Origin of the sequence: Streptomyces sp. NPDC050759, from assembly GCF_044456945.1 — a bacterium.
Classification (GTDB): Bacteria; Actinomycetota; Actinomycetes; order Streptomycetales; family Streptomycetaceae; genus Streptomyces.
In genome coordinates, this window is record NZ_JBITGI010000003.1 from 640970 (window position 1) to 696538 (window position 55569).

The window sequence follows — 55569 nt, forward strand, 5'->3', positions numbered from 1 at the left end:
ATCAGCCGTACCTTCCACGGATCGCTGTGAGCACCACGACCACGCCGGTGACGGGCCGGATCCACTCCTGGGACCTGTCCACGGGAGTGGACGGTCCCGGGACCCGGTTCGTGCTGTTCCTCAGCGGCTGCCCGCTGCGCTGCCTGTACTGCGCCAACCCCGACACCTGGCACATGCGCGACGGGAAACAGACCACCGTCGAGGAGGTGATGGCCGAGATCGAGAGGTACCGGGCCTTCATCACCGCCGCCGGCGGGGGAGTGACGCTCACCGGCGGCGAGGCCCTGCTGCAGCCCGCGTTCACGGCCTTGGTCTTCCGCCGCTGCAAGGAACTCGGTCTGCACACGGCCCTGGACACCTCCGGCTTCCTGGGCGCCCGCGCCACCGATGAACTGCTCGCCGACACCGACCTGGTCCTGCTCGACATCAAGTCCTTCGACGCCCGGACCTACCGGCGGCTGACCGGCGGCGACCTTTCCCCGACCCTCGATTTCGCCACCCGCCTGGACCGGCTCGGCGTCCCGGTGTGGATTCGCTACGTCCTCGTGCCCGTCTGGACCGACTACCCGACGGCCGTCGACGGCCTCGGCGGGTTCCTCGCCGGCCTCGGCAACGTCGACCGGGTGGACGTCCTGCCGTTCCACAAGCTCGGCACCCACAAGTACGACCGGCTGGGCATCCCCTTCCCCCTGCGCGACACACCCACGCCGGATCCCGACCTGACGGAGCGGGTGCGCGAGCAGTTCCGGGAACACGGCCTGCGGGCTCTCTGACGTGCCGAGCGGCCGAACAACGAGCCCGCGTGGGGCCCCGACCAGAGCTGCGGCGGGCCACCAACTGCTGCCCGCGAGCGCCCCGGCACTGGCGACCGTGCAGACGATGGCCGTGCGCCAGGCGATCGCCAGGGTTCACGAGTGTCCGGGGTCGAACGGGGACGGCCTGTCGAAGTTGCTGCGGCAGCGAGTCCGTCATCAGGGCGACGTCGGCGGCGACGCGTTCCGTTCCTCGTACGGGTCTTCCTCGCATCCGTGCGGCCGCCCGCAGGGTGAGCCTTCGCACTGCGGGCGGCCTGGCCTTCGGTCTTCTCCGGGATCAGCGCCGGATGCTCGGCGCCGCAGGTACGCCCGACATGGCCGTCGTTCCATCAATCGTGCCCTATCCCCAGAGGTGAGCCGTCGACGCGTGGGGAAGACGTGGGAGGAGCATCCGATGGCGGGAAACCCCCCTGGCGCCGCGGGCCCAGTCGTCTCTCAGCAGGGCTTCACCCACCAAACCCATGACCAGTCGGCGGAGGCGTCCGAGTCGTAGGCACCATTGTCCGTCCAGCGTGTCACGTGGTCGGAACTCCTGAATTGCGCGCGGGTTCCAGGGGTCTGGTTGTTGATCCACGAACCCAGACTCGACCACGGCATGTCGTATTCGGTGCAGTTGTACATGAGTATGGGGTCACCGGTGAAATTCGGTCCCGGGTAGGCGCAGAAGTACTTGTACGGGCAGCTGGCCGCCGCTGTTGCGGCGGTCCCGGCACTGTGTGTCGCTGCGTCGGCGGTGGAGGCCATGGTGAGGACGGCCGAAAAGCCGGTGGCGACTGCCACCATGCCACGCACCCACGTCCGACGGCTCCCGCCGCGATTTTCGGTCATGGTCAAACTCTCCTCGAATCGACCCTGTCGGTTGACTTCACCGAATGTAGGGGCGCCGAAGGAAGGACGCTAACCTTTCGACCTCACCCGAATTGAGCGGCTGTCCGCTTCCCGCCGTGTGACTTCATCGGTAACGTCTGGAATTTGACATAGCGTTGAGACCGCTCATGAATTACCTGCTGGACCAGGCTCGGCCCTGTGGTTTCGTCGCGAGCAGAGGAAGGAGTTGGGTGAGGCTGCCCACATGATGTCCTGCATGTCGTCGAGCATCGGCATGCGCGGGTTGGCGGGCGCGCACTGGTCCTCGTAGGCGTTGAGGGCCTGCTGGGGCAGGGCGTCGAGGAACCACCGCTTCTCGACGCCGAGGGACTGGAACGTCGGCTCGATGCCCACGGCAGCGCGCAGGTGTTCCACCGCGCGGGCCCACGACTCGACGCCCTCCTGCAGGGTGGCGGCGGGCAGGCCGAGGGTGCGGGCGATGTCCTGGAAGCGTTCCGGGGCGCGGTAGTTCTCGTACTTGGTCCAGCCCGTGAGCTTGGTGGGGACGGTGCCGTTGCAGCGGATGACGTGCGGCAGCAGGACGGCGTTGGTGCGGCCGTGGGCGATGCGGAAGGTGGCGCCGAGGGTGTGGGACATGGCGTGCACGATGCCGGGGAAGGCGTTGCCGAAGGCCATGCCGGCGATGGTGCCGGCGTTGTGCATCTTCTCCCGGGCCTGAGCCGAGCCCGCGCGGTCGTTCACCGCCGCTTCGAGGTGGTCGAAGATCAGCCGGATGGCGTGCAGCGCGAGGCCGTTGGTGAAGTCGTTGGCGTAGACGGACACATACGCCTCGATGGCGTGGGTGAGGGCATCGAAGCCGCTGTCGGCGGCCAGGGCCAGCGGTAGGTCGGCGGTCAGCAGCGGGTCGACGATGGCCACGCTCGGGGTGAGCGCGTAGTCGGCCAGCGGGTACTTCTTGACGACGGCCGGGTGGGCTCTGGTCGGCCGATGACGCCTCCGTCACCGTTGAGGAGTGAAGCCTTGATGCCGGTCGCACACGGAGGGACACCCGCATGCTGAAACGGGGTGGCACGGTGCTGCTGTGGCGCTGGCGGCGCAACCCGCTCCGGCGGCGCTCCGACGTCGCCGAAGTCTGGCTCGGCGTGGCAGTGGCTGCCCTGCTCCTGTTCGCGGCGCCGGCACTGGGCGTGGTGACGGCTGCCGTCGCCGAGCACTCCGCTCTCGATGAGGCCCGAGGGCTGCACGCACCGCGGCGCGCCTTGTCGGGGACGGCCCCGCGCCGGCGTCGGTACGGTTCTCCGACCTGGCGACCGATGACCGGGTCAGCGCGATCGTGCGGTGGACCACGCCCAGCGGCACCTCCAGGTCCGGCACGGCGTCAGTGGCAGTGGGCAGCCGGGCGGGTTCTCCCGCCACGGTGTGGCTCGACGACGCGGGCCGCATCCATCCCACGCCGCCCACCCCCGCTCAGGCCGGATCTCAGGCTGCCGCGTTCGGGGCGGCAGCCGGGGCCGGTGTGGGCGTGCTGGTGCTGGGTGGCTGGTGGGTCGCCCGGGTACGGCTGGAAGTACCGAGAGGTGACCGGGGCGCTGTTGCCGCCGACGGGTCCGTCGGTGGGGGTGTCCGCATCCACACGAGCCGATCGGCCTCAAAGAGAAGGCCATTCGGCCCTCGGCCCCCGTACATGGATCAAGCCACGATGGTGAGCGCCAATCCCCTTGTACACCCCAGTTGCTGAGGAGACCCATGCTTTCGCCCGAGTCGGCCACTGTCGTCCGTGCCACCCTGCCCGCCGTCGGCGGAGCCCTGGACGAGATCACGGCGCGGTTCTACGACACGATGTTCGCCGAGCAACCAGAGCTGCTGGACGGGCTGTTCAACCGCGGCAACCAGGCCAGCGGACAACAGCGCCGTGCTCTGGCCGGGTCCATCGCAGGCTTCGCACAGGCGCTGCTCGCCGATCCGGATGCCCGCCCGGACGCGCTGCTGTCGCGGATCGCCCACAAGCACGCCGCACTGGGTGTCACCGAGGACCAGTACACGATCGTTCATAAATACCTGTTCGGGGCCATTGCCGACGTGCTCGGCGAGGCGGTCACGCCGGAGGTCGCAGCCGCCTGGGACGAGGTGTACTGGCTGATGGCCGGCGCACTCATCGCCCGGGAGGCCCGCCTGTACCAGGAGGCGCAGGTCGATCCCCGCAATCCGTGGCGGCAGTGGACGGTCGCCGAGCGGCGGGAGGAGACCCCCGACGCGGTCTCCTTCCTGCTGCGCCCGGCCGACGACGGCCCGATCCCCTCCGGCAGGGCCGGCCAGTACGTCAGCGTCCGCGTGAAGATGCCCGACGGCATACACCAGTTGCGCCAGTACAGCCTCTCCGGCGACCCCGGCGACCAGCTGCGCCGTATCACCGTCAAACGGGTCGCGAGCGTGGCCGACGCTCCCGAGGGCGACGTGTCCAACCAGCTGCACCGCACCGTCCGGGCCGGCGACGAACTCACCCTGTCCGCCCCGTTCGGCGACGTCGTCCTCGACGACGCCGACAGCCCGCTGCTGCTGGTCTCGGCCGGCATCGGCTGCACCCCGATGGTCGGCATGCTCGAACACCTCGCGGCGACCGGAGCCGCCCGCCCGGTCACGGTGTTGCACGCCGACCGTTCCCCGGCCGACCACGCCCTGCGCGCGGACACCCGCCGCCTCGTCGGCCGACTGCCCGACGCCCGGGCCGCGTTCTGGTACGAACAGGACGCCGCCGCAGAACCCGGCGCCCGCACCGGTCTGATGGACCTCGGCGGACTGGACCTGCCCGCCGACGCCGACGTCTACCTGTGCGGTTCACTGCCCTTCATGCGCACCGTGCGGGCCCAGCTGCTGCAGGCCGGCATCCCCGCCCGCCACATCCGGTACGAGGTCTTCGGTCCCGACCTGTGGCTGGCCCACGCGGAAGGCTGAGCACAGGCACCGCAGAAGGCCAGGGCGGGGGCCGGTGCACCACCGGTAGTCGCAGGCGTCCGGAACCGCGGCACCCTCGCCGATCAGGCGGGCCTTGACGGCGGTGGGCCACCTGAGGTCTCACGGTCATGGCGGTGGCCCTGTAGAGGAGTGGTCGTGCCCTGCCCGCCTCTGGGCTGCCTTGCTGGTACAGGACCGAGCCGGGACAGACAATGGGGCGGCCGTCCCCCAGCGGGTGGGCCCGTGCGCATGGGGCAGGCCGAGATCCTGGGTCTCCATAGGGCTCCCGCCGTTGTCCGGCGCTCGGTTTTGGGGCCGTATGGCGTCCTGGCAGGGGCCGGTCAACCCTCTTCCGAGCCGGGGCTGGTGGCGCAGGGTGGGCGATACGGGGAGATCGTTGCAGAGGAGAGCCGCCATGCAGACCCGGGAAGTCGACGCCGCAGCCGTCCAGTGCCTGCTCGCCGCGGCGGTGGCCGCGCCGTCGATCCACAACACGCAGCCCTGGCGGTTCGGCCTGGACCCGGACAGCGGGTCGGTCAAGGTCCGCGCCGACTTCGGACGGCGGCTCTCGATGACCGATCCCGACCTGCGGGCCCAGTACCTGTCGGTGGGCGCGGCCGTCTTCAACCTTCGGGTGGCCGCAGCAAACCTGGGCCGGGAGCCGGTCGTCCGGCTGCTGCCCGCCGCGGACGATCCCGGCCTGCTGGCCATCGTGCGACTGGCCGGGCCCGCCGAGGACGGATCGGCGTCCCTGCGGCGCCTGTACGAGGCCATTGAGCGGCGTCACAGCAGCCGGACGCCCTTCACCGGCCGCCCGGTGCCGGAGCCGATCGTGACGGACATGATCAGCGCGGCACGTGCGGAGGGTGCGCACTTGGAGGTTCCTGACATCATGGGGACCCGGCGTCTGCTGCGGTTGACCCAGGCCGGGGAGGTCCGCAACGCATCCCATCCGGGTCGCGTGGCCGAGGTGCGTGGCTGGCTCACCGCCCCGGGATGTGAGACCGGTTACGGCATCCCGGTAAGCGCCGTTGGGGCCTTGGACGCGTCCGGGCGGATACCGATGCGGGATTTCACCGGCCGGTTGCCCGTGCCGCATCTTCCTGCCCTGCACTTCGAACGCCACGCGCAGGTGGCGCTGTTGTGGACGGCGTGGGACCGGCGGGAGGACTGGCTGCGGGCCGGTCAGGCGCTGCAGCATGTGCTGCTCACCGCGACCGAATACGGGGTGCGCACCTCGATGCTGCACCAGGCGATGGAATGGATGGATCTGCGGGCGGCAACGGGCGGAGGGCGTCAGCGGCACTGCCCGCAGTTGCTGATCCGGTTCGGCTACGGCTCCGAGGGCGGCCGCACACCGCGCGCGACCGCCGATGTCACGCCGCGTCCCACTCCCGGGGCCGAGCCCGGGTCTTCGGTGTGAGGACCGCTCCGTCCACATGATCGTCCCTGGTGGGCGGGCGCCCTGCCGACCAGAGAGGAATCAGAGTCGCCCGCACCGGCCACGACTCATCGCGTGATGCGCGTCCCCGTGATCTCGCGTCCGGTGACCAGCTCGGACTCGATGCGGAGGAAGACTCCGTCATGTACGGGCATCCAGGACCGCGGTTCGGTCCGTGCGAGCCGTTCGTGGTCGGCCGGGTCGGTCACCACGGCGGCACGGCCGGTGACGACCACGCTCCAGCCGGACCGGGTCGCAGCGGTGAACTCGTCCGCCTCGAAGGCGACCACCACCCCGTCGATGGCGCATGCGAGCTCGGAGCCGGCCGAGGTGTAGAGCAGGACGGAGGCGTCCTCGTCCAGGGAGAAGTTGACCGGGAGGACCGCGGGCAGCGCCTGCCGGGTGTACACGACCCGGCCGACCGGCACCTTGGCCAGCAGGCGAAGGCAGTCCTGTCGGTCAAGAGTGCGAAAGGCATCGGTCTCGTGCATCCCACCATGGTCAGCGTGGGCCCCGGGGCCGGGTAGGGCCGGTCGGCCCTACTTTGCCTCCCGGCCGCTGCCGCGGTGTCGAAGGCGTCGCGCGGGCCATCCGGTCCCCACGTCCGATCCGGCTGAGTCTCAGCAGGATCGGACGTGGGGACCGCCAGCCCGGCGGGCAGGGACCCATGGCCCATGCGGTGGCAGAGCCACCGTGGGCAAGAGGGAAGGGACCGACAGCATGGTCCAGTCTTCGACGACGGAGAGCAGCAGGGCGGCCTCCGGTGCGCCGGCGCCCGGACGGGCATGGCTGATGCCGGCCCTGGCCACCGTCGGGTTCGCCGTCAACTTCTGGGCCTGGGCGCTGCTCAGCCCGCTCGGCTCTCACTTCAAGGACACCCTGGACCTGACCTTTTCCAGCAGTCGCTGCTGGTGGCCGTGCCGGTCGTAGTCGGCTCCCTGGGCCGTATCCCGTCGGCGCGCTGACCGACCGGTTCGGCGGGCGCGTGATGTTTCCGACCGTCTCGGCGGCCACCGTCGTGCCCGCCCTCTACCTGGGCCTGGTCGCTCTCCCGAGCGGTATGGCGGTTGCCCGTCGATGACGAGCGCCTGCGATGCCTTCTGCGCCTGATTCCCGCACACGGCTACGCCGACAACATCCAACCCGAGGGCGTAGTACCCGAACTGGTTTCCTCGCCGGGCCCGACGAGCACGTTGCACCCGAGACGGACGGCACCCGGCTGCGGTTGCGTGTTGCCGACAACGGATCCGGCCGCGGTGCCGCGCCGGACTCATGCGGAAGGGCACCGTGGCGGTCCGCCCTGTCGTGCCTGACGGCGCATCCCACGGACCGTGCTGGGCCGGTGCCACCCCTCTTGCGAGCACGACTGGTGGCCGCGTCCTGATGCTGGCGCAGGACGGCAGGGTGTGCACGCCAGAAGGGCGCCTCCTCCGGCAATTGTGTTTCTGCAAGCCGGCTTCGGCCTGTCGCTCGATGCGCGTCCCGCAATCCACCGATGAGTTCCGCAGGCCCGGCTGGTCCACCTCGTCGTACACCACTCGAGCTCGGACTGGAGACTCACCATGGTCACTGCCGCACACGCCGGTCGCATGCTGTTCGTGAACATTCCCGTGGCGGACGTCGAGCGCAGCAAGGCGTTCTTCGCGCGGCTCGGGTTCAGCTACAACCCGATGTTCACCGACGAGACCGCGGCCTGCATGCTGGTCGGCGAGCACGCCTCCGTCATGCTGCTCAGCCACGAGACCTTCGCGCGGTTCTCGAAGCTGCCGATGGCGGATCCCACCATGCACACCCTGGCGCTCTACTGCTTCAGCGTGTCGGCCCGCCATGAGGTCGACACGGTCACTGAAGCCGCGCTTGCCGCGGGCGGCTCCGAGGCGGATGGCCCCGAGGACCACGGCTTCATGTACTCACGTAGCTTCTTCGACCTCGACGGCCACGGCTGGCAGGTCATGTGGATGGATCCGTCAGGCACCTCGGAGAGCTCGACCACACCGGCCTGGCGCTGAACGGCCTTGGAAACTGTTCGACTCGCCGGGCTTGACCAGAGTGTGCCGATCGCCCGCTCCGCAGTCTTGGCCTGGGACTGGGCGTTCTGGACCGCCCTGCCGGGCTTGAAACAGAGGTCGTCCAGCAGGTCCGGCTGAGGCATCGGCCGACGCGAAGGGCCGGATACGCTGGCCGGATGATCGAGATCCTTCCTCCCTGTCCGAAGTGCTCGTGTGAGTACACCTATGAGATGAACGCCTTGGTGGTGTGCCCGGAGTGCGGCCACGAGTGGGTGCCCGCCGAGAGCGGAGTGGATGCCGGTGACGCCCCCGGGGAGAGGGTCGTCAAGGACTCCGTCGGCAACGTGCTGCGGGACGGCGACAGCGTGGTGGTCGTCAAGGCGCTCAAGGTCAAGGGGACCCCGTCGGGGATCAAGGCGGGCACCAAGGTACGCAGCATCCGGCTGGTCGACGGGGTCGACGGGCACGACATCGACTGCAAGGTCGACGGGTTCGGGGCGATGCAGCTGAAGTCCAGCGTGGTCAAAAAGGCCTGACGCCACAGACCTCGTCCGGTGCGCGAATTCCGAGCGCAGCGACCTGATGCACAATTGCAAAATTTCGCAATTGGTTAGATGCCGTGTTTGCTGTGGTCGCAAGTATCGGCGGGTGCAGCCTTCGCGTCTGCCCCGAGGTGGGCTCTTCGAAGGGAGTCGAGAGGACGTGTCCGTTCCGCTGTACCAGGCCAAGGCCGACTTCTTTCGGATGCTGGGGCATCCCGTACGGATACGGGTGCTGGAGCTGCTGCAGGATGGGCCGCTGCCGGTACGGGACCTGCTCACGGCCATCGGGGTGGAGCCCTCTGGCCTGTCGCAGCAGCTGGCGGTGCTGCGCCGCTCCGGGATCGTCACCTCGACGAGGGAAGGCTCGACTGTTGTCTACGAGCTGGCCGGCGGGGACGTGGCCGACCTGTTGAAGGCGGCGCGACGGATTCTGACCGAGGTGCTGGCCGGGCGGAACGAGTTGCTGGCCGAGCTGCGGGAAGCCGAGGTCGTCGCGCGATGACCACGGCACTTGGCCGGGTGAGGGAACGGATCGCCGCGCTGTTGCCCAGGCGGGACGATCTGGCTCAGATGCGGCGCGACCCGCGACGGGACCTGCTCGCGGGTCTGACCGTGGCGATCGTCGCGCTGCCGCTCGCGCTGGGCTTCGGGGTTTCTTCGGGGCTGGGCGCTCAGGCGGGCCTGGCGACCGCCGTGGTCGCGGGTGCGCTCGCCGCGGTCTTCGGCGGGTCGAATCTGCAGGTGTCCGGCCCGACCGGTGCGATGACGGTGGTCCTCGTGCCGATCGTGGGCCAGTACGGGGCGACTGGGGTGCTCACCGTCGGCTTGATGGCGGGCGTCATGCTCGTCGGCCTGGCCGCGCTGCGGGCCGGCAAGTACATGCGGTACGTGCCCGCCCCGGTCATCGAGGGCTTCACCCTCGGCATCGCCTGCGTGATCGGTCTGCAGCAGGTCCCGAGCGCCCTCGGCGTGCCCAAGCCCGAGGGCGACCGTGTCCTGGTGGTGACCTGGCGGGCCCTCGAGGAGTTCGCCAAGGCCCCGAACTGGACGGCCGTCGGCTTCGCGATCGTGGTTGCCGCCGTCATGTTGCTCGGTGCCCGCCGGCGGCCGACCGTCCCGTTCTCCATCCTGGCGGTGATCGCCGCTACGGCCGTGGCGCAGCTGGCGCACCTGGACGAGGCGAAGCCGATCGGCGACCTGCCCTCCGGGCTGCCCGTACCGTCGTTGTCCTTCCTGGACCTCGGCTCGCTCGGGACGCTGCTCGCGCCGGCCGTGGCCGTTGCCGCGCTGGCCGCCCTGGAGTCGCTGCTGTCGGCGTCGGTGGCCGACGGCATGACGGTGGGCCAGCAGCACGACCCCGACCGTGAGCTCTTCGGGCAGGGCATCGCGAACATCGCCGCCCCGCTGTTCGGCGGTGTCCCGGCGACCGGAGCGATCGCCCGCACCGCGGTCAACGTCCGCACCGGTGCGAGCTCCCGGTTGGCAGCGCTGGCTCATGCCGCGGTCCTGGCCGTGATCGTCTTCGCAGCGGCGCCTCTCGTCTCGAAGATTCCGCTGGCCGCCCTGTCGGGCGTCCTGCTGGCCACGGCGATCCGCATGGTCGAGGTCGGCTCGCTGCGGGCCATGGCCAAGGCCACACGTTCCGACGCGCTGATCCTTGTTCTCACCGGCGTCGCCACGCTCGCACTCGACCTCGTCTGGGCCGTGATCATCGGCCTTGTGGTGGCGGGGGCCCTGGCGCTGCGTGCCGTGGCCCAACAGGCCCGTTTCGACCAGGTGCCGCTGGACCGCGGCGACCACAGCGTGGAGGAACACGCGCTGCTGGCCGAGCACATCGTGGCGTACCGCATCGACGGCCCGCTGTTCTTCGCCGCCGCGCACCGCTTCCTACTGGAGTTGACCGAGGTGGCCGACGTCCGTGTCGTCATCCTGCGCATGTCGCGCATCTCCACGATGGACGCCACCGGGGCCCTCGTCCTGAAGGACGCGGTCCAGAAGCTGAAACGGCGTGGCATCCTCGTCCTCGCCTCCGGGATACGCCCCAGCCAGGTTCAGGTCCTGGACTCCGTCGGCGCGCTGGACCTGCTGCGCCACGAGGGACGGGAGTACGCCTCCACACCCGAGGCGATCCGGGGTGCGCGCGATCACCTGGAGGTGTCCGGTGTCCTGTCGGGCGGCCCGAACCGGCCTCCCTCCGCCACCAGCGAGGAAGCAGTCCGATGAGTACCCTTCCCGCCGTACTGCCCATGACCCGTGTCTGCGGCGCGGAGGCCGTGTCGCTGCTGGAAAGCAGCACTCCGGGGCGGCTTGTGTACGTGCAGCGGGAGCAGGCCGCTGCACGCTCCACCCGGCACGTGTGGGAGTCCGGCTGCCTGATCGTCGGCACCCCGACCCCGCCTGAGCCGGTGCCCTTGTCCGTGACGTACCAGGTGGACGACGTGGGTGCCCCGACCGACACCGGCTGGACGGTGACCGCGACCGGCCCCGCCGACATGATCACCGACCCGGACGAGGCCGCCCACTGCCGGCGCAATCTGCACGGCTGGGTGCACGGTCCGCACGACCCACCCGTGCGCATCCGCCGGCGTTGTGCGACCGACTTCCGCTGCGCGCGGGCCACGGAGAGCTGATGCCCACGCGGCTCGAAGCCCTGCCCTACCGGCACGTGCTCACGCTGCCCGCCGAGCCCTCCGCCGTCCGGATAGCACGGGAGACCGCCCAACAGGCACTGATGGAGTGGGGGATCGGGCTGCGCCACCCCACCGTGGACCCGGCCCTGCTGATCGTCAGCGAGCTGGTCGCCAACAGCGTGCGGCACGCCGCCGTCGTCTCCCCGCGGGTCACGGTGATCTATGCGGCGGGCCCGGACTGCCTCGCCTTCGCCGTCCACGACCGTCACCCCTATCTGCCCGCCCTGTACGGGGCCGTCACAGACTCTGGAGCCGGGGGACTGGGCACCGTCATGGAGCTGGTCCTCGGCCTGGCCGGTACGGCCGTCGTCCGCGCGGATGCCGACGGCGGCGGCAAGAGCATCTGGATCACTCTGCCTCTCTGAATCCAACTGGGCCATACGGAAGGGAAGTTCACCACCATGACCATCGACTGGCGGTACACCGCCGAGGACAACGTCGGTATCCTCTCCGTCGCCGGCTACCTGGGCCCTGAGGCCGTGCGCCGCTTTACCGGCGCCGTCGGCTGGGCGCTGGCCCGTGGCACCGGCCCGGTCATCGTCGATCTCACCGAGCTGCGCGGTTGGTCGGCCGGGGCGCAGCCGGCGATCACCGAGGCCGCCCGTCGCCTTGCGCAGGCAGGCCGGTCTCTGGAGCTGGCCGCCATTCCCGCCGACGGATCACTCGTCCCCGCCGCCGACTGCCCGCCCATCCCCGTCCATGCCGACCTGGCTGCCGCGCGTGCCGCACACCGCTCAGCGCGCGGGGACCAGGTGGAGGGGCGTCACGAGTGGCGCACCACGGGGTGGCCGGACGGCGATGAGCCGGCCGGCTGACCTCGCCGACGCTCAACCGGAGACGAAGGAACCGTCGCCGTCCCGTACCGGGACGAGGGCGGACGCGTTCTCCTCGGTGGGGCGATCGCCACGTCCGCGACGAATCCCATCGCGGCCGGCTGACGGCCGGAGACACCGGTGGCAACCGCGTGGGCGACGTCGGCGGTGCCTTCGTAGCTCGCCTTCGTGGCGGCGGCCTCCGGGGAGAGCGGGCCCGCGCCCTGGGAGCACAGGTCGCTGATGACGGCTCCGGCGCCGAGCAGGTCTTCCAATGCGGGGCGCAGGCTGCCGTCCGGCCACAACTCGGCGGCGGCGATCACGACTTCGGGATGTTCGGGAGTTCCGTAGCCGTGGGAGGTGAGCCAGGTGCCGACCGCGGTGATGTTGCGCAGGCAGGCGGCGACCACCCGCACCCGGGCGGTGTGGCGGCCGCGATCGCGGCGCCGTTCGGTGACGGCAGCACCAGGCGGGCCACTTCCCCCAATCGAAGCGCACTCCGCTTCTGGACTGGACGTACCAGCCACCCCTTGCACCTTTCTCAGGCGATCCTGAGGCGGACCTTCCTCACGCGATCTCAGTAATTGCTAATATTGGCAATTACTGAACGTCACGGCCTGGCTTCGGCCGGCACTCGTCCCCGGTGCGGGTTCGGCCTGGCCGGTGCCGCACGCGAGGATGGGCCGCATGTTCTTGACGAGTGGGTGGATGCGATGCGCCAAGGCCCGGCCGCTGGGGCCGTGCTGCCGTACGGCGGCGAAGGGGACGGCACGGTGAGTACGCCGCTGTACCAGCTGAAGGCCGAGTTCTTCAAAACCCTCGGCCACCCGGCCCGTATCCGCGTCCTGGAGCTGCTGAGCGAGCGCGAGCACGCGGTCGCGGAGATGCTGCCCCAGGTGGGAATCGAGCCGGCGCACCTCTCACAGCAGCTCGCAGTGCTGCGCCGCGCGAACCTGGTCGTGACCCGCAAGGAGGGCTCGACGGTCTACTACTCACTGACCAGCCCGTACGTGGCAGAGCTGCTGCGGGTGGCGCGCACGATCCTGTCGGGTGTGCTGGCCGGTCAGGCCGAGCTGCTCGCTGACCTGCAAGCCGCCCAGGCCGAGGGGAAGCCGCCGTCGTAGCGACGGCTTCTTGAGCGGCGGCCGTCTTCCCTCCGTGGCCAGGGGCGCCACGGAGGGCAAAGCACCGGGAAAGCGCCGTAACTCCACTCGTGGGATGGCTCGTTGGTCCTCTGCGGAGATGTCCTCGCCGTTCAGGGAGGGTTCAGGTGACCGGCCCCGTGACGGGGAACGTGGCCGAGCCGTTGCGGCGTACCGTCGCGGTGATGGGCGAGCCGCGGCTGGTGGTCCCGGTGGGGGACTGCGCGATCAACTGCGGTGAGGGCGCCGACGGGTACGGCGTCGAGGGCGCGGTCGCCGACGTCGTACCGGTGGATCCACGGAGATCATCACCGCGCCAAGGAGTGTGTCGGGACGATGAGCGTGATCCCGGCCGCCCCCGCGGCGGCCACCGCACTGGGTGGCGCGGGGGCGGTCTGCAGCATCCCCGACGAAGGGAGCGGACGGTGCTGATCAGCCCTGCACTCGACGCGACGGCATTGTCCCGGTGCTGCGACTGCTGAGCGACGTGCCGAAAGTCGGCACGTTGACCGTCTTCAACGTCGGCGCGAGGTTTGCCGTGTCCAGGCCACGTGCTTCCGCCGGTGGGGGCTGGTCGCGCCCCGCGGCGGAGCCGCTGATGTCACAGCCCCGCGCCCCTAAGTGGGTACAGATCTGCCGGCTTCGAGTGCACCGACCCAGGGGCGCGGGGCTGTGTCGATATGCGGCTCCGTCGCGCGGGCGCGACCAGCCCCCACGAACCCGCAGACGAGACCCCTACCGGCGCGACCCCAAGCGGCGCGAGCTGTCCGTACGGGAAGTGTGCCGGACCCTGGAGGAGGAGGGGGCTGACGCGGCGACCACCCAGGCGGTGCGCAACGCCCTGATGAACGGCAGCCCCGCTGAAGACCCGGCGGGCCGAGTGATCTTCGCCGCCGGAGGGGCAGTGGTGCTCAGTCATCGTCTCTTCCGGCCGCCGCAGGGCCAGATCGCGTGCTGGGCCCCGCTGCCCCACCTGACGCCGCTGCTGGAGCTGTCCGGCCAGGACCCCGTCTGTCTTGTTGCGTACATCGACCGGACCGGCGCCGACTGCTCACCGGCCGCGGAAAGAGGACTGACACACCGGCAGGACTGACGGGGGCCGGCATGGTATGGCTCGACAATCTGTCCATCGGCACCCGTGCCAACGTGGCAGACCTGCAGCGATCTGCGGCTGCCGCTGTAAGCGATCGGCTGCAGCGTCCGCAGACGGAGACGTACTGGGGCAACGTCAATCCGGTCAGCCCCGCAGCGTCTACGAGGAGTCCAAGCGCTTCGCCGAGGCCCTCGTGACCGCCCACCGGGGCGTGTATGGCACGAACGTTCAACACCTACGGCCCGCGCATGTGCGCCGGTGACGGCCGGGCCGTGCCCACGTTCATCGCCCAGGCCTGGACGGCGCGCCCCTGACCGTCGCCGGCGACGGCAGTCAGACGCGTTCGCTGTGCTACGTCGACGACACGGTCGACGGCGTTCTCGCCCTGGCGGCCTCCGGTGAGCAGGGCCCCGTGAACATCGGCGGCGAGGAGATCACGATGCTCGATCTTGTCCGCGGATCGTCGACCTCGCCGGCTCCGCATCCCGTACCCGTTGCGTCGAACGCCCGGTCGACGATCCTGCGCGCCGCAAGCCCGGCACCCGGCTCGCGCGATTCACCCGTTCACCCGTTCAGCAGTCGCCCGAACAGACGCGTCCGGCCGCCCGAGCCCGGCCGCATCTCGCTCGGGCCAAGACCTTGAACCGGGGGCCAGGCACGGTTTTGGCCCCATAGTCAGCTGTCCTTCCCATAGGGAGCCATGGTGACCGACGGTGATGCTCGAGGTGCCCTGAGAGACAGCAGCGGTTGACTGGGGCGAGCTGTCTCCAAGTGTTTGAGACAACCGCAGGGCAGGAACTCGCAGAGCCGAGCAACAACGACTACAGCCTCTGGGACGGAGTTACATCCCATGCGGATCCTTGGTATCAACGCAGTGTTCCACGACCCGGCCGCCGCTCTCGTCATCGACGGCCGCACCGTCGCCGCTGCGGAGGAGGAGCGTTTCAGCCGCCGCAAACACGGCAAGCGCCCGGTTCCGTTCTCCGCCTGGGAGCTGCCCGAGCTCTCCGCCCGCTGGTGTCTCGAACACGCGGGGATCCGGCCCGGGGAACTGGACGCGGTCACCTACTCCTTCGACCCCAAGCTCGCCCGCCCCGCCCACGAGATGGGGCTGAACGACCCCTTCGATCCGCTGCGCCTCGACTACGCGCGCCGCGCCCCGGAGTTCCTCGCCGAGGCCCTCCCCGGCCTCGACCCCGACCAGGTGGTCTTCGTTCCGCACCACGTGGCGCACGCCGCCTCCGCCGGGCCCGCCTCCCCGCACCCCGACAGCGCCGTCCTCGTCCTCGATGGCCGTGGTGAGGCCGCATCCCACCTGGCCGGCCGCTTCCGCGACGGCAAGCTCGACACCCTGGCCACACAGGCGCTGCCCCACTCCCTCGGCCTGGTCTACGAAGAGCTCACCGAACACCTCGGCTTCCTGCGCAGCAGCGACGAGTACAAGGTGATGGCGCTCGCCTCCTACGGCAAGCCCCGCTTCCTGCCCCAGCTGCGGCAGCACGTCCACCCGACCGGCGACGGCGGCTTCCGCGCGCACGGCGTCGACTGGGCCGCCCTCGCCCCGCCCCGGGCGAAGGGCGAGCAGTGGACGCAGGAGCACGCCGACCTCGCCGCCAGCACCCAGGCGGTCCTCGAGGAACTCCTGCTCGAACTCGTCCACTGGGTGCACCGCGAGGCCGGGGGAGAGGCGCTCACCATGGCGGGCGGCGTCGCCCTCAACTGCGTCGCCAACTCCAAGATCGCCGAACAGGGCCCCTACCGGCACGTGTGGGTGCAGCCGGCCGCCGGGGACGCCGGAACCGCCCTCGGAGGCGCCCTCCACCTGGCCGCACAGCAGCAGGACAACCCGCTGCCGATGCCCGGCGCCGACCTCGGCCGCGGCTGGAGCGACGACGAGCTGCGGGCCTGGCTCGATCAGGCCGCCGTACCGTACGAGCGGCCCGACGACATCGCCGAGGCGGTCGCCGAGGAGCTGGCCCGGGACGGCGTGGTCGCCTGGTTCCAGGGCCGCAGCGAGTACGGGCCCCGTGCCCTCGGACACCGGTCCCTGCTGGCCCATCCCGGCCGCGCCGAGAACCTGGAACGGCTCAACCACGTCAAGGGCCGGGAGGAGTTCCGGCCGGTCGCGCCCATGGTCCTCGCCGACCGCGCCCACGAGCTGTTCACCGGGCCGCTGCCCAGCCCGTACATGCTCTTCGTGCACGACGTGGCGCAGGAGTGGCGCGAGCGCATCCCGGCCGTGGTCCACGTCGACGGCACCGCCCGTATCCAGACCGTCGACGAGCGGCAGGAACCGCTGGTGGCCCGGATGCTGCGCGGCTTCGAACGGCGCACCGGACTTCCCGTGGTCGTCAACACCAGCCTCAACACCGCCGGTCGGCCCATGGTCGACGACCCCCGTGACGCCCTGGAGTGCTTCGGCTCCGCACCCGTGGACCTGCTGGCGATCGGTCCGTTCGCGGTGCGCCGGGGAAGGGCGTTCGCATGAGCCCGGCGTACGCGGTCGTGATCCCGACGCTGGTGCGCGACACCCTCGCCGACTGTCTCGCCGCGGTCGCCGCCGCGACCGGGCCGAAGCCGGTCGAGATCGTCCTCGTCGACGACCGGCCCGACCCCGGCCCCGATCCCGCTCCGCTGGAGCACCCGCTGAGCGTCCTCGGTGAGCTGCGGGGGCGTACGACCGTCGTGGCGAGCGGGGGACGCGGCCCCGCCGCCGCCCGCAACACCGGCTGGCACCGGGTCGCCGCGCCCTGGGTGGCCTTCCTCGACGACGACGTCCAGGTGGGCCCGCACTGGTGCGAGCAGCTGGTCCAGGACCTGGCCGACGCGACCCCGGACACCGGAGGCGTCCAGGGCGTGATCGCCGTACCGCTGCCGGGCGAGCGCCGCCCCACCGACTGGGAACGGGGCACCGCCGGTCTCGCGCGGGCCCGCTGGATCACCGCCGACATGGCCTACCGCGCCGACGCGCTCAAGCAGGTCGGCGGCTTCGACGAACGCTTCCGGCGCGCCTTCCGCGAGGACGCCGACATCGCCCTGCGGATCCTGGACGCCGGATGGCGCATCCGGCAGGGCCGGCGCACCACCCGGCACCCCGTGCGCCCCGCCGACCGCTGGGTGTCCCTGCGCGCCCAGCGCGGCAATGCCGACGACGCCCTGATGCGGTACCTGCACGGACCCGACTGGTGGCACAAGGCCGCCGCACCGCGCGGACGCCTGCGCACCCATCTGACGGTCACCTCGGCCGGTGCCGCCGCCTGCGTCCTCGCGCTCGCCGGACGCCGCCGGGCCGCCGCGGCCGCCGCGCTCGGCTGGGCCGCCGGCACCGCGGAGTTCGCGTGGACGCGCATCGCGCCCGGCCCACGCACCCGCGACGAGGTGACGACGATGCTCGCCACCAGCACCCTCATCCCGCCCGCGGCGACCTGGCACTGGCTGAGCGGCCTTCGACGGCACCGGAACGCCCCCGCCTGGCGGGAGGTGGTGTGATGAGCCCCGTCAAGGCGGTGCTGTTCGACCGCGACGGCACCCTCGTCCACGACGTCCCCTACAACGGCGACCCGGCCCGCGTCCGCCCCGTCGACCTGGCCCGCGAGGCACTGGACCTGCTGCGCTCGCGCGGCATCCGCACCGGAGTCGTCAGCAACCAGTCCGGCATCGCGCGCGGACTGCTCACCGACGCCGACGTCCGCCGCGTCAACCACCGCGTCGACGAACTCCTCGGCCCCTTCGACGTGTGGGCCGTGTGCCCGCACGGCCCCGGTGACGGCTGCTCCTGCCGCAAACCGGAACCGGGCCTCATCCTGTGGTCGGCCGAGCGCCTGGGTACCGCGCCCGCCGACTGCGTGGTCATCGGCGACATCGGCGCCGACGTCGAGGCGGCGCGCCGGGCGGGCGCTCACGGCATTCTCGTGCCCACCCCGCAGACGCGACCGGAGGAGACGGCAAGCGCCGACCACGTGGAACCGGACCTCCTGAGCGCCGTACGCGCGGCGCTGACCGGACCACCGCCCCGGAGCGCCCCGGCCGCCTACGACACGAGCGGGAGGCCACGATGAAAGCTCTCGTCACCCGCCTCGACAGCTTCGGTGACGTCCTGCTCGCCGGGCCCGCCGTCCGCGCGGTCGCCGCCCGCGCCGACACCGTCACGATGCTGGTCGGACCCCGGGGCGCGTCCGCCGCGCGCCTGCTGCCCGGGGTGGACGACATCCTCGTCTGGGACGCCCCCTGGGTGGGCCTGGACCCTCCGCCCGTCGGCCGCGGAGAGGTCGAGCTGCTCGTCGACACCATCGACGCCGACACGGCCCTGATCCTGACCTCCTTTCATCAATCCCCGCTGCCCACCGCCCTGTTGCTGCGCCTGGCCGGTGTCGGCCACATCGCCGCGGACAGCGAGGACTACCCCGGCTCCCTCCTCGACGTACGCCATCACCGCGCGCCGCACGCCCACGAGGCTCAGGCCGCGCTCGATCTCGCCGAGGCCGCGGGTTTCCCCCGGGTGGACGACGGGCGGCTGCGGGTGCTGCCCCCGCCCGCCGCCACCGCGGTGACCGGTCCCGGGCCGTACGTCGTGCTGCACCCGGGCGCCAGCGTCCCCGCCCGTGCCTGGAGCCGCGAGCGCAGCGCCGAGGCCGTGCGGGAACTGGCCGAGGCCGGGCACCGGTTGGTGGTGACCGGCGGGCCGGACGAGCGGGACCTGACCGCGTACGTCGCCGGCGAGCACGGCCTCGACCTCGGCGGCCGGACCGGTGCCGAGGAACTGGCCGGCGTGCTGGCCGGGGCCGACGCCGTCGTCACCGGCAACACCGGGCCCGCCCACCTTGCCGCCGCCGTCGGCACCCCGGTCGTCTCGCTCTTCGCGCCGGTCGTGCCGGCCGAGCGCTGGCGGCCGTACGGCGTGCCGTACGTGCTGCTCGGCGACCAGCTGGCGCCCTGCGCCGACACCAGGGCCCGGACGTGTCCCGTGCCCGGGCATCCGTGCCTGGAGTCGGTGACCGGGCACGACGTCGTGGCCGCCGTCGAGAAGCTGATGGGGGAGACATGAGGATCCTGCTCTGGCACGTGCACGGGTCGTGGACCACGGCCTTCGTGCAGGGCCCGCACACCTACGTCGTCCCCGTCACCCCGGACCGCGGACCCGACGGCCTCGGCCGGGCCCGCACCTTCGACTGGCCCGACACCGTCGTCGAGGTCCCGCCCGAGCGGCTGCGGGACGAGGACATCGACGTCGTTGTCCTGCAACGCCCCCATGAACTCGCCCTCGTTGACGAGTGGTTGGGCCGCCGCCCGCCGCTGGTGTACCTGGAGCACAACGCCCCGGACGGGAACGTCCCCCACACCCGCCACCCGGCCGCCGGCCTCCCCGGCATCACCCTCGTCCACGTCACCCACTTCAACCGGCTGATGTGGGACGCCGGAAACACCCCCACGACCGTCATCGAGCACGGCATCGTCGACCCCGGCCGGCTGTGGACCGGTGAACTGCCCCGGGCCGCCGTCGTCGTCAACGAGCCGGTGCGGCGCGGCCGTACGGTGGGCATCGACCTGCTGCCGGCGTTCGCGCGGGCCGCCCCGCTGGACGTCTTCGGCATGAAGACCGAAGGGCTCGCCGACCACCTCGGTGTCCCGGCCGAGAGCTGCCGCTCCCACGAACTCGTCCAGCGCGAGCTGCACACCGCGATGGCGCGGCGCCGCCTCTACCTCCACCCCGTCCGCTGGACCTCCCTGGGCCTGTCCCTGCTGGAGGCGATGCACCTCGGCATGCCGGTGGTCGCCCTCGCCACCACCGAGGTCACCGAGGCGGTGCCACCGGGCGCCGGAGTGGTCTCCAACCGCATCGACGTACTGCAAGACGCCGTACGGGACTTCCTCGCCGACCCGCTGCACGCCCGCGCCGTCGGCGAGGGCGCACGCGCCGCGGCGCTCGCCCGTTACGGACTGACCCGCTTCCTGGACGACTGGGAGCGGCTGCTCAAGGAGGTGGCCCGATGAGGATCGCCATGGTGTCCGAGCACGCCAGCCCCCTGGCGGCGCTCGGCGGCGTCGACGCCGGCGGGCAGAACGTGTACGTGGCCCGGCTCAGTGAGGAGCTGGCGCGCCGCGGCCACCACGTCACCGTCTACACCCGCCGCGACTCCACCGAACTGCCCGACCGGGTGACCCTGCCCGGTGGCGCCGTCGTGGAGCACGTGCCGGCCGGACCCCCCGAACCGATCCCCAAGGACGAGCTCTACGACTACATGCCCTCCTTCGGCGCGTATCTCGCGCGGGTCTGGGGTCACAGGCGGCCCGACATGGTCCACGCCCACTTCTGGATGTCCGGCGTGGCCGCCCAGCTCGGTGCCTATCCGCACGGCATCCCGCTCGTGCAGACCTTCCATGCGCTCGGCACCGTCAAGCGGCGTCACCAGGGCGACGCGGACACCAGCCCGCCGCGACGCATCGCCCTGGAGCGGCAGATCGGCGGCATCTGCGACCGGGTCCTGGCCACCTGCACCGACGAGGTGCTCGAACTGGCCGACATGGGGATACCGACCGGACAGGTGTCCGTGGTGCCGTGCGGGGTCGACGCCGAGCACTTCCGCCCCGGTGCCCGCCGCTCCGGCGCACCGTCGCGCGAGTGGCCACACCGGTTGCTCTCCTGCGGCCGGCTCGTCCCGCGCAAGGGCTACGACCACGCGATCCGCGCGTTGGCGGAGGTCCCCGAAACCGAACTCCTCATCGCCGGCGGTCCGTCGGCCGGCGATGTGATGAGTGAGCCGGAGGCCCAGCGGCTGTTGTGGCTGGCCGATCAGCAGGGCGTCGCAGACCGGGTGCGGTTGTTGGGTGCCGTGGAACCGGCCCGGATGCCGGCATTGATCGGCAGCGCGGACGCGGTGCTGTGCACACCGACGTACGAGCCGTTCGGCATCGTCCCGCTGGAGGCCATGGCCTGCGGTGTGCCCGTCGTCGCCACGGATGTCGGCGGCCACCGCGACAGCGTCGCCGACGGGGTCACGGGCCGCCTGGTGCCGGCGGGGGACCCCGGGGCGACCGCCGAGGCGGTCCGTGAACTGCTCGCCGACGAACGGCTGCGCCGCACTCTGGGCGCGGTCGGCCGCGAACGCGTTCTCGCCCGCTACACCTGGCAGCGCGTCGCGGACGGCGTCGAAGAGGTCTACCAGCGCGTCACGGCACGTGACGAGATCCCGTCGGAGGTGGCGTGATGAGTACAGAGGTGTCCCCGGTTGTCGGGCACTGCGACGAACTCCTCGACGCCCTCGGGGCGTTCAGGGACGCCGCCCACATCACCGAGCGGTGGGGCCACGAGCTCGCCGCCGTGCTCGGCGGCGGCGGCCGGCTGCTCGCGGCGGGCAACGGCGGCAGCGCGGCCCAGGCCCAGCACCTGACCGCCGAACTCGTCGGCCGCTACCGCGACGACCGGCCCGCCTTCTCGGCGATCGCCCTGCACGCCGACACCTCCAGCACGACGGCCATCGCCAACGACTACGGCGTCGACGAGGTGTTCGCCCGCCAGGTACGCGCCCACGGCCGCCCCGGCGACGTGCTGATGCTGCTGTCCACCAGCGGCGCCAGCGCCAACCTGCTGTCGGCCGCCGACGCGGGCCGCGCGGCGGGCCTGCGCGTGTGGGCGCTGACCGGCCCGTCTCCGAACCCGCTCCTGGCCGGCAGCGACGAGGCCCTGTGCGTGAGCGCCGGCTCCGCCGCCACCGTCCAGGAACTCCACCTGGTCGCGGTGCACATGGTGTGCGCGGCGTTCGACGCGGCCCTGGCACGGAAGGAGAGCTGAACGTGGCCGGCAAGGCCCCCCTCGTCGTGGTCGGCGACGCGCTGCTGGACCGCGACCTGACCGGCACCGCCGAGCGCCTCGCCCCCGACGCGCCCGTACCCGTCGTCGCCGACTGCGTGCCCCGGACCCGGCCGGGCGGCGCCGCCCTCACCGCGTACCTCGCGGCGCGCGACGGCCGCGAGGTCACCCTGATCACCGGACTCGGCGACGACCCGGCGAGCGAGGAGTTGCGCCAACTCCTCTCGCCGGAGCTGAAATTGATCGAACTCCCGCTGACCGGCGCGCTGCCGGAGAAGACGCGTGTCCTCGCGCAGGGCAGTCCCGTGGTCCGCCTTGACCGGGGCACGGGCCGCGTCCGCGAGGCCACCGACGAGGCCCGCGAGGCACTCCGCTCGGCCCCCGCCGTACTGGTCTCCGACTACGGGCGCGGAGCGGCGGACTCCCTCCGGGACGCTCTCGCCGAGCACCCACCGCTGGTCTGGGACCCGCACCCGCGCGGCGGACCACCCGTGCCGGGCACCCGGCTGGTCACCCCGGCCCGGTCGGAGGCACGCACGTTCGCCGACCAGCAGGGCAGCGCGAACTCCCTGCGGGACGCCGCCCGGGACGCCGCCGCGCTCGTGAGGCACTGGCGGGTCGCCGCCGTTGCGGTGACCCTCGGTTCGAGCGGTGCTCTGCTGTCGTACGGGGACCATCCGCTGCTCGTCCCCGCCGCCACCGCGCACCACGGGGACACCTGCGGCGCCGGGGACCGGTTCGCCGCCACGGCGGCCGGGCTGTTGGCCGACGGCGCCCTGGTCGGTGAGGCCGTGGAGGGCGCGGTGGCCGCGGCGACCGAGTTCGTCGGCGCCGGCGGGGCGGGTGGCGTCACGGGTTCGGACGCCGACCCGGCCGCGCTCGTCGACGCCGCGGACACGCGTGAGCTGGTGGCACGCGTCCGCGCCACCGGCGGCACCGTCGTCGCCGCGGGCGGCTGCTTCGACCTGCTGCACGCCGGGCACGTCGGACTGCTCCAGGCCGCCCGCCGGCTCGGTGACTGCCTGGTCGTCTGCGTCAACTCGGACGCGTCGGTACGGCGGCGCAAGGGCCCGGAGCGACCGGTGAACCCGCTGGCCGACCGCACCCGCGTACTCAGCGCCCTCGCCTGCGTCGACGCCGTCGCCGTGTTCGACGAGGACACCCCCGAACGGCTGCTGGCCGACCTGCGCCCCGACATCTGGGTGAAGGGCGGCGACTACTCCGGCGCCGACCTGCCCGAGGCCGCACTGCTCCAGGAGTGGGGCGGACAGGCGGTCCTGCTCCCATACCTCGACGGCCGCTCCTCGACCGCGCTGATGGCACGGGTGAGGGAAGGAGCCCGATGACGACGCGTCCCCGTTTCTCGGTCCCGCCTGCTGCGTGCCTGGGCGATCTCCTCGCCGGGGTCTCGGTGCCGCGCGCACCGCGTGTGGGTTTTGCCGGCCGCGAGTTGGTGCCGGGCCTTTCGGTGGCGCGGGTGAGGGAGGAAGTGCGATGAGTGCGTGCCGCCGTCTGCTGGTTCTGCGTGCCCTGGGTCTGGGCGAACTTCTCGCCGGGGTCTCGGGGCCGTGCGCACTTCCTGGCCGCGAGTTGGTGCCGGGCCTTTCGGTGGCGCGGGTGAGGGAGGGAGTGCGATGAGCGCGTGCCGCCGTCTGCTGGTCCTGCGTGCCCTGGGCCTGGGCGAACTTCTCGCCGGGGTCTCGGTGCCGCGGCCACCGCGTGTGGGTTTTGCCGGCCGTGAGCTGGTGCCGGGCCTTTCGGTGGCGCGGGTGAGGGAGGAAGTGCGATGAGCGCGTGCCGCCGTCTGCTGGTTCTGCGTGCCCTGGGCCTCGGCGATCTCCTCGCCGGTGTCCCCGCCCTGCGCGCGCTGCGCCGGGGTTTCCCGGATCACGAACTGGTGCTGGCCGCCCCGCGGGAACTCGCCCCGGTGGCCGACGCCACGGGAGTCGTCGACCGGCTGCTGCCCGCCTCCGCTCCCGGCCGCGCCGTACCACGCCGCCTCGACTGGACCGGCCCGCCGCCCGACGTCGCCGTCGACCTGCACGGCAACGGCCCGCCCAGCCACCGGCTCCTGCAGTCGCTGGATCCGGGCCGGCTCCTGGCCTTCGCGCACGCCGACACGCCCGAGATCGACGGACCGCCCTGGTACGCCGAGGAACACGAACGGGACCGCTGGTGCCGGTTCCTTCAGGCGTACGGCATCCCCGCCGACGCGAGCGACCTGCGGCTGCCCCGCCCGCCGGAGCGGTCCCCGGCGCCCGGCGCGATCGTCCTGCACCCCGGCGCCGGAGCGCCCTCCCGCTGCTGGCCCCTCGACCGCTACGCGACCGTAGCCACCGCGCTGCGCGACCGCGGCCACCGGGTCGTGGTCACCGGGGGAGCGGACGAGGAAGACCTGGTGGCACGGCTGGCCAAGCAGGCCCGGCTGCCCGACACCGACGTGTTCGGCGGCGGCCTCCCCTTCGGACGGCTCTCCGCCCTCGTCGCCGACGCCCGCGCCGTCGTCAGCGGCGACACCGGCATCGCCCACCTCGCCGTCGCCCACGCCGCGCCCTCCGTCACCCTCTTCGGCCCCGTACCGCCCAGCCGTTGGGGCCCGCCCGCGCACCCGCGCCACCAGGTGCTGTGGCACCCGGGCCCGGACGGTGACCCGCACGGCCGCCGCACCGACCCGGTCCTGCTGCGGATCCGCCCCGAGGACGTCCTGGAAGCCTTCGACCGACTCACCGACTCGCCATGACCCAGACATCCGTCGGCGTCGTCATCGCCACCCGCAACCGGGCGCCCTCGCTCGCCCGTACCCTCCGCCGCCTCCTCGACCTCCCCGAGCGGCCGCCCGTCGTCGTCGTCGACAACGCCTCCACCGACGAAACCCGAGACCTGCTCGCCCGCGACTTCCCCCAAGTCCAGGTGGTGCGCCTTCCGTTCAACCGGGGAGCCCTCGCCCGCACGGACGGCGTGCGCGCCCTGGACACGCCGTACGTGGCGTTCAGCGACGACGACTCGTGGTGGGCGCCGGGCGCACTGAGCCGTGCCGCCGACCTGTTCGACGCCCACCCGCGACTCGGCCTGCTCTCCGCGCACACGCTGGTCGGCCCCGCCGACGAGCCGGACCCGCTCAATGACGTCCTCGCCACGTCACCGTTGGGCCCGGCGACCGACCTCCCCGGCACGCAGATCCTCGGGTTTCTCGCCTGCGCCTCCGTGGTCCGCCGCAGCGCCTACCTGGACGCGGGCGGCTTCCACCCGGTGCTGTTCTTCGGTGGCGAGGAGACCCTGCTCGCCTACGACCTCGCCGCCCGCGGCTGGGGCGTCATTCACTGCCCCGAGGTGATCGCCCACCACCACCCGGCACCGTCACCCCGCACCGGCCGCACGGTCACCGTCCGCCGCAACGCCCTGCTCACCGCATGGCTGCGCCGCCCCCTGCCCTACGCGCTCGCCCGCACGCGCGACCTGGCGGGCGAGGCCCGCCACGATCCCCGCGCCCGCCAGGCCCTGCAGGAGACCCTTGCGCGCCTGCCCGCCGCACTGCGTGCGCGCAGGCCGCTGCCTCCGCAGGTCGAACGGGCCGCCCGCACCCTGGACACCGCAGCCACAGCCATCGGAGCAACGGCATGACCGACCCCCGCACGACCGTCGTCGTCATCACCCACAACCGCCGCCCCGAACTGCTGCGCACCCTCGACCGGTTGGCCGAACTGCCGGAGGGGCCCCAGGTGATCGTCACCGACAACGCCTCCACCGACGGCACCGCCGACGCCGTCACCCGCCACCACCCCGAGGTGCTGCTGCTGTGCCCCGGCCGCAACCTCGGCGCCGTCGGCCGCAACCTGGCCATGCGTCATGTGCACACGCCGTACGTGGCCTTCTGCGACGACGACTCATGGTGGGCGCCCGGCGCCCTGCCCGGAGCCGCCGACCTGCTCGACCGGCACCCCGCGCTCGGAGCGGTCACGGCACGCATCGTCGTAGAACCGGGCGGCGCGGAGGATCCGATCGTCACCGAACTGCGCAACTCGCCCATACCCGGGCCTGAGTGGCTGCCAGGACCGGCTCTCGGCTCCTTCCTCGCCGCCGCGACCGTCCTGTGCGCCGACGCCTTCCGGGCCGCCGGCGGCTTCCACCCCCGGCTGTGGCTCGGCGGCGAGGAGGAACTGCTCGCCGCCGACCTCGCCGCCGACGGCTGGTGGCTGACGTACGCCGACCACTTGACGGCCCATCACCATCCGTCGGTGGCCCGGGACACGACCCTGCGCCGGGGCCACGGCATCCGCAACACACTGTGGTTCACCTGGCTCCGCCGCCCGGCCGGGCCCGCGCTGCGCCGTACCGTGCACCTGGCCCGCACGGTTCCCCACGACACGGCGTCCCTGCGCGCCTTCGCCGAGGCCGCGGCCGCGTTGCCGTGGATTCTGCGCGAACGGCGGGTCCTGCCGGCGGAGGTCGAGTCCCGGCTGCGGCTCCTGGAGGCCGCCCAGCGCCGGTCGACCGCCCGCAGATACGTAGGCTGAGCGGGGCGCGTCCTCGGCGGCCCCGCTCAGCCGGATGCAACGGGTCGTTTCAGTCGGCGTTCTCGGAGCGTTCGCCCTTCGGGCCGCGGCCGCGCTCGGTGCGCGGTCCCTGGCTCCGCCACTTCGGATCCTGTTGCAGGGAGTCGTTGGCCGCCTTGTTGGCGTCCTGGTCGGAGACCCCCGACTGCTCTGCCTCCTTGCGGAGCCTGGCCCTCTTGGTGTCGTACTTCTTGCTTCCGGGCTCGGGCACGATGATCACCTCCTGGTGCCGGGTGCCCCACGCCTCGCAGGCAGAAACTCGCGGGACGCTGACGTTCCGTCCACCGGCACAGCAGCCGGAAGGCCGAGTACCCGGTCACGGGCGGGACGGCGGCGAAGCCCCGGATCACCGCGGGCTCCGAGGTGGTGATGCCGGCCGCCATGAGGGCGACGGACACCAGCAGCGGCGCGGAGTCCCGGCACGCAGGGCGAGCACCATCGCGTGCAACGTCGCATCATCGCGCGGTGGACTGGTGGTCACTGTTTCTCCATGTCGCCGGTCGCGGGTGCCCCGTCCCCATCCAACCAACCGCCGGCACCCGGTCGAAGGGCCTGAAGAAGATCCTCCGCGCCGTCCACGGCCGCACCTTGGCGGAATCCGGCACCGACCTCGCGGGCGAGCCCGCGGCCGGAGGTCGTACACCAGTCCCACCAGTGATCCAGCGCGGGCGCGTCGAGCCGTTCCGCCGGCACCAGCGCGGGCCAGCCGCAGGCGCGGGCCTGCGCCGTGACCTTCGCGCCGCCCTCCACCGGGTCGATGGTCAGTGCGGGAACCCCGGCCCGCAGGGCGAGCACCATCCCGTGCAGCCGGTCGGTGACGACCAGGTCGAGTCGCGAGAGCACCGACTCCAACTGTGCGGGCGTCGCACACAGCCGCCAGTCGCGCACGTCCAGCCGGGTCTCCAGCTCCAGCGGCGCACAGTCCAGGCCGGACAACCAGCGTGTCACCTCCTCGGCGACCCGCGCATGCCGCCGACGTGCTCCGTACTCCTGCTGGCCGTGGGTGAGGATCACCCCGACCACGGGCCGGGCGGGAAGGGCGGTCGCGCGAGCCGCCAGGTCCGGCCTCGGCTCGGTACCGGGTGCGTCCCGTGCCAGCACACGGTGGAACCCGGTGACGGCGGCGCTGCCGGCGTCGACGACGGAGGTGCCCACGGCTATCCGTACGCAGTGCGCGAACCGCCGGTGCAGCTCCTCGATCTGCGGACCGTGCAGGGGACCGCAGACGAACACCAGGTGGGAGTAGTCCTCCGGGCGGATGTGCGCCAGGTGCGGTCCGGAGGGCCGGAAGCCGGGGCTCCAGGCCACATCGTGGTCCAGTCGCGCCCGCTGCAGAGCCTCTTGAACCCGGTTCAGCGCCAGGACGTCCCCGGCGGTCGCCTCCCCGTCCAGGAAGCCGAACCACCCCGTCAGCAGGATCCGCGGGCGCTCTGACACAGCACCCCGGGTGCCCTGTCCGCCGGGCCGGCAATCACGGTGACGGGAACCGGCCGCAGTGGCTGCCGCCCTGGGTCGCGCAGCCGTACGCGGCGCACTGGTTGTCGGAGTGGACAAGGCCGGCACCGAGTCCGGGGCTTGTGCGTAGATCCCTTGACGGTGGCTTGTCCGGCGTGTGGGGGATACGGGTGGGTACCAGCACGACAGAGCTTCGTTTCGGATCCGAGCTCTGATTCAGCGGAGTCCGTTCAGGAGGTCGGGATGCGTCTTTTCCACAGCCGTCCTACCGACCCCGGGTACCGCCGCCTGCGCCACGGACGCGGCTTCCGCTACCTGGACACCCACGGGCAGCCACTGCGCGATCCCGAGGAGCTGGCTCGGATCCGGGCACTGGTCATACCGCCCGCCTGGCGGGACGTGTGGATCTGCACCAGGGCCAACGGGCATCTGCAGGCCGTCGGCACTGACGCCGCCGGACGGCGCCAGTACCTCTACCACCCCCAGTTCCGGGCCGAACAGGAGCAGGCCAAGCACGAGCACGTGCTCGACGTCGCCGAGACCCTGCCCGCCGTGCGCGAGGCCGTCGAGGGGCACCTGAGCGATAGGGGGCTGACCCGGCAGCGGGTCCTCGCCACGGCCGTGCGCCTGCTCGACCTCGGCTTCTTCCGCATCGGCAACGACCGCTACACCGAACAGAACAACAGCTACGGCCTCACCACGCTGCTGCGCGAGCATTCCCGCTGCCACGCGGGTGCCGTCCTGTTCACCTACGCCGGCAAGCATGGCAAGGAGATCGTCCAGACCGTCGTGGATCCCGCCGCCTGCCGCAGCCTCACCGACCTGCTGCGGCGCCGCGGTGGTGGGGACCGGCTCCTGGCTTACTGGGAGGGGCGTTCCTGGCACACCGTGACCGGTGACGACGTCAACACATACCTCAAGGAACTGGCCGGGCTCGAGATCACCGCCAAGGACTTCCGCACCTGGCACGCCACCGTCATGGCCGCCGTGGCGCTGGCCGTCTCCCGACCCGTCGCACGCAGCGAGAGCGCCCGGCGCCGGGCCATCGCCCGGGCGGCGCGCGAGGTGGCCGGGTATCTCGGCAACACACCCGCGGTCTGCCGTGCCTCGTACATCAATCCACGGGTCATCGAGCTGTACGAGGAGGGCGTGACGATCGCCGCCGCGCTGCCTCACCTGGGCGACGAGGGCGCCTACGGCATCCCCGCCACCCAGGGACCGGTGGAGCGGGCGGTGCTGCGCATGCTCCGCAACGGACACCCGTCCGAGGGCAGTGGGAAGCGTTCCGCGCCGGCGTTGGTGGAGCAGCGGTAGCTTGCGGCGCGTTCACGCCCGCAGTCCCGTCATCATTTGTCACGCCGTCACGCGGCCTTCGCGGGTCCGCCATGGCGCTCGGGCAGGCGGTGTCACGCGGTCGTCAGCGTCCGCTCGCTCGGCACTCGTACATCCCGTACGGCCAAGCCGCTGCGCACCCGTGCCGGGATGCGCCGCAGCGAGATCCTCAGGTCCTGGTCGGGGACGGTGCAGTCGAGGGCGGCCAGGCGCAGCGAGAGGGCTTCGAGCAGCCCGATGGTGAGGCCCTCACCCGGGCAGCGGTGGCCGGTGCGCGGCTCACCACCGCCCTGCGGGATCAGTTCGTCGCGCTCCACCGGGTGCTCCAGGAAGCGCTGCGGGCGGAAGACGTACGGGTCGCCCCACACCTTCTCGTCGTGGTTCTGGCCGAAGACGTCGAGCAGCACCATCCCGCCGGCCGGCACCGAGACGCCCTGCCAGGTCAGATCCCGTACGGCGACACCGCCCAGGAACGGCGCGAACGGGTAGAAGCGGCGCACCTCGTGCACGAACGCGGCGGTGTAGGCGGTGTCGCCGCCGCGCAGCCGTTCGCGCTGGCTGGGCTGCAGATGCAGCGCGTGCGCCGTGTAGGCGATGAACCAGCAGACGGCGACGGTGGGCCGGATGACGTTCAACAGCTCGACCGCGGCCGTGTGCGGGTGCAGCAGCTCGCCGTCGGCCTCGCGGTGCCGGCACACGGCGGCGAGCACCGACTCCTCGGGGGCGTCGACGCGGCCCGAGCGGACGTCCTCGACCAGCCGGGTGAAGCGCGCCTCCTGGCGGTTGCGGGCACGCCGGGCCCGCCAGTGCCGGGGTCCGGCAGTGGCGAAACCGTCGACCATGGCGACCAGGTCGCGGGCGAGGTCCTCCGTGCCCCCGGCGTTCTCGTCGAGGGGGACGCCCGCCCAGCGGCACGCGCCGCGGGTGAGCACCACGCTGGCCGCGTCGAACAGCACGACCTGTTCGGCGCTGCTCCACTCCCGCACCGCGTCGTCCCAGGCATCGGTCACGTGTTCCACGAGGCCGGCGATCCGGTCGGCGTGCAGCAGCGGCAGGAAGAACTCCTTGCGGGCCCGGTGGGCGCCGCCGTCCAGCGTGTGGACGGCATCGTGGCCGAACAAGGTGCTCAGCACCGGCCCCGGCAGGGCACCGCCGCGGCGTACGTTGCCCTCGTCGTAGAAGAACCGCACCGCTTCAGGGCCGCGCACGACGAGTGCGGGCTTGCCCATCACGCGAGTGCGGGCCACGCCGTCAGGGCGCTCGCGCAGCAGGCCGGGCAACCAGCTGTAGCCCTGGGCCAGAGCGAGCAGGGAACGGTCCATCGCGGGCGAGGTCGATACGTCCATGGCGGGTGGGTGCCCACACTCGGGCCCACGACACGTGCGACCAGACCGCGGGCGCTTGCCGCCTGGAAACCGACGGGTGCACGGTGTGGGAAACCGATCTGTTTCCGAAGCGCTCAACTCCCCGAGCGCGCCCGGCTCACAGAGTTGCGCGATGCGCTGCCCGGCATCAGCCCGCACACCCTGACCAGCCGACTGCGCCCGGTTCGAAAGGCACGGCACAGTTGCTCGCACCGCCTACCCGGAGATTCCCCCGCGGGTCGAGTACCGGCTCACCCCTCTCGGCGAAGGACTTTGCGCCGTCCTGGACACCATGGCCACCTGGGCCGTGACATTCCCGGACGGCGAGCCCACAGCCATCGCGTGATCTTCAGGACAGTGTTACGCGGAGGCGAGCATGGGTGTGTCGATGAGCCGACCATGGCGGCCACCTAGTTGGTCTGGCCGGAGATCCCGCGCCAGGACATGGACGAGAAGCTGACGATACGTCTGTAGCCCGGGCGTTTCATGGGCCGAACGCGGCGCGGGCGCAGTGAAAGCCGCCGGTGAGGCGGACGTCGATGACGTCGATGACGGCGTGTCAGTCGTCGTCGGTGATGTCCTCGACACGGTTGTCGCGGATGATGCCGGCGTTTGTTGACCAGCACGTCGAGGCGGCCGGGATCGACGGTGACACCGGCGATCCAGACATAGACCTGGGCGGAGTCGGTCACATCCACCACGTCGGCGCGGAAGCCGGGAAAATCACGCCACCGCGTTCAACAAGTCGGCCAGTACGTCGGGCCGTTCCAGGGCGATGAAGTGGCCGGCGTTTCCCACCTGGGTGAACTCGGCGGCAGGCAGCAGTCTCTTGTTGGCCTCCCGGTCAGAGGGCCGGGACCAGTCCTTCTCGCCGTAGACGAGATGGACGGGCGCCTTGACCCCGGGGTACTGCGAGCGGGCCGCGATGAGGCTGGGCAGCGCCTGGTACACGGCCCGGGCGACGGTGGGGTAGCCGGGGCGGCCGCCCACCTGGAGGAGTTCGTCCACGTAGTCCGCCCGCAGCGCGCTCTTGTCGCCGAGTCCGCCCTGCAGGACCTTGCGGAGGACGGGCTTGGGCTCCACGCCGGCGATCACCGGACCCACCCCCGGGGCGAGGACACCGGTGACCACCACCCGGGCGAGGAAGCTGGACCGAGCGATTCCGCCGCGGAAGTCATAGGTGTTGACCGCGACGACGCGCCGTACCCGCTCCGGGAGATCCGCAGCGGTGGTCAGGGCGAGCACCGCCCCCATGGACTCCCCGGCCAGCGTCACGTCGTAGAGGTCGAGTTCGGTCAGGAGCCGCTTGACGCCCTCGCGCATGGCCGGCTCGTCGTACGAGGCGCCGGGCACGATCTCGGAGTAGCCCATCCCGGGCAGGTCGAGGGCGTACACGGTGTACTGGTGCGAGATCAGGGGGATGAGGTGGCGGAAGTGCTCGGCCTGGGTGCGCACGGTGTGCAGCAGGACCAGGGGAGCACCGGTGCCCGCCTTGAGGTAGCGCAGGGTTCCCTCACCGTTGTGGCGTCCTGGGCGCGGGGCGATGGTGTGGCTGGTGGTGCCGGGAATGTGAATCGTGGGACGTGCGTCGTAGCTGGACATATCGATCCTCAATGCGGGCCTGATGACCTCGGCAGAAGATGAAACTGGTCGGTTTCCACCACAGTAAACCGATCGGTTTCCGGGCGCAAGCTCATGGAGGTCATTAGTCGGGTCGGGCGGCCGAATCGGACCTCGAGGCCGGCTTTCCCGGCCCTGTCCGAGAGCCGCCTCGGCATGACGAGGACATTCCCTGTCGCGGGCGCTACGTGTAACCGGTCGGGTCACGCTGGCCGCCGCGTTCCGTGAGCGCACCCCCGACGAGTGGACCGCCCTGTTCGCACCGACCGACGCCTGAGGTGGCCCCGATGAGACTGGGCCTGGGCGTGGGCCTGGGTCTGGGCCACTGGGGCCGAGACGGAGACGCCGAACCACTGGCGCTCGCCCAGGAGGCAGACCGCCTCGGCTGTGACGCTGTCCGGGCCATCGGGTCCCACGGCTCCTATGCTCTGAACCGTGTTCTCCGGGCTCGTTGGCCGGACCGTGCCGGGTGGCAGCACGTGATTGCGGGAGGCCGAAAACCGGCGCCGCGTGTACCGATTTGCCTGACCTGCGTGATCAATTCAAGCCGTTGGCTTGAGGCTTGCATGACAAGAACGCGGCGCCGGTGTCACTCTGCTCCGGGAATTCACAGCCCCCTTACAGGTTCATCACGCGGCTCGGCCGCGTTTCCTCCACCCCCCACCTCCTTCCACCCGCATGCCGTGCAGCGCTCCGGACCGGCCTACCCCGCCGATCCGTCTCGTCCACGGCCCCCACCACGGGTCGGCCGTCGTACCGAAGGAGAACCCCCTTGCCCCTGCGACAGAACGCCCTGCGCCCGAGACGCCTCACCGCCCTCGCTCTGGCGGCCGTGGGCTCCCTGCTCGCCCTGGCCGTTCCGGACTCCGCCACCGCGGCACCGGCGCACCCGGCACGCGCGAAGATCACCGCCACGCCTCGGGCCGACGCCGCCCAGACCCCGCTGTCCCCGGCCCGCCGCACCGCCCTGATCAGGAGCGCCCAGTCCGAGGCGGCCGGTACCGCGCAGCGCATCGGCCTCGGCGCCAAGGAGAAGCTCGTCGTCAAGGACGTCATCAGGGACGCCGACGGCACCACGCACACCCGTTACGAGCGCACCTACGCCGGATTGCCCGTCCTGGGCGGCGACTTGGTCGTCCACGACAACAGCGGCCGTACGACCGTCACCAAGGCCAACGCGGCGCAGCTGTCGGTGCCCTCGCTCAGCCCGAAGGTCACGACCGCAGGCGCCACCGCCAAGGCCCTCACCGCCTCGAAACACGATCACGTCAGGGCCGCCAAGGTGGCCGACGCCTCCCGTCTGGTCGTCTGGGCCGGAACCGGCAAGCCCGTGCTGGCCTGGGAAACCGTCGTCGAAGGCGTCCAGAAGGACGGCACGCCCAGCGAGCTCCAGGTCGTCACCGACGCCGCCACCGGCAAGGAACTCCTGGCTGCCGAGAAGGTGCACACCGGCACCGGCACCGGCCAGTACGTGGGCACGGTCCCGCTCGGCACCACCCTGTCCGGGTCGACGTACCAGCTCGCGGACCCCGACCGCGCCGGGCACCGGACGTACGACCTGGGCCAGGGCACATCGGGCACCGGCACCCTGTTCACGGACGACAACGATGTCTGGGGCGACGGTCTGCCGTCCAACCGCCAGACCGCGGGCGTCGACGTGGCCTTCGGCGCCGCGGCCACCTGGGACTTCTACAAGGACGCCTACGGCCGCAACGGCATCCGCAACGACGGGGTCGCCGCCTACAGCCGCGCCCACTACGGCAGCAACTACGTCAACGCCTTCTGGCAGGACTCCTGCTTCTGCATGACGTACGGCGACGGCTCGGGCAACACCCACCCGCTCACCGCGCTCGACGTGGCCGCCCACGAGATGAGCCACGGCGTCACCGCCGCCACCGCGGGCCTGGTCTACTCCGGCGAGTCCGGCGGCCTGAACGAGGCGACCTCCGACATCTTCGCGGCGGCCGTCGAGTTCCACTCCAACCTCGCAGCCGACCCCGGTGACTACCTCGTCGGCGAGAAGATCGACATCAACGGCGACGGCACCCCCCTCCGTTACATGGACAAGCCCTCCAAGGACGGCTCTTCGCGCGACAGTTGGAGCTCCACCCTGGGCAGTGTCGACGTCCACTACTCCTCCGGGCCGGCGAACCACTTCTTCTACCTGCTCTCCGAGGGCAGCGGCGCCAAGACCGTCAACGGTGTCTCGTACGACAGCCCGACCTACGACGGTCAGGCCGTCAGCGGCATCGGCATCGAGAACGCGGCCGCGATCTGGTACCGGGCGCTGACGACGTACATGACCTCGACAACGAACTATGCGGGCGCCCGCACCGCCACCCTGGCGGCCGCCTCCGACCTGTTCGGCTCCTACAGCCCGACCTACCTCGCCGTCGCCGACGCCTGGGCCGCGATCAACGTCGGCAACCGCATCGCCCTCGGCGTGAACGTCGCGCCGGTGGCGGACCAGATCAGCGGAGTCAACCAGGTCGTCAGCCTGCAGTTGGACGCCTACACCACCAACACCGGGGCCTCGCTGACCTACGAGGCCACCGGCCTGCCGGACGGTCTGACCATCAGCCCGAGCGGTCTCATCAGCGGTACCCCGACCACACTCGGCAGCGGCGACGTCACGATCAAGGTGACAGACAGCACGGACGCCTTCGCCTCGATCACCTTCAGCTGGCAGATCGCCTACGTCTACGCCAACGCCTCCCGCGTGGACATCCCCGACAACGGGGCCGCCGTGGAGTCCCCTGTGACCATCACGGGCCGCGACGGCAACGCCTCCGCGACCACCAAGGTCTACGTCAACATCGTCCACACCTACCGCGGTGACCTGACCGTCGACCTCGTCGGCCCCGACGGCACCGTCTACTCCCTGCTCAACCGCAGCGGAGGCTCAGCCGACAACGTCGACCAGACCTTCACGGTCGACGCCTCCACACAACCGCTCAACGGCACATGGAAGCTGCGCGTACAGGACCGGGCGTCCATCGACGTCGGATACATCGCCCGCTGGCAGCTGACCCCCTGACCCGGCGCCACCGGCACCCCACCGCCCGGGCCCCTCGGGACCCGGGCGGCGGCGTCGGAACCCGCGTCCAGGGGTGTTGAGGCCCAGCCGGTTCGGTCTCGACTAGGTCGCCCTGGCGAATGACGCTCATGTGGGGCTGACGTGCCGGATGACGGCGGGGCGCGTGAAATGGACAAGTAGGCGACACCGGTGCGCCGCTGAACGTCGACGCGCGGAGCATCCGCCGTCGACCGCGGCCCAGTTGCGGGTCGGCGGCACGTCCGGCTGCTGCGCGACCGGATCTACAGCCGTTGTCAGGTCTGCGACCCGGGGGCCATCCGTCCGCCGACGACGCCGACGGGAAGGTCCAGAACATCTGCGACAGAGTGCAGGGCGGTTCCCAGCGGAAGGCTGACGCGGGTATGGGAGAGCTGGTCACCGCGGGTGGGATCCCGGTTGATGATCAGGACACGCTTGCCCGCCTGAGCGGCTTGGCGGACGAACCTGAGTCCGGACATCACCGTGAGCGAGGAGCCCAGAACCAGCAGTGTGCTCGCCTCACGGACCAACTGGCGGCAGTACTCGATCCGTTGCGCGGGCACGGTCTCGCCGAAGAACACCACATCGGGCTTGAGGATGCCGCCACAGTCCGCGCACGGCAGGACGTGAAAGCCGGCGACCTGTTCGTCGGACAGGTCGGCGTCACCGTCGGGGTTGATTCCCGCGACCACCGGTTCGAAGACCGCGTTGGCCTCTTCCAGCCGTACGGAGAGGTCCTGGCGTGAGGTGAGCGCGTCGCAGGCCAGGCACCGCACCCTTGCCAGACTCCCATGCAGTTCCACGACCCCCTCGCTGCCGGCGGCCTGATGCAGACCGTCGACGTTCTGGGTGATCACTCCCGAGAGCAGACCGTGCCGAGCGAACGCGGCGACGACCTGGTGCCCGGCATTGGGACGGGCGCGGCCGAAGGTACGCCACCCGAGATGGCTGCGTGCCCAGTATCTTCGCCGTGCCTGCGCGGTGGCCGTGAAGTCCTGGTACGTCATCGGCGTGTGCCGACTCAGACTTCCCCCTTCGCCCCGGTAGGCGGGGATGCCCGACTCCGTGGAAATGCCCGCCCCGCTCAGCACCAGCACCCTGCCGGCGCTCAGCGCGTCGACCACCGGCTGAAGGTCGGAGGTGCCCGGCGGCAGGCCCGGGGGAGGGGTCCAGTGGAGTGTGGGACGCGTCCGCATGCATGCCAGGGTACGAAACCGGGCCCGTCTGGCCGCGAACTTCGCAGGTCGTTGACTCGGATGACCCGGCCATTGCCCCACAGCGGAGAGGTCGGAGGGCATTGCTGCGGGCTCCTGGCAGAAGATCAGATGGCCGGCGCCACCACCCCCACCACCGCGAAGGCGTCACCCCACTCGCTCTGACCGCCGCCTTCCCGCCCCGCGACAACCGGCTCGCTCCCGCCTCCTCGGTCTGGAGCAAGATCGCCGCGTTCGGCGACGCTGAACTGCTCGCCGAATCGGTGCTCATGAGCAGAGAGCCTCGTGCAGCTGCCGCAGGAGGCTCTGCCGGCGGACGGCTGCCGTACGAGGTGCTGCCGCATGGTGAGAGGGTCCGAAGGCTCCGACGTCAGGCCGTCCGGATCCGGTCGGCGATCTCCGGCCTCGCCGCGAATCCGGCTGCCTTGTACGTGGCGACGCCGCCGACGTTGGAGCTCGGCGTGCACACACGCGCGCTTGACGAGCCCATCTCCCGCAGTGCGGCCGCTCCGGCGACGGTGATCGCCCGGCCATAGCCGCGGCCGCGGTGGTCCGTGTGGACGCCCATCGGCTCGACCAGTCCTGGTTTTCCCGGGCCGGCCGACCAGACCGTCACCACCGCCGCGGGTTTGCCCTGGTCGTCGTAGGCACCCAGGCATCGGGCGTCGGCGTAGAACGGTGCCGCGGACATCTTGTGCCGGTACTCGCGCGTGGGCTTCGTGGTGTTGAACGCGGATCGCAGGACGTCAGCGAAGTCCTGTGCCTGCTCCGGGCCGATCGCCCTGATCCGCACGCCGGGGTCCTCCACCGCTTCGGCGAGGTCGCGGAAGAGCGGCGTCCACGGCTCGTCGATGCCCCAGCCCTCCTTGGTCAACAGACCGTGGAGCAGCAGGCCCTGCGGCGCCTCGATGGACACCGCTCCTTCCGGCAGCACGCCGCGCTCGGGCAGCGAGAAATCCTCGACGAGCCGCCGCGCCAAGTCCTCGTCCTGGAAGGCGTCGGGAGCGACCGTCATCCGCACCAGCGTCGGCGTATCCAGCATGCCGACGGCGAGGATCCGTCCGTTCCGGCTCCAGGTCCGTGCCGCCGCGGCAGTCTCGGCCGTTCCGAACCGGTAGTTCCAGCCGACGTCCCCGGGATGCAGCTGCATCGGCGCTTCGTCGTGCTGCCACTCCCGAAGCGCCGCAATGGCCTCGCGCACTCCGTCGGCCGTCGGCGTCCTCAGCACAATCGTCATAGCCGGGATCAGACATCCCGCCTTGATGGCGTGCAACCGATTAACTGACCAAGCGCTTCAGGGCGATGGGGGGCGGGAGCTCGATGGCGAGTCCGGTCCCGGTGAGGATGCTCCGTCGAGGGCGTCGGGGCGGTATGGGAGGCGCGTGAGTCGGTTGCGTACGAGCGCGGCGAGTCGGTCGAGGGCAACGCCGGTGAGGTGCGCGAGGCGGTGTTTCACGTGGGCCCACGGGTAGTCGACCACGTTTAGCTCGGGTGCGTAGGCGGGCAGGGTGAGCACCCGCAGCCAGGCGCGTGCGTCGATCAGGTCGCACGTCTTGTGGGAGGCGTGGGTGTTCAGGAGGTCCCGCACGAGCACGATCGGCGTCTTAGTGCCGCGCCGTTCCCCAGGTACGTCCGGTCGGCAGCCTGCGGGTGAACCCCGCCTCGCCCTCGAAGCAGATCCAGCCGCCGCAGGCCGCCCGGGTGGTTCTTCCTCCGTCCATGTCGCCTCCTTCCAGGAGGTGGCGGCCTTCTCGTTGCGTTTCGCGGCCCTGCGGGCTGGGGGGTCCGCGGCGTGAGACCAATCCGGCGCCTGAGCCTCGTCGTGCCCGAGAGGCTGTAGGAGACGTGGCACTTCCTGCCGCTCAGCGTCACCAATCGCACCCCGGTCCACACCTGGTCCTGGCCCCAGCCATGCGCGGCCGGCCCCTCTCCGGTAGCCGGCCCGCTTCTCCCGACACTGCGGCGACAGCCGGCAGCGCTGCTCGCTCGCGCCCCGGAGGTCAACGCGTCGGCCCCGCCCTCCCGCCAAGCCTGCTGCCACTGGCAAGCCGACTTCGAGCTGACCCGCAACCGGCGGGCGACCTCTGGCGGGACGACCCCTTCAGCGAACAACCCGGCGGCCTCCAGCCGCACCGCCTCACGGCACCGACGGCCCTTCGCCGTCAGCCAGCCCCCGTCGCGCATACCAACGGCGTACTGGGCCAATGGCCGTAAGCCAGCTGTAGGGACTGTAGGAGCAGTCGGGCCCGCGCAGCCTCACATCCGAGATCTCAGGACGTCGACCTCACATCCCGGCGCGAAGGGGTCGAAGCCGTGCTCGATCAGCCAGCGAACTCCCAGCAGGCTTCGCAGCGACCACCACGCGCGGATCTCGTCGAGGTCGATGTCGGTGCCGTAGCCGGCGATGACGTCGTCGAGGTGTTCCTCGTGTCCGAGCGTGAAGGTGGCGAGGTCGAACAGGGCATCACCCGGGCCCGCCTCGGACCAGTCGATGATGCCGGTGACCTCGCCGCCGTCGACGAAGACGTGATCGATCTGCAGGTCGCCGTGCGTGAACGCTGGAGTCCACGGCCGGAGCGCGGCCTCGGCGACCTGGCGGTTGCGGCTGACCAGGCCGGCGGGCAGGACGCCGTTCTTCACGAGCAACTCGCACTCGACGTCGAGTTCCGCCGCCAACTCGTCGGGATCCCGGCGGCGCCGGCCGCGCCAGGGCGGCAACGGTGCGTCGTGCAGCTTTCGGATGGCGGCGCCCGCCGCGGCCCATGCCGCCGGCGACGCGGTCGACGGCTCGCCCAGGCGGCCGAGCGCCGTCCCCGGGACCGCGGCAATCGCGAGCACGGGCGGCTTGCGCCACAGGACCTGCGGGGTCGGTACCGGCGCGAGGGCCATCGCCTCGACCTCTACGTCGATGCGCGTCTGATCGGCGTCCACCTTCAAGAACACGTCGCCGACGCGCAGCGTCGCGCGCTCGGCATGGGCGACCACGACTTTGACCTCATCCATGGGCGACCAGTATCCCGGGGATGATCGCCGACGGCACCGGGTTTGTCGCGTGCGATGACGCGGTTGACCGCGTCCCGCTGCCCGGCGGCTTCGTGCATGACACCGACCTCTGACCAGGTCGAGCCCACCACTTCCGGTGGGAGTCCCAAGAGGCCAGGTGCTGTGGATCCCCAACGGTCACATCGGCGGCCCCGACCCTGAAAGGATGCCCCTGGTCGACGTCCTCGCGGACGCCGGTCCTCCCCCGGCTGCGCCCGCCAGGCCGTACGCAAAGTCACGTGTGCCTTGTAGACCACGCGCTCTGCTCATGAGAACCGGTTCTGACTCCACTTCTGTTGTGCAGCCACGCTGAGTTAGCAGTTCAGGTAGCGGGTGACCAATACCAGTGGCGGGAATGAACCGGCGAGGACTCCGTACTGCGATGGGCCTTATGGAGCTGGCGGCGTCGCGGGCGTTCAGGGCCCAGTGGCCTCCTCGGCCAGCTCCTTGATCGCGTTGAGGCGGGTTTCCCACTGGGCGGCGAGGGCGTCCATCCACCGTGCTGTCCGCTTCAGTGGTTGCAGGTCGGCTTCGTAGCGCACCTCCCGTCCGGCTTGGCGGGCGTGTACCAGTCCGGCGCGGTCGAGGACAGCCAAGTGTTTCGCCACCGCCTGGCGGGTGACGGGGAGGCCGGCTGCCAGGGATGTCGAGGTCGCGCTGCCGTCGCGGGCGAGGGTGGCCAGCACCTCGCGGCGGATCGGGTCGGCCAAAGCCACCAATACATCCTGGGGGGCCAGCTCACCCTCGGTGGTGCGGGTCATGCCGTGGTCTGTTCGCAGTCCGCGCGGAGTTGGTCGAGCTTGCCGGGCCAGTTCTGGCTGTTGGCGCGGTGCCGGTCGGCGGCTTCGTCGGTGGGCAGCACGAGGTCCGCAAAACCGCTCTCGACCATGGTGAGCCGGGTGCCTCCCAGGGAGTCGCCCGCGGTCAGGGTGAACTCGACCAGGGTGGCGTTGGTGTCGTCCGGCTCTTCGCCGGCGGCACCCTGGGACCACCGCCAGGACAGGACGCGGAGTGGTTCGACCCTCTGAATGCGGGCGGGAATGACGCCATGGATGCCGTGATCGAAGACGAGAAGACCGCCGGGGTGCAGGTCGATCTTGACCGGCTCTCCGCTGCCGAACCAGCGGCCGAGGAAAAGGGGTTCTGTCAGAACGGACCAGACCCGTTCCCTCGACGCATTGATGACGACGGTGCGTTCGATCGCGTTGGGGATCATGAGCAACCTCACCTCATCCGGATGTGCTACCTAAAGGTTGCACATCCGGAGGCTGAAGCGCAACACGATGGTTGCATATAGTTGGGTGACCGCCGGGCCGCCCCGTCACGCGACGAACGCCGAGTACTCATTCCGTAAGGAGTTCTAAACGCCCTGCAGGACACGATCAAGTGCCGCTCGGCCTACAGGTCCCCAGTTCGGCTTCCCACCGGGAAGGCCCCGGTCGCCGTTCTGCCCCATGAGCATCAGGAAGAGGCACTTCATCGCGGCCAGGCCGCGGGCGCGCCGGATCGCCGCCTCGTCCGCAAGTGCGTACGTGTCAAAGAACCGTGAGGCGCTGCCCGTCGGCAGCAGCACCCATGCGGCGGCGAGGTCCCATGCCGGATCGCCGGCGAACATGGCACCGAAGTCGACGATGCCCGACAGCGTTCCGTCCGAGACGACGACGTTCGCGGGATGGAGATCGCCGTGCACCCACACCGGCGGACCATCCCACTCGGGAGCCGCGACGGCATCGTTCCAGACGGCCCGGACATCGGCAGCGATGTCGTCGGGAGCAACGGCCTTGAAGAAGTTGTCGAAGCCGTCGGTGCACTTCTTGGGGTGAGCCCCGAAGTCCGAGCTGATCGGCGCCTCGGCGGGCGCCTCCACGTGGAGCGCCCGGAGGAAGCCCGCCAGTGTGTCGGCCGCGTGGTCGCCGCGGCTGATCGAGCCGCGGTCCAGCGGCTCGCCGTCGACCCACGTCATCACGGTCCAGTGCTTGGGGAAGCGCTCGGACGGCTCACCGGACCGCACCGGGGTCGGTACCGGGAGCGGCAGGCGTGGGGCCAGCACGGGGAGCCACCGCCGCTCCTTGAGCTGGAGCTCCGGGGTGGGGTCCATGCGCTGCATGCGCACGGCCAACTCGTCACCGAGGCGCCACATTTGGTTGCCCCAACCGCCCGCCACCTCGCGGATGGCCAGCCCCGCAAGATCTGGATGTTGTTCTTGCAGCAGGTCGCGCACGAGGTCTGCGGTGATCTCGGTATCGGTCATCGGGGCCTTCCTTCTTGGATACCCCGGCCGGGGGTACCTCCCGCTTGCGGGGGGGGGAAACGAAGCTCCTGCGGAGCAGGGCAGGGAAAGCCGGTTCGTCGCCAGGGCGGACCGGCGTGCGCCGTCCACCGGCCGACATCCGCCGCTCACACAGAGGCTGATAGGTGTGAGGTATGGCGCGGCAGGTCAAGCGGGCGTTCAGATACCGCTTTTACCCCACGGACGCGCAGGCGGCTGAGCTGTCGCGCACGTTCGGCTGTGTCCGCCTCGTCTGCAACATGGCGCTGGAGGAACGCACCCGGGCCTGGTACGGCGAGCAGCGCCGCATCTCCGACGTGCAGTCCTCGGCCGCGCTGACGCAGTGGAAGAAGAGCGAGGACCTGGCCTTCCTGGCGGGGGTGTCCTCGGTCCCGCTGCAGCAGGCGCTGCGTCATCTTCAGACGGCGTTCGGGAACTTCTTCGCCAAGCGTGCGAAGTACCCGCGCTACAAGTCCCGGAAGAAGTCGCGGGCGTCGGCCGAGTACACGCGCAGCACCTTTCACCTGGCGCGAGGGGCACCTGACTCTGGCGAAGATGGCGGAGCCCTTGGACATCCGCTGGTCGCGTCCGCTGCCCGAGGGGACGGAGCCGACCACGGTGCCCCTGTCCCGCGACGCGGCGGGTCGCTGGTTCGTGTCCTTGCTGTGCGAGGACAGCATCGCCCCGGCCCCCGCCACCGCAGCGGCGATCGGCCTGGATGCCGGGATCACTTCCCTGGTGACTTTGTCCACCGGGGAGAAGGTCGCCAACCGAAGCATGAGCGGCGGGATCGCGCGCGGCTGGCCCGCGCGCAGCGGGAGCAGTCCCGCAAGGCGAAGGACTCGGCGAACCGCGAGAAAGCCCGCCGCAAGGTCGCCCGCGTCCATGCGCGGATCGCCGACCGGCGCCGCGACTTCCTGCACAAGCTGTCGACTCGACTCGTCCGTGAGAACCAAACGGTCGTGATCGAGGACCTGAGTGTCCGCAACCTGTTGAAGAACGGCAAGCTCGCACGCGCCATCAGTGACGCGTCGTGGACGCAACTGCGTTCCCCGCTGGAGTGCAAGTGCGCCTGGTACGGGCGCGAACTCGTCGTGATCGACCGCTTCTTTCCCAGCAGCAAGCTGTGCGGGGCCTGCGGCATGGTCGCGGCGAAGCTGCCGCTGACCGTCCGCGCATGGACCTGCGACTGCGGCACCGTGCATGACCGCGACGTGAACGCGGCACGCAACATCCTGGCCGCCGTGCTGGCGGCGTCTGCCTGTGGAGACGGTGTAAGACCTCAACGGGAGTCCTCCCGGACGGGGCAGTCGTCGGTGAAGCAGTCACAGTACTGAGGCGGCAGCCGGAGCGGTTTCGCTCTCGGATCATCACGCTGTGATTCCTCCAGCATCACCAATTTGGCGTCTGAGAGCTGCAGATCAGGAGATGGCGCCGTTCTAGATCATGCGGAGCATGGCACAAGCTCGGCAGTGCACCCGGGCCCTTCGGCCTAAAAGCCGCACCCATCCCTATGCACCCGGCAGAACACCGAGCTGCATCACCAGCCTCACCCGGCGCCTTCGTCGCGGACGGTACGACCTGGGAGCCCGGCGAGCCCGGTGTGCGGCTGCGCGCGAAGGGCTTGCCGGTCAACGACAAGAGGTTCGCCCGCGTCGTACGGACGTTCTCATCACCGGCATCCGCCTGCGCAGAAGCGTCCGCACCACGGTTGCGGACCCGGCAGACTCACAGGTTCCGGATCCGTTCCGGCAGGACAGTTCCTTTGTGCCCGTGGGGGCCTGGTGCTGAGCTGTGCCGTCGCCGGGGTCGCCGCCTACGCCTCGTGCGTCCGTGGACGGTGTCGGCGATCACGGAATCGTCACAGGGGCGATCGAGAGGGCGCTTCGTCGGTCACATGGGGGCGGACACACCGGGACGACAACGTCGGCATAGAACATTTGGGCAACAACGCGCTTTCGGGATGGTTCTGGTCGGGGCAGCACTCCGTACGTTTCTGCCGAAATTCGGACGGCGGATCGAGGAGTGTGCGTGTGTTCAACCAGAACCGATTCCTGCGAAGAGCGGCCGCTGTCGCAGCCATGTCCCTGGTGGCAGGATGCGGCGTTTTCTCCGGCAGCGCGGGGGCCGGCGGGCCGATCGTCGTCGGGACGACCAGCGCCCCGAGCACCCTCGATCCCGCCGGGTCCTGGGACGGCTCCTGGGAGCTGTTCCGGAACATCTACCAGACGCTCCTCGCCTACCCGAACGGCGCCACCACCCCGCAACCCGACGCCGCCGAGAGCTGCGCCTTCACGGACTCCGCCAACCGCACCTACCGCTGCGAACTGCGCCACGGCCTGAAGTTCACCGGCGGCGCGACACTCGACGCACGGGCCGTCAAGTACTCCATCGACCGGATCCGGACCATCGACGCGCCCGGCGGCCCGGCCGGACTGCTCGGCAGCCTCGACCGGGTGCAGGCGCTCGGCGACCGCGAGGTGGTCTTCCACCTCAACCAGGCCGACGCCACCTTCCCGTTCGTCCTCGCCACCCCGGCCATGTCGATCGTCGACCCCGACGACTACCCCGCCAGGTCGCTCCGCAGGGACAAGTCGGTGTACGGCTCCGGGCCGTACACGCTCAAGTCCTACGAGGACGGCAAGCAGGCCGAACTCGTCCGCAACGACAACTACCAGGGCTTCGCCGACCGGCAGAACAACGCAGTGACCATCCGCTACTTCCCTGATTCGGCCACGATGGTCAAGGCCCTGCGGTCCGGGGCGATCGATGTCACGTACCGCGGTCTTGCCGCGTCCGACATCGTTGCCCTGCAGGCGTACAACTCCTCCGACCAGCAACTGATCGACGGTGCCGGTGTCGACATCAACTATCTGGTGTTCAACCCCAAGGACCGATGGGCCGGGATTCCGGCCGTACGCAGGGCCGTTGCCCAGGTCATAGACCGTCCCGCCATCACCTTCAAGGTCTACCAGGGCACCGTCGACCCGCTCTACTCCATGGTCCCGGCCGGGCTGACCGGTCACACCCCCGGCTACTTCGACACATACGGCGATCCCAGTACCTCCAAAGCCCGCCGGACCCTTGCTGACGCCGGCATCACCCAGCGGGTCCCGCTCACTTTCTGGTACACGACTGACCGCTACGGCTCGGAGACCGTGAAGGAGTTCCAGGAGCTCAAGCGGCAACTGGACGGCTCCGGCCTGTTCGCCATCACCCTCAAGAGCCGGCCGTGGAAGACATACGTCGTCGGTTACCAGAAGGGCGAGTACCCGGTGTTCGGGCGCGGTTGGTTCCCCGACTTCCCCGACGCCGACAACTTCATCGCCCCCTTCGTCGGCGACCACAACACCCTCGGTACGCCTTACCTGTCACCTGTGATCACCGGCAAGCTGCTGGCCGAGGCGCGCGCCGAGAACGATCGCGGCGAGGCCGTCGCGGACTTCGAGAAGGCCCAGCAGATCCTCGTCGACGACGCCCGCCTGATCCCGCTCTGGCAGGGACGCCAGTACATCGCGGCCGGCGACGACATCTCCGGCGGCGAACAGGCGCTCGACCCCTCGACGATCATGATGATGTGGGAGCTGCACCGCAAGGCCAGTTGGTGAACGAGCTCACTGCCGTGCTGGGCGGTCCGGTGCTGACCAGGTCGGCTATCTCTCGTTCCCGGGCCGTGAGAGACGCCGACGCGTCAGGGACGGTCGCCGCGGCGGCGAGCCTGTCGCGCTGGTGGACGACCGCCTCGGTCAGACGTGCAGAACCGCACTGGTCCGCCAGGATTCCGGCATGGTCCAGCCAGTTGGCCACCTCATGGGTACGCCCCACGTGCAGGGACAACTCGGCGGCCGTGAGCAGCGTACGGCAGACCTCGATGCGCTCGTCGCTGTCCGAAAAGGCGGTGATCGCCTCCTTCGCACTGCGCACCGCCCGCTCCGTCGCGCCGCCCAGAGCGTGGGCCCGCATACGCGCACGCAGGGCGAAACCCTGTCGGCTGGTGGAGGGAAGCTGTTCGAGGCAGGTCTCGGCGAGTTGTGCCCAGTGGTGGACCGACGCGTGGTCGCCTTCGGTGAACGCCGCCTGTGCCAAGGTGTCGCACCAGCGTGGTCTGCGCCATGTGGTGAGCTTGGGCAGGTGGGTTCCGCCCGCGGCGTCCAGCAGGAGCGATCGGGCGCGTGCCGTGTCGCCGGTGAGCAGGACGAATTCGGCGTGGAAGCAGCGGACGGTGACCGCCCACGCGGTCGGTGTGTCGCCGGCGATCGCCGCGGCGTGTTCCGCCGTCGCGACCGCGTCCTGCAGATCACCGGGGCTGTTTCGCCAGTAGAGGGTCTCGGCCCGCACCATCGCGCTGATCACTTCAGTGGCGGGGTTGCCGACTTGCTCGATGTGGCGGGCGGTTTCGTCCAGGGTCGCCAGCGCGCGGCGCAGGTTCCCCGAGCGCAGCTGGGCGTTCGCCAACACGGTGAGAATCTGCGGGTGGATGTACGTCTGCCCCGTGCTCTTGGACAGGGCCGCGCCGCGCGTGAGGTGGCGTTCCGCGTCGACCAGCCGTCCCAGCATCCCTTCTGCCATACCCAACTGGAACGCTGCCTCCAAGTTGGTCAGGAGGGTGGCGTCGGAGGCGACGTCGATGAGTTCGGCCGCTCTGGTCGTCGTTGCCCGCGCGGTCGCCTGGTCACCTGTGAACAGGTGGGCGAGGGCGGCCTGGGCCAAGGCAAAGGATTCACCGATGTCGTCATGGTGCCTGTGCGCGATCGCCGCGGCTGTTTCGGGACTCTCCAACGTTCAGCTGGGCTCAATTGACTGGACAGCCTTCGCTCCCCGGCGTGACACCACGGCTCCGTCAGGAAGCTCAGGAAGCTCATGGGGCGAGTCTCCCAACGCTGACTTCCGGAGGGACCAGGAGAACTACGCAATCGAATACGTAGGTTCACCCGGCCACGTCTCAGCTGTCGAAGTCGACGGTGAGCCTGTCGGAGACCGCGAAGGTCTGGCAGGTGAGGACGTAGCCGGCGGACACTTCGGCGGGTTCCAGCGCGTAGTTGCGGCGCATGTCGGCGTCACCGTGGGTGACGAGGGCGCGGCAGGTGCCGCAGACACCGCCCTTGCACGCGAACGGCAGGTCGGGGCGCGCCTGTTGGGCACTGTCGAGGACGGTGCGGTCGCGTGGGGCGGAGAATGCGGTGGCCCGGCCGTCGAGCACCACGGTGATCTCGCTCTTCGGGTCGCCGCCCGCAGCGCTGTCACGATCGGCCGCCGACGACGGGGCGGGCGGTTCGTCCTCCGCGTGGAACAGTTCCTTGTGGAGACGGTCGGCCGGGACGCCGAGGCCGGAGAGGGTCTCGCAGGCCTCGCGAACCATGCCGTGCGGGCCGCACAGCCACCAGTGGTCGACGTCACGGAAGTCGACGAGGGCGTCGAGCAGTGCCGTGAGCCGGACGGTGTCGAGGCGACCGGAGAGCAGTTCGGCTTCGCGCGGCTCGCGGGACAGGACGTGGGCGAGCTGGAAGCGGGCCGGGTGCTGGTCCTTGAGGTCGGCGAGTTCGTCCGCGAACATCACGGTGCCGGTGCGCCGGTTGCCGTAGATCAGTGTGATGCGTGAGGCCTCGTCCGCGCACAGGACGGACGCGGCTATGGAGAGCATGGGTGTGACGCCGGATCCGGCGGCGATGAGCACATGGTGGCCCAGGGGACCGGCATCGCTGAGATCGGGAGTGAAGGCGCCGGCCGGGCCCATGACGTGAAGGGTGTCGCCGGGGCGCACGTCGTGGACGAGCCAGGAGGAGAAGAGCCCCTCCGGTACGACGCGCACGCCGATGCGCGGCGGTGTTCCGGCCGGTGAGCAGATGGAGTACGAACGGCGCTCGTCGCGTCCGTCGATCTCCCGGCGAAGGGTGAGGCATTGGCCGGGGAGGAAGGCGAACTCGTCGGCCAGATGGTCCGGAATGTCGAGGGTGAGGGCGGCGGCGTCGGAGCACAGCGGCTCCACGGAAGCCACGCGCAGAGCGTGGAAAGCCGGACGGCGGCGGGCCCGTACGGCAGCGGAGGGTGCGGGATCGGTCATCAGAGGTCCTTGACGTGCGGGAAAGGCTCCAGGCAGGCGCGGCAGCGCCGAAGAGCGGTGCAGGCGGTGGCGGCGAAGCGGGAGAGCTCCTCGGTGTCGACGGAGGCGCAGCGGGGACAGGGCACGCCTGCCGGGTCCGGGGTCAGGGACAGCCACACCGGGGTCGGCGCGGACTCCGCGGGTCGCCGCGCACCGGGCGGCGCGATGCCGTGTTCCGCCAGCTTGCGGCGGCCTTCGGCGGTGATCCAGTCGGTGGTCCAGGGCGGGGCGAGCACCGTGACCACCCGCACGTCGGGAAAGCCGGCGGTGCGCAGCCGGGTGGCGACCTCGGCGCGCATCTCCGCCATGGCGGGGCAGCCCGCGTACGTCGGGGTGAGTTGCACGACGACGCTTCCGTCGTCTTCCACCTCGATGTCACGGAGCACCCCGAGGTCGGAGAGCGTCAGCATCGGCAGTTCGGGATCCGGGACGCCTGCGGCGATGTCCCGGGCGCGTTGGGCCCGTTCCCCGCGCTGCTCCGCCCGCTCCGACGCGGTCACCATGTCGCGTCCGGGTGGGCGCGGGCGACGCTCTGCAGTTCGGTGAGCAGGAGCGCCAGATGTTCGGTGTGGTCTCCGTTTCGGCCGGAGCCCGGGACGCCGGACGCGAACATGTCGTCGCGCCGCGTCGCCCCGGACCGGTGCAGTCCGGCCCGGGCGAGCACGTCGGACAGTTCGCGTCGGGTCCGGTCGGCGACGGTGGCCGGGTCTACGCCGAGGCGCACCGCGGTGCGGTCGGTCATCAGTTCGTCCAGCCAGGGGGAGATGTCGCCCAGGGCGGCTTCGATGCGGGCCCGCGAATCACTGGTGCCGTCACCGAGACGCACCGTCCATTCGGCGGCGTAATGGCGGTGGTAGGCCAGCTCCTTGACGCTCTTCGCGGCTACGGCGGCCAGCACGGGGTCGGGTGCGGCTGTCAGTGCCTCGCACAGGGCCAGCCGCCAGGCGGACATCACCAGCAGGCGGGTGACGGTGAACGCGAAGTCACCGCACGGCAGTTCGGCAAGCCGTACGTTGCGGAAGTCGTCCGGGTCGCGGAAGTAGGCGTACGCGTCCTCGCCTCGGCCGGTGCCGTCGGCCTGGCCGGCTCGGGCGTACAGCAGACGGGCCTGGCCGAGCAGGTCCAGGCCGATGTTGGCCAGGGCCAGTTCCTCCTCCAACTCCGGGGCGCGGGTGCACCATTCGGCGAGCCGCTGGGCGGACACCAGGGCGTCATCGCCCAGCGCCAGACAGCAGACGACCAGGTCCGTCGCGTCGACACCGTCCGGTACCGCCTGGTCGACACCGTGCAGCGGGTCGGTGAAGCCCGTACCGAACGCCCAACGGGCGTTGTCGGCGTCGACGTACAGGTCCTCGTCACTCATGCGCTTGCTCCTAGATGTGGGGGACGTCGTCGGGAATGACGTAAAAGGTGGGATGCCGGTAGACCTTGTCGCCGCTCGGCGCGAAGAAGGGGTCCTTCTCGCCCGGGGTGGACGCGGCGATGCTGTCCGAGCGCACGGCCCAGATGCTGACGCCCTCGTTGCGCCGGGTGTACAGGTCCCTGGCATGGGTGAGGGCCATGTGGTCGTCGGCCGCGCGAAGGGAGCCGACGTGGACGTGGCTGAGGCCGCGCCTGCCCCGGACGAACACCTCGTACAGCGGCCATTGCGCCTGGGTGGGAACAGCGGCTTGCGCCGGGACTCCATCGGTGCCGCTCATGCCGCCGCTCCTTCCCGCACCACGGCCGCCTGCCTGCGGGCGTGCGCGGCCGCGGCTTCCCGTACCCAGGCGCCTTCCTCGTGTGCGGCACGGCGCCGGGCGATGCGTTCGGCGTTGCACGGTCCGTCGCCGGCGATCACTCGCTTCAGCTCCTCCCAGTCGGGGGTGCCGAAGTCGTGGTGTCCGCGCTCCTCGTTCCACCGCAGTTCCGGGTCGGGCAGGGTGACGCCGAGCTTCTCGGCCTGAGGGACGGTCATGTCGACGAAGCGCCGGCGCAGTTCGTCGTTGGAGTGCCGCTTGATCTTCCAGGCCATGGAACGAACGGAGTTGGGGGAGTCGTCATCGGGTGGGCCGAACATCATCAGCGAGGGCCACCACCAGCGGTTGACGGCGTCCTGCACCATGTCCCGCTGTTCGTCGGTGCCGCGCATCATGGTGAGCAGCAGTTCGTAGCCCTGGCGCTGGTGGAAGGACTCCTCCTTGCAGACGCGGACCATGGCGCGTCCGTACGGGCCGTACGACGTGCGGCACAACGGCACCTGGTTGCAGATGGCCGCGCCGTCCACGAACCAGCCGATCACTCCGACGTCGGCGAAGGTCGGCGTCGGGTAGTTGAAGATGGAGGAGTACTTCTGGCGGCCCTCCATCAGCCGCTCGGTCAGTTCCGTGCGGTCCGCGCCGAGGGTCTCGGCCGCCGAGTAGAGGTAGAGCCCGTGACCGGCCTCGTCCTGCACCTTCGCGAAGAGGATGGCCTTGCGGCGCAGCGAGGGCGCCCGGGTGATCCAGTCGCCTTCCGGCTGCATGCCGATGATCTCGGAGTGGGCGTGCTGGGCGATCTGCCGGATCAGCGTGGCGCGGTAGCCGTCGGGCATCCAGTCCCGGGGTTCGATGCGCTGGTCGCGGGCGATGGTGTTCTCGAAGGCGGACTCCGGGCTCTGGGGCCCGGGTGACGTACTGGTCGGACTGTTCATGGTGTGCGTGTCCCGGTGTGCTCGGTGAGTGGGCGGATCAGCGGCCGTGGAAGGCCGGACCGCGGCGTTCGAGGAAGGCCGTGACGGCCTCTTGGTGGTCGTCGGTGGCGCCGAGCCGGCGTTGGATGACGGCCTCGCGCTCAAGCGCCGCAGGCAGGGGAAGGGAGGCCGCCGACCGGAGCAGCGCCTTGATCTCCCGGTAGGCGGCGGTGGGTCCCGCGGCCAGGGCGTGGGCCAGAGCCAGCCCTTCGGCGGCGGCGGAGCCATCCGGTACGACGCGGTGCACCAGGCCCCAGCGTTCGGCGTCCGACCCGGAGAAGTGTTCTCCGAGGAGCATGAGTCCGGCGGTCCGCGAGGGACCGAGCTGGCGGGCGAGGGCGCGGGCGACCCCGGAGTCGGAGGCCAGGCCGAGGCCGGTGAACGCGGTCGCGAAGCGGGCGCCCTCGGCGGCGACGCGCACGTCGGCGCAGAGCGCGACGCCGAGCCCGGCCCCGACGCAGGCGCCCTCGACGGCCACGACGAGCGGGATCCGCAGCGCGTGCAGCTCTTTGACCAGCGGGTTGTAGTCGTTGGGAAGGTTCGCGAAGGCCGTGGCCGGTGCCGTCCTCAGCAACCGGGCGTGCTCCTTGAGGTCCTGGCCGACACAGAAGTGTTTGCCACGCCCCGTGATCAGGGCCGCTCGTACCCCGCGTGCGGAATCCGTCGTGAGGCGCCGTGCCGCCATGAGGAGCGCGCTGCGCATGTGCGCGTCGAGCGCGTTGCCGCCGGCGGGTCCGCGCAGCTCGATGACGGCTACGGCGTCGGTGACGTCGTAGGAGACCCCGTAGGGAGCGGGGTGCCCCGGACTGCTCTCCTGAGTGGGGAGGGCCGAGTGGTCGTTCACTGCCATCGGTGGAACCCCTGACCGGTCTTGCGGCCCAGTTCGCCGCGGGCGACCTTCTCCCGCAGCAGTCGGGGCGGCGCGAACCGCTCCCCGAGCGTGGCGTGCAGGTGCTCGGCGATGGCCAGCCGTACGTCGAGCCCTACCAGGTCGGTCAGGCGCAGTGGGCCCATCGGGTGCCGGTAGCCCAGGCGCATGGCCGTGTCGATGGCCTCCGGGTCGGCGACCTCCTCCTCGACCATCCGGATCGCCTCCAGACCGAGGGCGAGGCCGAGGCGGCTGCTGGCGAACCCCGGCGAGTCCTGGACGACGACCTCCTGCTTCCCGAGGGTGTGCGTCCAGCTGACCGCCGCATCGAGAGTGTCCCGCGTGGTCTCGGGACCGAGGACCAACTCGACCAGAGCGGAGACGGGCACGGGGTTGAAGAAGTGCATCCCCAGGAAGCGTCCCGGTCTCGTCAGTGCCGCCGCGAGTTCGGTGACCGGAAGCGAACTGGTGTTGGTGGCGAGCACGCACCTTTCTCCCACGGCTTGTTCGGCGGCGGCGAGCAGCCGGGCCTTGAGCGCGGCGTCCTCCGGTACCGCCTCGACGATCAGATCGGCGTCGTAGGGCAGTTGTGCCGTCGAGGCCACGGCGGTGACGGGGCCCGGCACATCGCGGGCCGCGGGTTCGCCGAGCCCCCCGCGCTCGGCGGCCCGCCGCAGCCCGTTGGCGATCCGGTCCAGGGCGGCGGCCGCCGTCGCGTCGTCGTGCTCCACGACGACCACGGTGGACCCGGCGGCCGCGAAGGACTGGGCGATACCGGCGCCCATCCGGCCGCCGCCGATCACCCCCACGACCGCGGGTGGCGCTGATGCCGAGGTCATGCCCGGCTTCCGTTCTTCTCCAGGAAGCGCGTCATGCGCTCGGTCTTGTCCCCGCTTTCGAACAGCACGGCCTGGGCGAGGTCGTCGGCCACCGGATGGGCACCCGGGGCGTCCGTGATGAGCTTGGTGAGCCTCAGGGCGAGCGCCGAGGAAAGTGCCATCCGGTCGAGGAGGACGTTCGCCTCGGTGATCAGCCGGTCAGCCGGAACGACGTCCATGACCAGCCCGCAGGTGAGGGCGGCGGCCGCGTCGAGGTTCCGCCCGGCGAGCAGGATCTGTTTGGCCACCGATTCACCGACCAGTTCCCTGAGCCGCCAGCAAGCACCGGCTCCGGCGAGAACGCCCAGGCCCGGTTCGGGGTTGCCGAAGACCGCGTGCGGTCCGGCGATCCGGATGTCGCAGGCGTACGCCAGCTCGGCGCCGCCGCCCAGTGCCCAGCCGTCCACGGCGGCCACGGTGGGCAGGGGCAGCCTGCGCATCCGCTCGAACAACCGACTGTTGATCCCCCGCAGCGCGTCGTCCCGGCCGCGCCGCCGCAGTTCGGCGATGTCGGCGCCGCCGGCGAAAACACCGCCGTGCCCGGTGAGCAGCATCAGCTTCGGCTCGCGCTCCAGGTCCTCGCACACGCGGTGCAGTTCGGCGATCATGCGACCGCTGATCGCGTTGCGGGCCTCGGGCCGGTGCAGGGTGACGACGACCCGGTCCTCGCGCTGTTCGACCCGCAGCGTCTCGTACGTCATGTCCTCTCGCGTGCTCATACGCGCTCCACGAGCATCGACACGCCCTGCCCGACACCGACGCACATGGTCGCCAGGCCCCGCTGGGCATCCTCGCGTTCCATGCGGCCGAGCAGGGTGAGCACGATGCGGGCGCCGGAGCAGCCCAGCGGGTGGCCGAGGGCGATGGCGCCGCCGTCGGCATTGACGCGGTCCTCGTCGAGCTTCAGCCGGCGGACGACCGCCAACACCTGGGAGGCGAACGCCTCGTTCACCTCGACCGCGTCCAGATCGTCGACCGTCCAGCCCGCCCGCTCCAGCGCCATCCCGGTGGCCGGCACGGGCCCGAGCCCCATCAGGCGGGGGTCGACCCCGGCCGAGGCGGCGGTGACGACGCGGGCCCGGGGGGTGAGCCCGTACCGTTCGACCGCCGCCCCGCTCGCCACCACCAGGGCCGCGGCCCCGTCGGACAGCGGGGAGGAGTTGCCCGCGGTGACGATCCCGTCCCTGCGGAAGGAGGTCCGCAGCCCACCCAGCTTCTCCAGCGAGGTGGCGGGCCGAGGTCCCTCGTCCTGGGTCACCTCGCCGTCCTTCACCGGCACCGGGACGATCTCCTTGTCGAAGCGGCCTGCCTTCTGGGCGGCCTCGGCACGCCGGTGGCTGCGCAGCGCGAAGGCGTCCGCTTCCAGGCGTGTGATGCCGTCCAGGGCGGCGAGTTCCTCGGCGGTTTCGCCCATCGACAGAGTGGTCGCGGCGGGGAAGCGCGGGTTGGTGAAGCGCCAACCGAGCGGGGTGTCGTACGTCTCGCCGGGCGGGGCCCAGGGCGTGCCGGGCTTGGCCGTCACCCAGGGGGCGCGGGTCATCGACTCCACTCCGCCCGCCACGACCAGCTCGGCCTCACCAGCCCGTATCGTCTGGGCGGCCGACGCGACGGCGGTCAGCCCGGAGGCGCACAGCCGGTTGACGGTGTATCCGGGCACGGTGTGGGGCAGACCGGCGAGCAGCACCGCCATCCGGGCCACGTCCCGGTTGTCCTCGCCGGCCTGGTTGGCGGCGCCGAGGATCACCTCGTCGACGGCGTCGGCCGGGACGCCGGAACGCCGTACCGCCTCGCCGACGACGAGAGCGGCCAGGTCGTCGGGGCGTACGGAGGCCAGGGCACCGCGGTGGCGGCCCTGCGGGGTGCGGGCCCCGTCGATCAGATAGACCTCGTCAGGCATCGACGTGCTCCTCGGCGGTGGCGTGACGGCGGGACTGAAGGACCGAGAAGCGTCCGGTGACGAACGCCGGGTCGGTGAGGGCGGCGTTGGCGGCGGGGTTGGCCGCTGTGCCGTGGAAGTCACTGAACGCGGCGGACTGGTTGACGAACACGTGGCCGGTCAGGTTCTCCGACAGGTGCACGCCCGCTTCCAGGGCGGTCGTCCGCGCCGCCGTCAGCACGGCCTCGTCGGTCGCGTACACGGAAGCGGTCAGCGCGCCGTACTGCCGTATGCAGTCGTGAAGCAGTCGCAGACCGTGCGCGGTGGAGTCGGTGCCGATGACGAAGGAGACCGGCCCGAACCACTCGGTGGTGTAGGTGTCCTGGTCGGCCCCGGCATCGAGCCGGACCACCAGCGGGGAACGGACGACCGCGTCCGGGAAGTCCGGGTGGGTGACTTCCCTCGACGGATGGGCGGTACGGCCGAGCGTGGCCGCCTCCTCCACGCGCTTGAGTACACCGTCGTTCACGATCGCGCCGAGGGTGGCGGCCGCACGCGCCGGGTCACCGAGCAGTTTGTCCAGGGCGGCACCCAGGTCGGCGGCGAACTCGTCGGCCGTACGCCGCCCCTGGTCGGTCGGGAAGCCGTCGCGGGGAACGAGGATGTTCTGCGGGGTGGTGCACATCTGGCCGCTGTAGAGCGACAGGGAGAACGCCAGGTTGCACAGCAGTCCGGCGTAGTCGTCCGTGGAGTCCACGACGACGGTGTTGAGCCCTGCCTTCTCGGTGTGGACGACGGCCTGGCGGGCGTTGGTCTCCAACCAGTCGCCGAACTCGCTGGAGCCGGTGAAGTCCACGATGCGCACATCGGGGTGGGTGGCCAGGGCGGGAGCGGTGCGCTCCTCGGGCTTTTCTGCGGCGAGCAGCACCACGTCCGGGTCGAAGCCGGCCTCCGCCAGCACCTCACGGGCGATCCGCACGGTGATCGCCAGGGGAAGTACGGCGCGTCGGTGCGGCTTGACGACCACCGGGTTGCCGGTGACCAGACTGGCGAAGAATCCTGGATATCCGTTCCAGGTGGGGAAGGTGTTGCAGGCGATCAG

The 55569-nt window shown here is 71.1% G+C and carries 52 protein-coding genes and 6 pseudogenes (2 of these 58 only partly in view); 31 read left to right on the forward strand and 27 right to left on the reverse strand.

Features of this window, described 5'->3' with window-relative positions; all coding sequences use genetic code 11:
• Together ACIBJB_RS12925 and pflA are read left to right on the forward strand one after the other, a co-directional pair.
• Window positions 1-30: pseudogene (locus ACIBJB_RS12925) on the forward strand (glycine radical domain-containing protein); its annotated part reaches 429 nt to the left of the window's first position; the annotation flags it as partial.
• A complete protein-coding gene (gene pflA / locus ACIBJB_RS12930; RefSeq protein WP_398929611.1) occupies window positions 27-773 on the forward strand; it encodes a pyruvate formate-lyase-activating protein in 747 nt (248 codons plus the stop codon). The pseudogene ACIBJB_RS12925 and the gene pflA, both read left to right, overlap by 4 nt.
• 477 nt (window positions 774-1250) lie before the next feature.
• Here pflA and ACIBJB_RS12935 read toward each other — a convergent pair whose 3' ends face one another.
• Together ACIBJB_RS12935 and ACIBJB_RS12940 are read right to left on the reverse strand one after the other, a co-directional pair.
• The gene (locus ACIBJB_RS12935; RefSeq protein ID WP_398929613.1) at window positions 1251-1643 is read right to left on the reverse strand and encodes a peptidase inhibitor family I36 protein; all 393 of its coding nucleotides are present in this window, start codon (window positions 1641-1643) and stop codon (window positions 1251-1253) included.
• 165 nt (window positions 1644-1808) lie between these two features.
• Window positions 1809-2612, reverse strand: a pseudogene (locus tag ACIBJB_RS12940) (iron-containing alcohol dehydrogenase); the annotation flags it as partial.
• 777 nt (window positions 2613-3389) lie between these two features.
• Between ACIBJB_RS12940 and ACIBJB_RS12945 the strand changes: the two are divergent.
• Both ACIBJB_RS12945 and ACIBJB_RS12950 read left to right on the forward strand, forming a co-directional pair.
• Entirely contained in the window at window positions 3390-4595 is a 1206-nt protein-coding gene (locus ACIBJB_RS12945) for a globin domain-containing protein (protein WP_398929615.1), read from the forward strand.
• 415 nt (window positions 4596-5010) lie between these two features.
• Window positions 5011-6018: an Acg family FMN-binding oxidoreductase gene (locus ACIBJB_RS12950; RefSeq protein ID WP_398929617.1), complete on the forward strand. Its 1008-nt coding sequence runs from the start codon at window positions 5011-5013 to the stop codon at window positions 6016-6018.
• Between the two features lie 86 nt (window positions 6019-6104).
• Here ACIBJB_RS12950 and ACIBJB_RS12955 read toward each other — a convergent pair whose 3' ends face one another.
• On the reverse strand, window positions 6105-6527 hold the full coding sequence (locus tag ACIBJB_RS12955) for a pyridoxamine 5'-phosphate oxidase family protein (protein ID WP_398929619.1): 423 nt from the start codon (window positions 6525-6527) through the stop codon (window positions 6105-6107).
• A 229-nt stretch (window positions 6528-6756) separates the two neighbouring features.
• Here ACIBJB_RS12955 and ACIBJB_RS12960 point away from each other — a divergent pair.
• From ACIBJB_RS12960 to ACIBJB_RS12995, 8 genes and pseudogenes are all read left to right on the forward strand, one after another.
• Window positions 6757-7078: pseudogene (locus tag ACIBJB_RS12960) on the forward strand (MFS transporter); the annotation flags it as partial.
• A gap of 520 nt (window positions 7079-7598) precedes the next feature.
• Window positions 7599-8045, forward strand: coding sequence for a VOC family protein (locus ACIBJB_RS12965; protein ID WP_398929621.1), 447 nt, complete (start codon window positions 7599-7601; stop codon window positions 8043-8045).
• Window positions 8046-8221: 176 nt separating this feature from the next.
• Window positions 8222-8581 (forward strand): zinc ribbon domain-containing protein YjdM, encoded by a 360-nt coding sequence (locus ACIBJB_RS12970; RefSeq protein WP_398929623.1) that lies wholly within the window; start codon window positions 8222-8224, stop codon window positions 8579-8581.
• 166 nt (window positions 8582-8747) lie between these two features.
• Entirely contained in the window at window positions 8748-9089 is a 342-nt protein-coding gene (locus ACIBJB_RS12975; RefSeq protein WP_398929625.1) for an ArsR/SmtB family transcription factor, read from the forward strand.
• The gene (locus tag ACIBJB_RS12980; protein ID WP_398929627.1) at window positions 9086-10810 is read left to right on the forward strand and encodes a SulP family inorganic anion transporter; all 1725 of its coding nucleotides are present in this window, start codon (window positions 9086-9088) and stop codon (window positions 10808-10810) included. The genes ACIBJB_RS12975 and ACIBJB_RS12980 overlap by 4 nt, the downstream gene beginning before the upstream one ends.
• Window positions 10807-11217, forward strand: coding sequence for a pyridoxamine 5'-phosphate oxidase family protein (locus ACIBJB_RS12985; protein WP_398929629.1), 411 nt, complete (start codon window positions 10807-10809; stop codon window positions 11215-11217). Before ACIBJB_RS12980 ends, ACIBJB_RS12985 begins: the two co-directional genes overlap by 4 nt.
• Window positions 11217-11642 (forward strand): ATP-binding protein, encoded by a 426-nt coding sequence (locus ACIBJB_RS12990; protein WP_398929631.1) that lies wholly within the window; start codon window positions 11217-11219, stop codon window positions 11640-11642. The genes ACIBJB_RS12985 and ACIBJB_RS12990 overlap by 1 nt, the downstream gene beginning before the upstream one ends.
• A 36-nt stretch (window positions 11643-11678) precedes the next feature.
• Window positions 11679-12092 (forward strand): STAS domain-containing protein, encoded by a 414-nt coding sequence (locus ACIBJB_RS12995; RefSeq protein ID WP_398929633.1) that lies wholly within the window; start codon window positions 11679-11681, stop codon window positions 12090-12092.
• On the opposite strand, the gene ACIBJB_RS13000 is transcribed toward ACIBJB_RS12995, so the two are convergent.
• Window positions 12041-12505 carry a hypothetical protein gene (locus tag ACIBJB_RS13000; RefSeq protein ID WP_398929635.1) on the reverse strand — a complete coding sequence of 155 codons (465 nt, stop codon included), beginning with the start codon at window positions 12503-12505 and terminating at the stop codon, window positions 12041-12043. The genes ACIBJB_RS12995 and ACIBJB_RS13000 overlap by 52 nt on opposite strands.
• Window positions 12506-12862: 357 nt before the next feature.
• On the opposite strand from ACIBJB_RS13000, the gene ACIBJB_RS13005 reads away from it, so the two are divergent.
• The 14 genes and pseudogenes from ACIBJB_RS13005 to ACIBJB_RS13070 all read left to right on the forward strand — a co-directional run bounded on the left by ACIBJB_RS13005 (window position 12863) and on the right by ACIBJB_RS13070 (window position 26645).
• Window positions 12863-13213 carry an ArsR/SmtB family transcription factor gene (locus tag ACIBJB_RS13005; protein ID WP_398929856.1) on the forward strand — a complete coding sequence of 117 codons (351 nt, stop codon included), beginning with the start codon at window positions 12863-12865 and terminating at the stop codon, window positions 13211-13213.
• 796 nt (window positions 13214-14009) lie between these two features.
• A complete protein-coding gene (locus ACIBJB_RS13010; RefSeq protein WP_398929637.1) occupies window positions 14010-14324 on the forward strand; it encodes a hypothetical protein in 315 nt (104 codons plus the stop codon).
• Window positions 14325-14422: 98 nt separating this feature from the next.
• Window positions 14423-14879, forward strand: a pseudogene (locus tag ACIBJB_RS13015) (NAD-dependent epimerase/dehydratase family protein); the annotation flags it as partial.
• Between the two features lie 295 nt (window positions 14880-15174).
• Window positions 15175-16812, forward strand: a complete 1638-nt coding sequence (locus ACIBJB_RS13020) for a carbamoyltransferase (protein WP_398929639.1) — start codon at window positions 15175-15177, stop codon at window positions 16810-16812.
• Window positions 16809-17813, forward strand: a complete 1005-nt coding sequence (locus ACIBJB_RS13025) for a glycosyltransferase family 2 protein (RefSeq protein ID WP_398929641.1) — start codon at window positions 16809-16811, stop codon at window positions 17811-17813. Before ACIBJB_RS13020 ends, ACIBJB_RS13025 begins: the two co-directional genes overlap by 4 nt.
• Window positions 17813-18382: a D-glycero-alpha-D-manno-heptose-1,7-bisphosphate 7-phosphatase gene (locus ACIBJB_RS13030; RefSeq protein ID WP_398929643.1), complete on the forward strand. Its 570-nt coding sequence runs from the start codon at window positions 17813-17815 to the stop codon at window positions 18380-18382. The genes ACIBJB_RS13025 and ACIBJB_RS13030 overlap by 1 nt, the downstream gene beginning before the upstream one ends.
• Complete coding sequence (locus ACIBJB_RS13035; protein WP_398929645.1) at window positions 18379-19368, forward strand: glycosyltransferase family 9 protein; 990 nt, start codon at window positions 18379-18381, stop codon at window positions 19366-19368. Before ACIBJB_RS13030 ends, ACIBJB_RS13035 begins: the two co-directional genes overlap by 4 nt.
• Window positions 19365-20315, forward strand: coding sequence for a glycosyltransferase (locus tag ACIBJB_RS13040; protein WP_398929647.1), 951 nt, complete (start codon window positions 19365-19367; stop codon window positions 20313-20315). The genes ACIBJB_RS13035 and ACIBJB_RS13040 overlap by 4 nt, the downstream gene beginning before the upstream one ends.
• Window positions 20312-21529: a glycosyltransferase gene (locus ACIBJB_RS13045; protein WP_398929649.1), complete on the forward strand. Its 1218-nt coding sequence runs from the start codon at window positions 20312-20314 to the stop codon at window positions 21527-21529. The genes ACIBJB_RS13040 and ACIBJB_RS13045 overlap by 4 nt, the downstream gene beginning before the upstream one ends.
• Window positions 21529-22113: an SIS domain-containing protein gene (locus tag ACIBJB_RS13050; protein WP_398929651.1), complete on the forward strand. Its 585-nt coding sequence runs from the start codon at window positions 21529-21531 to the stop codon at window positions 22111-22113. The genes ACIBJB_RS13045 and ACIBJB_RS13050 overlap by 1 nt, the downstream gene beginning before the upstream one ends.
• 2 nt (window positions 22114-22115) lie before the next feature.
• Entirely contained in the window at window positions 22116-23477 is a 1362-nt protein-coding gene (gene rfaE2 / locus ACIBJB_RS13055) for a D-glycero-beta-D-manno-heptose 1-phosphate adenylyltransferase (protein ID WP_398929653.1), read from the forward strand.
• A gap of 440 nt (window positions 23478-23917) precedes the next feature.
• Complete coding sequence (locus ACIBJB_RS13060) at window positions 23918-24871, forward strand: glycosyltransferase family 9 protein (RefSeq protein WP_398929655.1); 954 nt, start codon at window positions 23918-23920, stop codon at window positions 24869-24871.
• The gene (locus tag ACIBJB_RS13065) at window positions 24868-25752 is read left to right on the forward strand and encodes a glycosyltransferase family 2 protein (protein ID WP_398929657.1); all 885 of its coding nucleotides are present in this window, start codon (window positions 24868-24870) and stop codon (window positions 25750-25752) included. Before ACIBJB_RS13060 ends, ACIBJB_RS13065 begins: the two co-directional genes overlap by 4 nt.
• Window positions 25749-26645, forward strand: a complete 897-nt coding sequence (locus ACIBJB_RS13070) for a glycosyltransferase family 2 protein (protein ID WP_398929659.1) — start codon at window positions 25749-25751, stop codon at window positions 26643-26645. The genes ACIBJB_RS13065 and ACIBJB_RS13070 overlap by 4 nt, the downstream gene beginning before the upstream one ends.
• A gap of 49 nt (window positions 26646-26694) precedes the next feature.
• Here the strand turns inward: ACIBJB_RS13070 and ACIBJB_RS13075 are convergent, their stop codons facing one another.
• The gene (locus tag ACIBJB_RS13075) at window positions 26695-26895 is read right to left on the reverse strand and encodes a hypothetical protein (RefSeq protein WP_398929661.1); all 201 of its coding nucleotides are present in this window, start codon (window positions 26893-26895) and stop codon (window positions 26695-26697) included.
• 266 nt (window positions 26896-27161) lie between these two features.
• Window positions 27162-28121, reverse strand: a complete 960-nt coding sequence (locus tag ACIBJB_RS13080; RefSeq protein ID WP_398929663.1) for a polysaccharide pyruvyl transferase family protein — start codon at window positions 28119-28121, stop codon at window positions 27162-27164.
• A gap of 261 nt (window positions 28122-28382) precedes the next feature.
• On the opposite strand from ACIBJB_RS13080, the gene ACIBJB_RS13085 reads away from it, so the two are divergent.
• Window positions 28383-29453 carry a DNA topoisomerase IB gene (locus tag ACIBJB_RS13085; RefSeq protein WP_398929665.1) on the forward strand — a complete coding sequence of 357 codons (1071 nt, stop codon included), beginning with the start codon at window positions 28383-28385 and terminating at the stop codon, window positions 29451-29453.
• Window positions 29454-29545: 92 nt separating this feature from the next.
• Here the strand turns inward: ACIBJB_RS13085 and ACIBJB_RS13090 are convergent, their stop codons facing one another.
• Window positions 29546-30817 (reverse strand): cytochrome P450, encoded by a 1272-nt coding sequence (locus ACIBJB_RS13090; RefSeq protein ID WP_398929667.1) that lies wholly within the window; start codon window positions 30815-30817, stop codon window positions 29546-29548.
• A 244-nt stretch (window positions 30818-31061) separates the two neighbouring features.
• On the opposite strand from ACIBJB_RS13090, the gene ACIBJB_RS13095 reads away from it, so the two are divergent.
• Window positions 31062-31181 (forward strand): winged helix-turn-helix transcriptional regulator, encoded by a 120-nt coding sequence (locus tag ACIBJB_RS13095; RefSeq protein ID WP_398929858.1) that lies wholly within the window; start codon window positions 31062-31064, stop codon window positions 31179-31181.
• A gap of 377 nt (window positions 31182-31558) precedes the next feature.
• Here the strand turns inward: ACIBJB_RS13095 and ACIBJB_RS13100 are convergent, their stop codons facing one another.
• Entirely contained in the window at window positions 31559-32437 is an 879-nt protein-coding gene (locus tag ACIBJB_RS13100) for an alpha/beta fold hydrolase (protein ID WP_398929669.1), read from the reverse strand.
• Window positions 32438-33227: 790 nt separating this feature from the next.
• On the opposite strand from ACIBJB_RS13100, the gene ACIBJB_RS13105 reads away from it, so the two are divergent.
• Entirely contained in the window at window positions 33228-35492 is a 2265-nt protein-coding gene (locus ACIBJB_RS13105; protein ID WP_398929671.1) for a M4 family metallopeptidase, read from the forward strand.
• Between the two features lie 293 nt (window positions 35493-35785).
• Here the strand turns inward: ACIBJB_RS13105 and ACIBJB_RS13110 are convergent, their stop codons facing one another.
• The 8 genes and pseudogenes from ACIBJB_RS13110 to ACIBJB_RS13145 all read right to left on the reverse strand — a co-directional run bounded on the left by ACIBJB_RS13110 (window position 35786) and on the right by ACIBJB_RS13145 (window position 42017).
• A complete protein-coding gene (locus tag ACIBJB_RS13110) occupies window positions 35786-36706 on the reverse strand; it encodes an NAD-dependent protein deacetylase (RefSeq protein WP_398929673.1) in 921 nt (306 codons plus the stop codon).
• A 388-nt stretch (window positions 36707-37094) separates the two neighbouring features.
• The gene (locus tag ACIBJB_RS13115; protein ID WP_398929675.1) at window positions 37095-37961 is read right to left on the reverse strand and encodes a GNAT family N-acetyltransferase; all 867 of its coding nucleotides are present in this window, start codon (window positions 37959-37961) and stop codon (window positions 37095-37097) included.
• 57 nt (window positions 37962-38018) lie between these two features.
• Complete coding sequence (locus ACIBJB_RS13120; RefSeq protein ID WP_398929677.1) at window positions 38019-38318, reverse strand: transposase; 300 nt, start codon at window positions 38316-38318, stop codon at window positions 38019-38021.
• A 239-nt stretch (window positions 38319-38557) separates the two neighbouring features.
• Window positions 38558-38908 (reverse strand): annotated as a pseudogene (locus ACIBJB_RS13125) (helix-turn-helix domain-containing protein); the annotation flags it as partial.
• A gap of 72 nt (window positions 38909-38980) precedes the next feature.
• On the reverse strand, window positions 38981-39727 hold the full coding sequence (locus tag ACIBJB_RS13130; protein ID WP_398929679.1) for a phosphotransferase family protein: 747 nt from the start codon (window positions 39725-39727) through the stop codon (window positions 38981-38983).
• Window positions 39728-40182: 455 nt separating this feature from the next.
• A complete protein-coding gene (locus ACIBJB_RS13135; protein ID WP_398929681.1) occupies window positions 40183-40527 on the reverse strand; it encodes an ArsR/SmtB family transcription factor in 345 nt (114 codons plus the stop codon).
• Window positions 40524-40982, reverse strand: a complete 459-nt coding sequence (locus tag ACIBJB_RS13140; protein WP_398929683.1) for an SRPBCC domain-containing protein — start codon at window positions 40980-40982, stop codon at window positions 40524-40526. Before ACIBJB_RS13140 ends, ACIBJB_RS13135 begins: the two co-directional genes overlap by 4 nt.
• A gap of 144 nt (window positions 40983-41126) precedes the next feature.
• On the reverse strand, window positions 41127-42017 hold the full coding sequence (locus ACIBJB_RS13145; RefSeq protein ID WP_398929685.1) for an aminoglycoside phosphotransferase family protein: 891 nt from the start codon (window positions 42015-42017) through the stop codon (window positions 41127-41129).
• A gap of 173 nt (window positions 42018-42190) precedes the next feature.
• On the opposite strand from ACIBJB_RS13145, the pseudogene ACIBJB_RS13150 reads away from it, so the two are divergent.
• Together ACIBJB_RS13150 and ACIBJB_RS13155 are read left to right on the forward strand one after the other, a co-directional pair.
• Window positions 42191-43372: pseudogene (locus ACIBJB_RS13150) on the forward strand (RNA-guided endonuclease InsQ/TnpB family protein).
• A 696-nt stretch (window positions 43373-44068) separates the two neighbouring features.
• Complete coding sequence (locus ACIBJB_RS13155) at window positions 44069-45643, forward strand: ABC transporter substrate-binding protein (RefSeq protein WP_398929687.1); 1575 nt, start codon at window positions 44069-44071, stop codon at window positions 45641-45643.
• On the opposite strand, the gene ACIBJB_RS13160 is transcribed toward ACIBJB_RS13155, so the two are convergent.
• The 11 genes from ACIBJB_RS13160 to paaN form a co-directional block, all read right to left on the reverse strand.
• Window positions 45603-46745 (reverse strand): hypothetical protein, encoded by a 1143-nt coding sequence (locus tag ACIBJB_RS13160; RefSeq protein ID WP_398929689.1) that lies wholly within the window; start codon window positions 46743-46745, stop codon window positions 45603-45605. The genes ACIBJB_RS13155 and ACIBJB_RS13160 overlap by 41 nt on opposite strands.
• A gap of 232 nt (window positions 46746-46977) precedes the next feature.
• Window positions 46978-48096 carry a 1,2-phenylacetyl-CoA epoxidase subunit PaaE gene (gene paaE, locus ACIBJB_RS13165; protein ID WP_398929691.1) on the reverse strand — a complete coding sequence of 373 codons (1119 nt, stop codon included), beginning with the start codon at window positions 48094-48096 and terminating at the stop codon, window positions 46978-46980.
• The gene (paaD, locus tag ACIBJB_RS13170) at window positions 48096-48638 is read right to left on the reverse strand and encodes a 1,2-phenylacetyl-CoA epoxidase subunit PaaD (protein ID WP_398929693.1); all 543 of its coding nucleotides are present in this window, start codon (window positions 48636-48638) and stop codon (window positions 48096-48098) included. Before paaD ends, paaE begins: the two co-directional genes overlap by 1 nt.
• Window positions 48632-49498 (reverse strand): 1,2-phenylacetyl-CoA epoxidase subunit PaaC, encoded by an 867-nt coding sequence (paaC, locus tag ACIBJB_RS13175; protein WP_398929696.1) that lies wholly within the window; start codon window positions 49496-49498, stop codon window positions 48632-48634. Before paaC ends, paaD begins: the two co-directional genes overlap by 7 nt.
• Before the next feature lie 10 nt (window positions 49499-49508).
• On the reverse strand, window positions 49509-49835 hold the full coding sequence (gene paaB / locus ACIBJB_RS13180) for a 1,2-phenylacetyl-CoA epoxidase subunit PaaB (RefSeq protein ID WP_398929698.1): 327 nt from the start codon (window positions 49833-49835) through the stop codon (window positions 49509-49511).
• On the reverse strand, window positions 49832-50806 hold the full coding sequence (gene paaA, locus ACIBJB_RS13185; protein ID WP_398929700.1) for a 1,2-phenylacetyl-CoA epoxidase subunit PaaA: 975 nt from the start codon (window positions 50804-50806) through the stop codon (window positions 49832-49834). The genes paaB and paaA overlap by 4 nt, the downstream gene beginning before the upstream one ends.
• A 37-nt stretch (window positions 50807-50843) precedes the next feature.
• Complete coding sequence (locus ACIBJB_RS13190; protein ID WP_398929702.1) at window positions 50844-51695, reverse strand: enoyl-CoA hydratase/isomerase family protein; 852 nt, start codon at window positions 51693-51695, stop codon at window positions 50844-50846.
• On the reverse strand, window positions 51686-52552 hold the full coding sequence (locus tag ACIBJB_RS13195; RefSeq protein WP_398929704.1) for a 3-hydroxyacyl-CoA dehydrogenase family protein: 867 nt from the start codon (window positions 52550-52552) through the stop codon (window positions 51686-51688). Before ACIBJB_RS13195 ends, ACIBJB_RS13190 begins: the two co-directional genes overlap by 10 nt.
• A complete protein-coding gene (locus ACIBJB_RS13200) occupies window positions 52549-53310 on the reverse strand; it encodes an enoyl-CoA hydratase/isomerase family protein (RefSeq protein WP_398929706.1) in 762 nt (253 codons plus the stop codon). The genes ACIBJB_RS13195 and ACIBJB_RS13200 overlap by 4 nt, the downstream gene beginning before the upstream one ends.
• Window positions 53307-54488 (reverse strand): thiolase family protein, encoded by a 1182-nt coding sequence (locus ACIBJB_RS13205; RefSeq protein WP_398929708.1) that lies wholly within the window; start codon window positions 54486-54488, stop codon window positions 53307-53309. Before ACIBJB_RS13205 ends, ACIBJB_RS13200 begins: the two co-directional genes overlap by 4 nt.
• Window positions 54481-55569, reverse strand: the 3' portion of a protein-coding gene (paaN, locus tag ACIBJB_RS13210) for a phenylacetic acid degradation protein PaaN (RefSeq protein WP_398929710.1). The gene runs 618 nt beyond the window's last position; the window shows 1089 of its 1707 coding nt (coding positions 619-1707); the start codon falls outside the window, past its right edge; the stop codon is at window positions 54481-54483. Before paaN ends, ACIBJB_RS13205 begins: the two co-directional genes overlap by 8 nt.

Excerpts from the sequence above, each read along its gene's own strand:
- ACIBJB_RS13110 (WP_398929673.1), bottom strand. The coding sequence starts at position 36,706 with ATGCGGACGCGTCCCACACTCCACTGGACCCCTCCCCCGGGCCTGCCG.
- ACIBJB_RS13070 (WP_398929659.1), top strand. The coding sequence starts at position 25,749 with ATGACCGACCCCCGCACGACCGTCGTCGTCATCACCCACAACCGCCGC.
- ACIBJB_RS13040 (WP_398929647.1), top strand. The coding sequence starts at position 19,365 with ATGAGGATCCTGCTCTGGCACGTGCACGGGTCGTGGACCACGGCCTTC.
- ACIBJB_RS13200 (WP_398929706.1), bottom strand. The coding sequence starts at position 53,310 with ATGAGCACGCGAGAGGACATGACGTACGAGACGCTGCGGGTCGAACAG.
- ACIBJB_RS13115 (WP_398929675.1), bottom strand. The coding sequence starts at position 37,961 with ATGACGATTGTGCTGAGGACGCCGACGGCCGACGGAGTGCGCGAGGCC.
- paaA (WP_398929700.1), bottom strand. The coding sequence starts at position 50,806 with ATGAACAGTCCGACCAGTACGTCACCCGGGCCCCAGAGCCCGGAGTCC.
- ACIBJB_RS13195 (WP_398929704.1), bottom strand. The coding sequence starts at position 52,552 with ATGACCTCGGCATCAGCGCCACCCGCGGTCGTGGGGGTGATCGGCGGC.
- paaC (WP_398929696.1), bottom strand. The coding sequence starts at position 49,498 with ATGAGTGACGAGGACCTGTACGTCGACGCCGACAACGCCCGTTGGGCG.
- paaE (WP_398929691.1), bottom strand. The coding sequence starts at position 48,096 with ATGACCGATCCCGCACCCTCCGCTGCCGTACGGGCCCGCCGCCGTCCG.
- ACIBJB_RS13140 (WP_398929683.1), bottom strand. The coding sequence starts at position 40,982 with ATGATCCCCAACGCGATCGAACGCACCGTCGTCATCAATGCGTCGAGG.
- paaD (WP_398929693.1), bottom strand. The coding sequence starts at position 48,638 with ATGGTGACCGCGTCGGAGCGGGCGGAGCAGCGCGGGGAACGGGCCCAA.
- paaB (WP_398929698.1), bottom strand. The coding sequence starts at position 49,835 with ATGAGCGGCACCGATGGAGTCCCGGCGCAAGCCGCTGTTCCCACCCAG.
- ACIBJB_RS13025 (WP_398929641.1), top strand. The coding sequence starts at position 16,809 with ATGAGCCCGGCGTACGCGGTCGTGATCCCGACGCTGGTGCGCGACACC.
- ACIBJB_RS12995 (WP_398929633.1), top strand. The coding sequence starts at position 11,679 with ATGACCATCGACTGGCGGTACACCGCCGAGGACAACGTCGGTATCCTC.
- ACIBJB_RS13205 (WP_398929708.1), bottom strand. The coding sequence starts at position 54,488 with ATGCCTGACGAGGTCTATCTGATCGACGGGGCCCGCACCCCGCAGGGC.
- ACIBJB_RS13190 (WP_398929702.1), bottom strand. The coding sequence starts at position 51,695 with ATGGCAGTGAACGACCACTCGGCCCTCCCCACTCAGGAGAGCAGTCCG.
- ACIBJB_RS13085 (WP_398929665.1), top strand. The coding sequence starts at position 28,383 with ATGCGTCTTTTCCACAGCCGTCCTACCGACCCCGGGTACCGCCGCCTG.
- ACIBJB_RS12985 (WP_398929629.1), top strand. The coding sequence starts at position 10,807 with ATGAGTACCCTTCCCGCCGTACTGCCCATGACCCGTGTCTGCGGCGCG.
- ACIBJB_RS13130 (WP_398929679.1), bottom strand. The coding sequence starts at position 39,727 with ATGGATGAGGTCAAAGTCGTGGTCGCCCATGCCGAGCGCGCGACGCTG.
- ACIBJB_RS13135 (WP_398929681.1), bottom strand. The coding sequence starts at position 40,527 with ATGACCCGCACCACCGAGGGTGAGCTGGCCCCCCAGGATGTATTGGTG.
- ACIBJB_RS13045 (WP_398929649.1), top strand. The coding sequence starts at position 20,312 with ATGAGGATCGCCATGGTGTCCGAGCACGCCAGCCCCCTGGCGGCGCTC.
- ACIBJB_RS13050 (WP_398929651.1), top strand. The coding sequence starts at position 21,529 with ATGAGTACAGAGGTGTCCCCGGTTGTCGGGCACTGCGACGAACTCCTC.
- ACIBJB_RS12935 (WP_398929613.1), bottom strand. The coding sequence starts at position 1,643 with ATGACCGAAAATCGCGGCGGGAGCCGTCGGACGTGGGTGCGTGGCATG.
- ACIBJB_RS12955 (WP_398929619.1), bottom strand. The coding sequence starts at position 6,527 with ATGCACGAGACCGATGCCTTTCGCACTCTTGACCGACAGGACTGCCTT.
- ACIBJB_RS13060 (WP_398929655.1), top strand. The coding sequence starts at position 23,918 with ATGAGCGCGTGCCGCCGTCTGCTGGTTCTGCGTGCCCTGGGCCTCGGC.
- ACIBJB_RS12965 (WP_398929621.1), top strand. The coding sequence starts at position 7,599 with ATGGTCACTGCCGCACACGCCGGTCGCATGCTGTTCGTGAACATTCCC.
- ACIBJB_RS12990 (WP_398929631.1), top strand. The coding sequence starts at position 11,217 with ATGCCCACGCGGCTCGAAGCCCTGCCCTACCGGCACGTGCTCACGCTG.
- ACIBJB_RS12970 (WP_398929623.1), top strand. The coding sequence starts at position 8,222 with ATGATCGAGATCCTTCCTCCCTGTCCGAAGTGCTCGTGTGAGTACACC.
- ACIBJB_RS13030 (WP_398929643.1), top strand. The coding sequence starts at position 17,813 with ATGAGCCCCGTCAAGGCGGTGCTGTTCGACCGCGACGGCACCCTCGTC.
- ACIBJB_RS13145 (WP_398929685.1), bottom strand. The coding sequence starts at position 42,017 with ATGACCGATACCGAGATCACCGCAGACCTCGTGCGCGACCTGCTGCAA.
- ACIBJB_RS13065 (WP_398929657.1), top strand. The coding sequence starts at position 24,868 with ATGACCCAGACATCCGTCGGCGTCGTCATCGCCACCCGCAACCGGGCG.
- ACIBJB_RS13035 (WP_398929645.1), top strand. The coding sequence starts at position 18,379 with ATGAAAGCTCTCGTCACCCGCCTCGACAGCTTCGGTGACGTCCTGCTC.
- ACIBJB_RS12980 (WP_398929627.1), top strand. The coding sequence starts at position 9,086 with ATGACCACGGCACTTGGCCGGGTGAGGGAACGGATCGCCGCGCTGTTG.
- ACIBJB_RS12945 (WP_398929615.1), top strand. The coding sequence starts at position 3,390 with ATGCTTTCGCCCGAGTCGGCCACTGTCGTCCGTGCCACCCTGCCCGCC.
- ACIBJB_RS12950 (WP_398929617.1), top strand. The coding sequence starts at position 5,011 with ATGCAGACCCGGGAAGTCGACGCCGCAGCCGTCCAGTGCCTGCTCGCC.
- ACIBJB_RS13100 (WP_398929669.1), bottom strand. The coding sequence starts at position 32,437 with ATGTCCAGCTACGACGCACGTCCCACGATTCACATTCCCGGCACCACC.
- ACIBJB_RS13090 (WP_398929667.1), bottom strand. The coding sequence starts at position 30,817 with ATGGACGTATCGACCTCGCCCGCGATGGACCGTTCCCTGCTCGCTCTG.
- ACIBJB_RS13020 (WP_398929639.1), top strand. The coding sequence starts at position 15,175 with ATGCGGATCCTTGGTATCAACGCAGTGTTCCACGACCCGGCCGCCGCT.